This is a genomic window from Sphingobium sp. CCH11-B1 (assembly GCF_001556865.1).
Classification (GTDB): Bacteria; Pseudomonadota; Alphaproteobacteria; order Sphingomonadales; family Sphingomonadaceae; genus Sphingobium.
In genome coordinates this window covers 1-45,695 of record NZ_LSJY01000153.1, presented here as the reverse complement: position 1 = coordinate 45,695, position 45,695 = coordinate 1, and the positions used below count along the sequence as shown (strand labels likewise).

Here is a 45,695-nt window from a genome sequence, read left to right as displayed (position 1 = left end):
GATGCCGAAATTGGCGGTGGCCCAGATAAGCTACACCACGTCCCGGGACGCGATCATAAGTGGGCTCGGTGGTGACCTCGGTATTGCCCTCACCGCAGGTTTGGCCACCAGAGACCATTTTGATTTCGGAGATCGTTAATTCTCGGGCAAGCAGTGAATGAATCGATCGAACAGAACCGGACATAAACAGCTCCTGTCTTGCGAGTAGCCACTGGTGTGGCACAGGAAGGATATTTATTTTTGCAAGTGCAAGTCAAACGGATTCACCATGCAAGCAATATTGAATAATGATTACCTTCCAGGTAACCTTCATTCCGACTGAAAAGACTGCATTGTCATCCAACTTTGAACAGGCATGAAATGCTCCGGAATCCCTTTGTCTCCTTTTCAGGGAGTGGCGCTTTGATGCGCTGGAAAAGGCGGTGCGAGTCATGCATACTCCAACTCTATCAACCTTGAGCGCGCGTAGCGCTGGATCGCGAGGCTTAATGCATGCCGATCGGACGTTGGTCTTGCCTGAGCATCGCTGCATTGCTCGCGCAGTCGTTGTTGGTTGCAGCGTCAGCACTCGGCGCTCAGGCAGATGAGGTCGCCCGTGCTTCCGTCGGCGGGAAGGCCGATCCCGATATCGTCGTCACGGCGCAAAAGCACGCGCTGAAGCGTAGCGGGTGGAAACGGGCCGAAACCGATCACGTCGTCATCTTCAGCGACGGAAGCGAACCCGAACTGGTCCGGATCGCGGGCAATGTCGAGCGGCTGCACGCGCTGATGACGCGGCTTTACGGCGCCGCCGGACAGCAAGATGGTGCGCCGAAGCTCGAAATCACCCTGTTCGGTTCTCGCGGCGATCTGGACGAATTGGGCCTGCGAAACATCCGCGCGGAAGAAGGTCCCTACGCCAGGAGCTTTTCGGACCAACGCTATTATGATCCTCGCGCGGACGGCGCAGTGCTGGCGGTCGCCCGCAGCGACCAGCTTGTCGATCTCAATACCAGCCTTGCCCACGATCGTTTCTGCGAGGATTTGGCCGCCCAAGGCACGGACTGCATCGGAAAGAGGGAGCCCTATCTTCCTCCGGTAGTGAGGCCCTGGGAATCGGTCGTCTACTCCGCTTTCGCGCAGCACTTCATCCTGTCTAATGTTCCGGCTCCCTATCCTCGCTGGTATCTCGATGGGATAGGCGCGCTGTTTTCGACGATCGAGGCCAGAAAAGACGGCTCGCTCGATTATGCCAAGCCGCCCGAACTCTCTCGTCAGGTCTTCCGCTCCTACGGCGACGTGAATGCCCGGGACGTTCTGACGGGCGGCTATCTTGATGCGCGATCGCGCCGGATGACCTGGACCCCTTACCATGCCTGGCTGATCACGCATTTCTTCGTATTTTCTAATCCCAAGCCGGCGCTGCAGGCGCAGTTCGCCCAATATATGGCCGCGATCCGACAGGGCGCGTCCCTGGCTGAAGCCGCCCTGGTCTTCAAAGACCCCGGGAGGCTCAATCGAGAGATAATGGGTTACGCTTCGAGAGCGAAGGCCTATGCGACCGCCGCGCCATCCGGTGTACAGGGAGCGCCGTCAGTGACCATGCTTTCGCCGGTCCAAGTTACCGCGCTCAAGGCGAGGCTCCGGCTCGGCAATCTGCCACCGCCCGATGCTTCCGCCAGCCTGCTGAACACCGACCAATCTCGAACTGCCGCGCTCGCTTGGATATCCGCGGTGCGGGCGGAAGCGAGCAAGGTGCCTTTAGATGTCGGCGCGATGCTGGTGGCTACGGAAGCGGAGTGCCGTGCTGCGCTTGCCCGCGAATGCCGCGGCGATGCCGAACGCATTTTGACCCGGGCCCCCCGGAACGCCCGGGCGCTGGCATGGAAAGGCATTGCTCAGACAGACGAGGCCTTAGCCGGCCCCGCCGATGCCCGCGAAAGCGCTCTGGCCGCGGCGCGCGAGACTATCGGTCGCGCGCTGCAAACCGATCCGCGCGATCCTGTTGCTGCGATCGCCAATTTCCAGAGCTACGCAAGAGCTGGCGCGAAAGTACCGGATAGCGCGCTGGCCATCCTCGCCAAAGTCGCCGCAGCGGTTCCGGGAGCACCTACACCCCGGGTACTCCTGGGCAGCGAGTTGGTTCGCCAGGGTAAGTCCGATCTTGCTCGCAAACTTCTGGGGCCGGTGCTCTACGGTCCATATGACTCGCCCGAAAAGAAGGCGGCGCAGGCCATGCTATCGGCCTCGGCCTCTACTGTCGGAATGTCCACCCGTGCCGGCGGATAGGCGCATGACCTAAGCACCCCGCGCGTCATGGCCCACCTATGCGCTGGCCGCGTCGACTATGGTTGAATGACCCTGTTGCAGCAAAAAACGACCTCGCCGCAGGCGGCGCCTTGACTTTCTTGACGACAGGGATCCCTCGCTCGTCGCAGCCGAAAAAATATCAGCGGCCGGCCACGATGTGGGCGTGGAGGCTCCAGCAATGATGCTGGCATGCCGAAAACGCCCTTGCTGTTTTGAAATGCGAGTCGTCCAGAGAATATCTGGGCATCGGAATGCCCTCACGCAAAGTCTTTTCCCGGCGTGCTTGCCCATGCCTGCCGACCCGTCGGCAAGCACCATCCACACCAAAGTTGATGTTGCCAGACATGGCGTTTAGCGCGTGGGATTGACCGATAACAGCGTCATACGTTGCAACGCATGGCAGCCTGATCAACCCGGCATAGCCGGAGATCGACGTGGCCGCGCCCTCGATACTACACCACGCAATGGGGCACGGCCGCCTCAGCCACCATTGATTTTGTAGATACGATGCCTCGCCGGAAGGTTGCAGGACTGATATTATGCCAGGCGCAATGAATTTTGAAAATGGTTGTCCAGGATGTCACAGACCAAACCGAGATTAATCGCACCAACAACAGATGCATCCATGCTGGCGCTCGAAGCTTGGCATGTTATTTCTTCCCGCACACGCAACTGCCTGGGCCAGTTGGACAAACCGACCGATCTCGCATCAACCGTAGCGGGGGTTCCTATCGAAAAGATGCAGCTGAGCGATTTGTCTCGTTGCGAACGGGCGGGCATCTTGCGTCTGCCCAATCTTGGCCGGGTCTGCTACTGCGAGATCGCGTCCGTCATGGATCGCTATGGTTGGCGGTTTCACGATCAATGGACCGGTAAACCGGAACCACCGGCACTCGACCTTTTGGGACCTGCGCTCCCCCGTCATCTGCACATGATCGCTCAGGCTGCTGCCAAACGATCGGAAAGATTTGCAATCGGCGAGACGATGCTGCGGCTTAACGATGAGGAAGGCCTGAGCGGAGCGGAAATCGGCAAGCATTTTGGAGTCACAGGCGCAGCAGTCCATGCGAACATCCAGAAAACCCGGCGCATCCTGGATTTGCGGGCCCGCCTACCGCTGCCACCAAGTCCCGCAGTGTCGTGAGGCATTGCACAAAAGCAACTCGAGAAGCGCGTCACCTCAATGAGCGCCACCAGGCATCAAGTGGCTATGCAACGGGACCCGATAATTCTCAGATCGCTTCATGCGGTCCTCGACATGCCCCTCAAGGTTGTCGCGCTTCATCCAGGCTTGGCAGCACCGACATAGCGAATGGCATCCTGTACCGTATCGATCTTCTCGGCATCCGCATCGGGTATCGTAATGCCGAACTCATCTTCGAGCGCCATCACCAGTTCCACGACATCAAGGCTGTCGCCACCGAGGTCATCTAGAAAACTGGCTTCGGGCGTCACCTTGTCGGGGTAGACCCCCATATGCTCGATCACGATTTTGATAACACGTTCGGCGATGTCGCTCATATGGCCTCCTGAGTATGATGTCCGATGTCGGCGGGCCATTTTATGGCTGGCCCCGCGGCGTGTAGCGCCAATGTCTCAGGATCAGCGCTTGCGCACAAATTCGGCGCGCAGCACCAGACCCTTGATGCCATCATATCGACAATCAATCTCCTGCGGGTCGCCGGTCAGGCGGATCGATTTGATGACCGTACCGCGTTTCAACGTCTGATTGGCGCCCTTCACGGTCAGATCCTTGACAAGAGTAACGCTGTCTCCATCCACCAGCGGGTTGCCGACGGCGTCGCGCACCTGGACGTCGACATTTTCCGCCTTCCGGTGAGCCATATCCGCGGCGCTCAGCCACTCGCCGCTCACCTCATCATAGACGTAATCTTCGCCTTCTTTCATCATTCGCTCTCACTCATTTCTCTCATGGTGGCGGAGGAGGCGACTTCCCTCAGGCGCACACCCCGCCCCCTGCCCTGACTGAGTGCATCGTCGCTGATCAGCTCGATGCCCCCTTGCTCCAAAGCTGAAATCACTCTGACGAGAGTATCCACGACACAGCGCACCTGTCCGTCTGAGGCTTCCATGCGCTGGATCGTCGGCACGGAAACACCTGCCAGCGCGGCCAATTCCTTCTGGTCGATCCCGAGCAGGGCGCGCGCCGCCCGCATCTGCTGTGACGTAATCATGCACCTTTATGATGTGTGAGATATCAGAGTTCAACCTTACGATTTGACAATATATATGCTACGGGTGTTTTTCGGTTCAGAGGCAGCGTTGAACACAAAAAGCGATTCAAATGGGTGCGCCGGTGCAAAGGCTTCTGGCAGCAACACGGCTGTAGGCAGGAAGGCCGTCCACTTGTTTCTCAAGCGTTGGCCGCAGTGGCTGCGCGCCGATCTCGCCCCCGCCGATCCATTGCAACGCGAGCAGGCTGAAGATTCGGGGTTGGCGATGACGATGATGGTGTGCCTCGGAGCCCTGGACCGACCTATGACGAGGTGACACCATGAAACTGCGACAGCATGTGAAGGAATTTCTCCTGCTTCAGAATATGATGCTGAAGGATTTCGTTCGGCAGGGCCTGGCCAACCAGTCGCTCGCCACAGAAGACGCGGCGCGATTGAGCCAGGTGGAAGCCCTGAACATTCAGGAAATGGCCAGGTGGGACAGGGATCTGTCAGCTGCGCGCAATGGCATGGTGCCCCCGCAAGAGGGCAATGGATGAACCGATACGATCGTAAGATTTGGGGATTGGCGGCGTGCTTCGCCGCGCTTGCAGGATATGTCGATGCAGTGGGCTTTCTCTATCTCGGCGGTTTCTTCGTCTCGTTCATGAGCGGTAATTCCACGCGCCTTGCCGTCGGCTTGAGCACGCATTTGTCGGATGCGGCGACCGCAGCCGGATTGATCGCATCGTTCGTGATCGGGGTCATGCTCGGTTCGCTCTGTGGCCGGGTCATCCAGCACTCCAGGCACAGCGCGCTCATGTATCTGATCGCAGCCCTGCTCATGATCTCGGCGATCCTCGCTATCATCGATGCCAACTGGGCAGCGGCCGCCGCCCTGGCCATGGCGATGGGAGCGGAAAATGCACTATTCGAGCGCGATGGCGAGGTGCAGATCGGTCTTACCTATATGACCGGGACGCTGGTTAAATTCGGGCAGCGCTTGCTCTCCGCACTGATGGGGGGCGATCGCCTTGGATGGCTGCCCTATCTGCTGCTCTGGGTTGGCCTGGTGACGGGCGCCGTGCTGGGTGCCGTGAGCTACCGCATGGTTGGAAATTCTGCGATCTGGGCCGCTGCTGGCGCGGCATTCCTGCTGGGCTCCTGGCTTCATCATCGACGCGTCCCGCTTGCGGCTTCGATGGCGCAGGCCCGCAAATGACCGATGGGCCATCCCGCTCGGCAGACATCGATCTCGATTTGCTCCATGACTTGGTCTTCGGCTTGCGCCTCGAACGTCCCGAGCCCGGCTCAGCTCTTCAAGGTCGATACCACAGCGCCACGGATATCCCGGTTACGCTTGATGCTCCATTCGGCCCGGCCGGACCAATGTTGTTCAGATTTGGTGATATGCTTTCACTTCTGTTCGGCTGGTCCACCATTCAGAGCGCCATGCGTATCAGCGATCCGGATCACCTCCTGTTCGACTATACGCGCGTGATGATGGGCTTCAGGCTGTTCAGACCCAAGCCCAAACGTATAGAGATGATCGGACTCGGGGGTGGATCGCTGGCCAAGGCCTGTTACCGCTGCTTGCCGGACTGCGATATCACGGTTGTCGAGATTGATCCGGAGGTTATCGCCTTGCGGGAGAAATTCAAAATCCCGCCGGACGACCGTCGGTTTCGCGTGATATGTGCCGACGGCGTCGATTATCTGGCCACGGCAGCGACCCAACCCGACGTTCTCCTCATTGATGGATTCGACGGCAGCGGGCTGCCGCAGGCCCTGAGTGAACAGGCCTTCTATGATAGCTGCCGTGCCCGCCTTGGCGCCGGCGGCCTGCTGGTCGCCAACCTTTGCGACAACTCCAGGGCCTTCGCCACGCTTGTTCGCCGTATCGCCGGGAGTTTCGATGGACGGGCGATCGCCATTCCAGCGGAGCGGCGCGGCAATCGTGTTGTTTTTGCCAGCGCTGACCCTGCCTTCCCTCCCTCGTTCGAGGCACTCAAAAGCGCTGCGCGGCATCTGCCCTCTGGAGACGCGGTTGATTATCCGGTGAAGGCGCGGCGCATCATACCGGCGCTCCGTGGTTGGGTAGAGCTTCAGCCATCTCCGACAATCGGGTGCTAGGTGCATCTCGATGGTCAGCGCAACTTGAATTCCACAGGAATGGTAAGTTCCACAACATCAGGCCGTTCAGCAGGTATCGCCGGCAGCGGTTGGGCGCGCTGAAGCGTATCGAGCGCGGCCTGGTCGAGGTCGAATGAGCCGGATTTCTGCAAGATGGTCGAGGACAGTACCATGCCGGCGCGGTTCATCTTGAACCGAACATAGGCGACGCCTTGCTGGCGGGCAGCGCGAGCGCGGGCCGGATATCGACGGAACCGCTCAAGATGGGCAACGATCACCCCTTCCCAATTGGGCTTCGCCTCGCTGGCAAGCCAGTTGACCGTTGGCGCAGCGATGTTTTTCGGTGCGGTGGTCTCAGGCACGGATGGACCCGGGTCGACAATTTCAACCGGCTTTTGCATGTCAGCCTTGACCGATGAAGTCGTGGGAAGCTGGATGAGAGGAACGGGTAGCATTTCGCGCTTCGGTTCGGGTTTCGCTTCCTGCCTTTCTACCTGCTCGGGGCCGGGAGCCACCTCACGCACAGGCTTAGGAGGGGCGGCCAGCGGCGCCAGATTCACGACCGTCAGCGGCCGCGAAGTCGCAGCGATACGGGGATGCACCACCTTCCACGTGAACAGAGCCCCGGCAAGGACCAACCCAATAATCGAGGCAGTGCCGGCTAATCCGAACAGGCGAGTTCGCCAGTCCGCCGGTTGATCGCAATAGCGGCTAGAGCCGCGCGACATATCGCCGACATGAGGGCATGCCATGGATGGATCGATGGCCCTTCCGCGCTGTGGCGGGATGTCGGGATGATAGGATCGGAAGATGACATGGCCCTCAAAGAGGCCAGGTTCATCATTGGCCGCTGCAAGCTGCGTCCTTCGATAGCTGCCTCGCTTCATCGTAATACTCCCGGCTCTGGACGCCGAACGATCCAAATCGCCCAGAACAGCATGAATGCTACGACCGCGCAGGAGAGGAAAATGCCGGGGCGGAGATGGAACCAGAACAGACCATAGCCCAGCGCCATACCGATACAGGCCGCGATCTTGGCATGGCGCGGTACTGCCCGGTCTGTTCGCCATGCGCGCAAGCTCGGGCCATAGCGGGGATGGTTCAGCAACCATGCCTCGAGCTGAGGCGAGGACCGCGCGAAGCAGGGCAGCGCCAGCAGCAGGAAGTCCGTCGTGGGCAGCAGCGGCACGAAGATGCCCACGAAGCCGATCGCCACCAGCATCACCCCAAGCACGAGCCACCCGGCACGCGCCGCTCGCCCGCGCTGCAGGAGACCGGCCTGCGACGCTTCAGCCAAGACGCGCATCGACATGGGCCTGAACCCGCGCGAAGGCGTTCCGCGCCCCGTCCTCGGCGCGCTTCTCTTCATCGTCGGTAAGTGCGACGGCATCCAGGGCGGCAACGAATGCACGCCAGTGCGGCGCAGGCCCTTCGGGAGCCGGGGCGAGATGGCGCGCACCGAGATCATCGGTCAAGCCGAGCTTTTGCGCTTCCTTGCGCAGCAGGGCCGCACCCATGTTGGAACCTTCGGCTACATAGAGCCAGCCCAGCGCGGTTCCCAAGGCGAGCTCGGCATCGGGAACGAACGCGGGCGATCCCCCGTCCGGCGCTGTGATGCTGAGGTCCTTCATGTCGGCTACGACGAGCGGCAGTCGGCAGCGCTGCGCGAGGTCCGGAAAGGCTGCCTGAAGGCGCGGTTCCGCGTAGAGGGCCGCCACGTCGCGGTGAAAGAGAAACTGGATAGCCAGGAACTGTTTGTACCGCTCGATGCTGGCGAACGATGCTGCCGACATGATCGAGCGATCGACCCCCTCATGAACATCGCTGGTCAGCGCCTTAAGGCGCCTGGCGCGGCTCTCGATCAAGGGTTCGGTGATTGTCGCGGTCATGGTAATCGTCCTCCTGCTCAATGGAAAAATTGCGAAACATTGTGGATGGCTAGAAAGCATGGCTGAGCCTCACACTCGCGGTGGTGCGCCTGTAGGAATAGAGCCAGTCGATGTTGCTCTCGACGCGGGTATGCTGCACCACGACTTCAGGAGTCAGCCCGGCAAATTTGAGCACCGGGAAACGCGCGATCGCGGTGGCATTATATTGGTCGTCGCTACGCTTGGTGGCGAAAACTTCGCTATAAGCGCGATTGTCGCGGTGACGGTAAGAACCGATCACGAGCAGGCTCGCGCTCTTGCCGAACGACTTGCTGACGCCGAGGCGACCTCCCCATTGCCGATAGGCATCAACGTCCGCCGGGGTGTCCTTCGCGACAAAATCCGGTCCGCCGAACAGCGTCAAACTCGCGGAGGCGAGGTAAAAGGCTGTCAGGCTGACATCTGTCTGGGGGCCGTCCTGGGAAGTGAAGGCGCGCTGGCGATAGCGATAATCGCGAAAGTTTGCTTCAGCCCGCAGCAGGATGCTGCGTGATGCGGTATGCGTCCAATCCAGATTGGCGCCCCAGGCATTGTAGAGCACCGAAGACCCGAAACTGCCGATGTCGAAGGATGGCGATAGCGACAGCGTGTTACGGGCGGACTGATATTGATAGCCGACCCGCGTGATAAGGGTTGCCTGAGAATAGTCGTGCTCGCTTGGATAAATGTCGCCGAACAGAAGCGCGCTGGCGCGCACGCCATGATGCCCGGAGATCGGAATGCTGCGTCCCAGCGTCCCTTCGAAATTGATGCCCGTGGCCTTGATCGGATCGGGCACCTTGCGGTCGATCACGCAGGTGCCGTCATCGGTCGCAAGAAGGCAGGTATAGCTGGCTGAGGACTGGTTGAGATTGGTGCTGTAACCCGGGCCTATGGCTATGGTGCCCTGCCAGCCTCGCCTGCGCTTGAGGGCGGTCAGGAAGGCATCCACGGTACGAACCACCCCTGCCGACTTCTGGCCTTCGGCGACGAGTTGGTCTCGAACCTGCTCGAATGCGCCCCGCGCCTCACGATCCTTGCGGTTCTCGAACAGGACGCGGGCCAGTTCGAGCTGTCCGGACAGGAGTTCGGGATTGAGCGACACCAGTTCGCGGTAATGCCGCTCGGCCTCGCCCAGCTTGCCGGCCTGTCGCGCGAGCGCGCCCTTCGCGAAGAGCACAAGCTTCGGATCGCGATCGGGATAGCGCTCGTAGGCGGCGAGGAACCGGCGCACGTCAGCCCATTGCTGGCGCCTCACAGAGATAAAGAGGGCCTCGCCCATGTCATTGACATTATCGCCGACAGAATAACTCTTCCCGTCGATTTCCAGCGAGGTTGGCGGCCCGTCCAGTGCGTCGGCATCCTTCAAAATCTGTGATTCCGCCTTGCGCTGCTGCCGCTGTATCTCCTGGTCGAGGCGCAGCCGGGTGTCCTGCTCGCCAGCGTTTTGCGCCAGGGCGAGCGAGGGAAGGCATGCAGCGCCGGCGCACAAGATGGGGGCAAGACCCTTCCGGCGAATTTTGATGGAAGTTTGTCGAATCCGCATGCGTGGCTTCAGTCTCGGCGTGCTGCTGCAAAGAGAAGCCAGAGCCGGGAAACCCGGCCCTGGCCCCTCTCTTCACGGCAACGGGTTACTGCGAACCGCCGAAAGCGGCGTCATACTGGCGATTGCTGAAGGTCGCGACCCCAGCCAGCGCCTGCGCGGCGGAACCGAAGCCAACCATGCCCGGACTTGCGCTTGGCCTCGGTGATGGAGACGGGCGTATTTCCAGCAGCAGCACTGACGCTGCATTGACTCACGTTCGCCATGGTGTCGAGGAAACCGTTGATGCAGATATTGTCTGCGCGGCGGTATTTGCCGTTCCCATCCGGCACCCAGTCGGGGCCGGCATGGGTCCAGGTGAAGCTTCGGGGGTTGGCGGCGAACGCAGCCACTTCCCGAGCTATTGTGGGCTCCAGTTGGGACGGCAACAATGCTCCACTCGCGACGCGGGCGGTATGAAACTCACGGCGCGATGCTGCATAGGCATCGACCGTGGATTCCGTGGTCCTATAACTGGTTGAGTATTTCGTGTTCACAAATTGGGTGATCGACCCGCCACTATATTCGATCAGCTTGGGCAGGAAATCATCCTTCGCCCAATAGCCGGTATAGGCGATGCCTGCGTTAAGCTTGAGGAAACTGACAGGCTTCCATTCGCCGCTCAGATTGATGCGATATTCCTCGCGGCGACCCGCGCGCGGATAAGCCCGCCAACCGGGCACCTGCGTTGCGAGCAGATAATCGTCGTCCGAGCGCAGTTTCTCGTGCTGCCAGTTGCCCTCTAGCAGGACGCTGAGTTTCGATGACAGATTGAACTGGTTGCTCGCACTGAAGCCGAAACGATCGTTGTGTGCGTTGGCGATCGCCGTGTTGACGATGATTGGGTTGGCGGACGAGGCGGCATTGGGAAAGCCGCCCGCGCTATAGGTATCGCTCACCGTGTCCGTCAGCCACGCCGTCGCCTTGAAATCGATGAATCGACTGTCCGGCTGCCATTTATACTCTGCATTATAGGCCTGGAGGTGAACTTTGCTCTCGGGCCACTGGATATTGCCGAACGTATAGCCGTTGCCGGTCGTCATGATCCGCGAAGGCATGATCTCGCCGAAACTGGATCGGGTATCGCGAAAGCCGATTTGCAGGGCCTGGTCGTTGGCGATGTTCCATGTCGCCTTGAGCATGACCGATTCCAGCTCGCTCGACGTGTTGGGCACCTCATTGCCGGGATCGTAGTTAAGACCCAGCAGGCGAACATAATTGGCCGCATTGAGCGGGAGGCCGGCCTGCTGATAATAGTCGGCTTCGTGCTTGCCGGAGAAATAGTTGCCGCGCTCGCGGAACGCGTAGGCGCCGAACAGCTCCAGATCCCCAAGGCGACCCGCCGCGGCGATCCGGATCGCGCGATCGCCGAAGGAAAAGGCCTCGTTGTCGTCTTCCGTGCGCAAGTTCACCCGGAGCGAAGGGTCGCCATAGGGGTAGCTGGTCGAGAAGCCGGTGGGAAAGCCGGGTACAGTCCGATAGTCCTGCCCTGTCAGCAGCGTCGGCCAGCGCGGGTTGGTCGAATTGTTGCCGCCCTCCAGCTTGAGTTCCACGCCGAAGTTCTGGCCAGGCTTCAATATGTCGGCAGCGTCGAGCGTGTTGATGACGACCGCACCACCGGTCGAGCCGTTGACCCCGCGTGTCGAAACAGGCCCCTTGAGGACCTGCACGCCGGAAATCAGGCTCGGATCGATGTAGCTGCGATTGCCAGCGCCGTTATAGCCCTTCCACACGGTCAGCGCCTGCTCAGTGCCATCGATGACGACCGGGACACGTCCTGGCCCCTGAATGCCGCGAATGCTGGGATCGAGCGCGCCACCGTTGCGCGAGTCGCCGCTGAACACATTGACCATGCCCTTGAGCACATCAGCCGTGTTGGTGCCCCTGTAGCGCTCCACCTCTTCGCGGCTCGCGAAAGTGGAGGAAATATCCTGATCGTAGATTTCGTCCTTGCGCCGAGCGTCGCGCTCTACGCCGGTTTCCTGTGCGGCAGCGAGGTTGCCCGTTTGCGCCCCGTCCACGCGCAGCGGGCCAAGCTGCACGTTGCTTTGCGCATTGTCGGAGGCTTGCGCGTTCCGTGGCGTCGGCGCAAGGGTGACGAACCCGTTGTCCAACCGCCAGGTGAGGCCCGTTCCCGCCAGAACGAGGCTCAGCGCCCGTGCATTGGACATCCGGCCAGACACGCCAGGCGACGATCGCCCGCGAATCTCGTCCGCATTCACATTGACCTGCATCCCCGATTGCCGCCCGAAGTCGGTCAGCGCGTCGCTCAGCGCGCGGGGAGGAATATTGAACTCCCTGGTGCTCGCTGCGCTGCCAGTCTGCGCGCTAGCCGCGTAAGGGGCCGCAACGCCCGCGGCAGCAACCGAAGCCAATAGCGAAGCCGCCAGAATCCGATCTCGCTTCTTACTTAATCTTAAAACCCCCGGAAACACAATTGCACGCCCCTTCCGCTCTTTCCCGGAGTAAGAAATGCAATTGCGACGCAATTGCATCCACCCCTATCTTAAAGAACAATCCAGGCGCGGTGTTTTTCGGAAAAAAATGCAGGGGACGGCGATAAAATCGCAGGCGATGGCTATTCGGCTGAAATCACCGTGATCCACGGCGTGAGATTGCGCACCCTCAAATCCTGCGCCTTGGAGATCGCCTGCAGGGCGGGCACGGGCTGGTGCGCGTCATAGACGCCTGTGACGCGCCGTTTGGCAAAGCCCTCGCCAAAGGTCAGGATGACGCCGCTGTGCCAAGGCTTCAGGGCGTCGATCACTTCCATGACCGGCCTGTCGCTGACGACGATCTGGCTATCGGTCCACGCCGCGATCTGTGTGGGATCGATGCTGCTTCTGGCGGCACTGGCGTCATCGCAGCGCAGGCTGAGCGCATCTCCAGCCATCAGCGCTTCGGTCAGACTGGGCCGATCGTTGCAGGAGACGCGGACATGCCCGTGCTTTACGGTAACAGAGGCCCGCCGATCATCGATCCGGCTGACCTCGAAGCCGGTACCCAGAACCGTAGTTGTCGTATCGGCGGCGGCAACCTGGAACGGGCGATCCGGATCGGGGGCCACTTCAAACCAGGCCCTGCCTTTGAGGAGTCGAACTTCTCGTTGCCCGCCCTTGCTGACGTCAAAGGCGACAGCACTTTGCGGGGCGACAAGCATCGTGCTTCCATCCGCCAGATGGACCTGCTGTATCTCGCCTGTTCCGGTCGAAACGTCAGCGCGCAGATCGATGAGCAGGCCGGGGCCGGCGACAATAGCGAAGCAGGCCGCGACGGCCAGGGCGGCAATTCCGACGCCATGTCCCCTACCCTTCCCCACGAATGGAAGAATGATGGACTTCTTTCTTCGCCAGCGGTCCGCTGGAGCGGGTGGTGCCGTCCGGATCACATGGCTGATGCGCTGCGTCTCTGCCCAGGCAGCCCCATGGACGGGATTTGCGTCGAGCCACGCCGAGAACTGCGCGCGCATCGCCTGATCCTCAGGCTCTTCCTGAAGCAGGATAGCCCACCCGGACGCCTCGCGGTTGGCTCGACCGCGTTCAGCCCCATCTCCGCCAAGTCCAGCGTTCATGATTGCCCTTTTGCCGGGACCGCTATTACAATGGGCCCCTTATTGAATAAACAAATGAGCGGGACGATTTTTCGGCGGCGCACGAAATTTCTCATGCTGATCCGCGATCGGCTCCGGCGCGGCAGCGCTCGATACCGTTCAGGACCAGCGTGTGTGCGGTAGTTGTAGAGACCCCCAGATGCGCCGCGATATCCTTGAGCTTTTCGCCGCCGATCCGGTGCATCTCCACCGCGGTCCGCATGTCGTTGGGCATCCCGTGGAGCGCGGCGACAATCCGTGCATATTCGTCACGTGAAATCGCGGCGGCCTCTGGGTCCGGCATATCCGAGGGGATGTCGCTTGCCCCCGTTCCGCCATCAGCCTCGAATATACGCGCCTCGATCCGTTTGCGTCGGATACGGTTCAGGGCGAGGTTTCGCACGGTCATCCGCAAATAGGCCATCATTTCGGCAGCGGGTAGTTTGGCTGCGCCGGCAGCGCGCAGCCAGGCTTCCTGGACAATGTCTTCTGCATCGCCCCCCTCACCGGATATCCTTTTAGCGTAACGGATGAGGGATGCACGATGGGAGAGGAAAAGCTCGAGGGAGGCCTTCCCGTCCGGCACTCTCAGTTCCCTTCACCCCGTCAAAAACCAGCCTGTGTTAGCACCCTTTATTAATGCGAGTCACTCGCAAATATGCATTGCGCAGCAATGGCGGAAGGAATATCCGAACACGATCTTATAATTTGGCTTATCTCGCCGGTGAAATGACGGCCCAATTTGAGGATTCGCGCGCCGCTCGCTTCCTTCCCAGCCTGAACCGAAATCAGTCGAGCCACACTCTGAAGAGGCAGCATATTATTCGCGATCGGCGTTGGAATAGATACCTCGTCGCTTGCTGTTCACCTCCTCCCAATATGAGATGCGCTCCATCATAAACTGTTTTCGATCGGGACTGATAAATGGATTGTTACCAACTGCCTCATGGAGGCCGTTTGGACGCTCGTCGTAGCTGAACATTGTCGGACCAAGCCACAGTGTGGGCGGCACGTGAAGAACCTCATAGCCCGATGGCGTGTGACGAACGCTTGCAAACTGATCGGAATTTCCATCGAAGTGCAGTCGATCAAAACTCATCAGGACTTCGTTCGCACCCATTTGCTCGGACCGTAGGCGCGTCAACTGTTCATTGCCCTCGTATTCACTGCGTCGTCCGTAAATGAGTACATATTGTGGATCAAGCTTAAGCCGATGAAACGGGACGCCGTAATCTCTCAAAAATGCAATTTGATTTTCCGGCTTGCTGAACCACGCTTTCCATTCCAGAAGCTGATTCTTCGCCTGTGTGAATTCCGCTGTAGGTGTCCCATCTTTCCGGAACATTTTTTTGTTCGGCGCCTCGATCTCTATAAGGACGGGATTCAATGCCAGGCTATTTTTCGATATCCACATGAAATCGGGCCTGCGGCGCTGATAGCCATATAACTCTGGCTGCGAGATTACAGCGTCAGGGAAAGGTGCATGGCCCGATGGTCCGCCAACCACACTAAAGGCCCCAGGAATCATCGCCGGGTGCCGCTCCAGAAATTCTTGGACCTCACACTCGGATGGGTTTCCGTTAAGGAGGGCTAGCCATGCTACCTTTAGATAGTCAGCATAATCGTCGCCCGCCATGGGGCGGGGCGCGTCAGGAATGATCGTATAGCGTTTTTCAAACATGCGCTGACTATATCCGCGAATGCCCGGCTATGGGAACGGTGATTGAAGCTTGATGAGGCCGAGACAGGGCAGAAAATTGCCGAAGCAAGTCACTCAGATTCATCCCGTTATGTCAGTTGCCTATCGCCGCTAGCGACTAGGATTAAACAATACTTTGGGACGGATGGAAGAGCATCCACCAAGCCAAATTTGGTTTACAATGGAGCTTGACAGTTACGGTTTTCGGTGCCAAAAGCCGCAGCGGTTTACAGGAAAAATCCCTTTAAATCAAAGCAGGTTGGTGGACTCTTAATCAGCGGGTCCTTGGTTCGAGCCCAAGTGCGTCCACCATTTTTCCCATATAGAACAATGACTTAATTCGACGAGCGTGCGGTCCCAGCAGCCGCCTTTTCCGTCTAGGTAGCATTCTAGGTAGCTTGAGGAAGAGGCGAGAAAAAAGCTCGGACTGCGGAATTCGAGTGGGGATCACGCGAGGCCGATGGGCTGATGTTCGCTCTACGACCGAGTCCGGACGATTGGCACCCGATCCGAAGGGCCATTTGCCCAAGGTTGCCTACGGACAGCAGTGAATGACCAGGTTTGGGACTTACCTGCCGTTGGAAATCGGAGCAACGAACGACCGCTTTTCGCATAAGCGGACGTCTCACGTTCGTTGATGCCTTTGCTTCGAGTCGGTAGGTAAAATCCAGACTGGCCAGCATCAGCGACGCGTGCCAGCCTGGAAACAGTCGTCCTCAGAACCAGGATCGGATTCCGATCAGGAAATTCCATCCTCCTGCCTTCTCGTCCCGTGCACGCCGAAAATCTGCCGTGTCGCCAAAAGCGCGCTCATATCGGACGCCGACATAGGGCGCGAACTCGGGTACGAACTGGTAGCGCAGCCGTAGTCCCAGTTCGGCGGTGGAGAGGCCGGAGCCTATGCCAAGCTCAGGAACATCCTGCGCCGAAAAGTTGAGCTCAGCCGCAGGTTGAAGGATCAGCTTCTGGGTCAGACGCTGATCATATTCCGCCTCGATCCGCGCGGTGAAATCGCCTTTGTCCGACAGGAACAACGCCCCACCCATTTCGAACCAATAAGGGGCAAGGCCCTGGACGCCGACAACGGCGTAAGTCCGATCGGGCCCCGCGCCAAAATCCTGACGGATACCGGCCTGAAGATTCCACCACGGGTCGAGCGCACGGCTCCAGAGCGCCTGAACCTCGGCGTGTTCCGGACTCTCGCCAAAGCTGCTTTCTCCTTCGGTCTTGAACCAGAGCCGGTCGATATCGCCACCGTACCAACCCTGGGCCTCCCACGCATAACCGTCCTTGCCCTTGCCCATGACCGCTTCCAGCTGATCGATCAGGATCATACCGCTTTTGATATCGCCATGCTCCTTGCGGACGGTTTCGCGTGCCGGGGCCATTGCTTGCGCGCCGAAAATGGCATCGGCAGCGTGATCGGGACCACGCAATGCCGCCGCTGACGGCGGCGCCACCGGCGGATCGGGAATGCCGGGTTCATGCCCAGCATGAGCCCGGTGCGCGTCCGTTGCGGAAGTGGAAGGCATCTGATGACCGGCGTGTGGATCCGATGGACCGGATGGAGACTGCGGCATATCGTGCCCGGCATGGGGGTCGTCAGCTTCTTCGTCCATCTGATGCCCCGCATGCGGATCGGCCGTCACCAGCTGTTCGGCGGCGGCATGGTTATGCTGCCCCAGCGCGGGCGTTGCGGCGGCCGCGAGAAGCAGGCTGAGGAGATACTTCATGCCGCATCTCCCTCCAGCGGACGGATGGTGACGACACGGAACATTCCGGCGTGCATGTGAAGCAGCAGATGGCAGTGAAACGCCCAGTCGCCGGGTGCGTCTGCCGTCAGGTCTAAGCTGACCTTGCCGCCCGGCAACACATTGACCGTGTGCTTGCGGGGATAGCTGCCGGTATGGCCGTTCACCACCTCGAAGAAATGGCCATGCAGATGAATCGGGTGGGTCATCATCGTATCGTTGATGAGCACGACTCGTGCGCGTTCGTTACGTTCGAAGCGGATCGGCTCGACCCCTTCGCTGAATTTCTCGCCATCGAACGACCACATGAAGCGCTCCATGTTGCCGGTGAGGTGGACCTCGATCGTGCGTTGCGGCGGGCGCGTGTCAGGGTTTGGGGTGAGCGACATAAGGTCACGGTAGGTCAGCACCTTGTGCCCGACATCTTCCAGCCCGACGCCCGGATCGCCGGTACGATCGGCTGGTGACATGGCGATGGCATCCACGCCAACACCGACCTTGACGCTGTCGGGGACCAAAGACTTGTCGCGCATGTTCATGCTGCCCATCGAATGGGAGCCGCCATGACCCATCCCGGCCATTGCGCCATGGTCCATTCCAGCCATTGAACTATGATCCATGCTGCCCATGCCCATGTCCCTCATGGTGAGTGTCGGACGTGGGCGAAGCGGTGGAACGGACGCGGTCATCCCCATGCGCGGCGCGAGCGTGGCGCGCGCCATGCCGGAACGATCGATCGACTCCGCGACGAGCGTGAACGCCTTGTCCTCGGTTGGTTGGATAATGACGTCATAGGTCTCGGCATTGCCGATCTGGAATTCGTCCACGGTCACCGGACGGACATTCAGCCCATCAGCGCTGACCACGGTCATGGGCAGACCCGGAATGCGGATATTGAAGATCGTCATGGTAGCAGCATTAATGAAGCGCAGCCGCACCCGCTCGCCGGAGCGAAAGAGGCCGGTCCAGTTTTCCTGCGGCCCGTGACCATTGACGAGATAAGTATAGGTGGCAGCCGTCACGTCCGCGATGTCCGTGGGGTCCATCCGCATCTTTCCCCACATGGCGCGGTCGGAAGCGGACATGCTCTCCTCGGGACCACCACGCAGCATGCCGAACAGCGTCTGCCTCTGGCGGTTGAAATAGCCGCCTTCCGATTTGAGCTTGGTGACGAGCTGGTGCGGATGCAGGAAGGTCCAGTCGCTGAGCACGATCACATGCTCGCGATCATAGGCGACCGGATCGGGCTCGGCGGGATCGATCACGATCGGCCCGTAATGGCCCTGCTGCTCCTGGAGTCCGGAGTGGCTGTGATACCAGTAGGTGCCGCTTTGCAGCAGCGGAAATTCGTAAACGAAGGTAGTGTGCGGCTTGATACCAGGGAAGCTGACGCCGGGAACGCCGTCCATCTGAAATGGTACGATCAGCCCATGCCAGTGGATCGAGCTATCCTCATCCAGCGTATTTTCGACATGGAGGCGCACATTCTGCCCCTCGCGCAGCCGGATCAGCGGCGCGGGCAATACGCCGTTCATCGTGACGGCATGGCCGGTGCGGCCGCCAACCGTAAAGGGGGTGTTCGCGATTCTAAGGTGGATATTCTCGCCCGAAAGCGTGGGCATCTGCGGCGCCAGCCCCGGCGAGCCGGCCAGACCTGCCGAACCCGATTGGGCCCAGGCAGGGAACAGGCCGGAAAAGCCCAGTCCGGCGGCGCCGACCGCGCCGGCACGCAGCAGGGATCGCCGATCGATCGTCTGTGTCATGATATTGTCCTCGGCTCCATCGGGGGAGCCCGCTATGTGCTGAATGGGCCGGGAGACGGGAAAGCCGCCTCCCGGTTTGCGTTCGATCAGTGCTGACTCATGCCATGTCCGGCATGCGGATCGGCGGCAGGCGCCTCCGCCTTGCCCTCGGCCTTCATTTTCTCGCAGCAGGCCATCTTGCCATCAGCCCCCTTGTCGCAGCAGCCGCTGGACATATCGTGACCTTCATGCCCGTCATGGCCGGTCTTTTCGCCCTGGCTGGTGGGTGGGGTGCGCACATCGGCCGGTGCGGCGCTCTGGGCGAAGGCTGGCATGGCGATCATCATCGTGATCGCAGCAATTATCAACTTCATGACTAATCTCCGGAAGAAAGTGGATGAACCTCAATTCCCCGGAATCATGCGCGGCGGCGGCGTGTCTCTCTCAAGCGTGATCGCGATGAGATGTTTCTGTCCCGCAACAGAATATAAGGCCTTTGTTGGCCGATCCAACTGCTCGATGAGGGAAGGCATTGCCGGGAACGCCGCGCAGGCAACGGCGCAGTGCATGCCGGGTTCGGGTGATTTACGATGGGAGGGAGATTCACTCCCGGCGCAATGCCCCGCGACCGAAGCCATCTCCATCGCACCCTGATGCGGCATAGCCGTTGCAGTGCCGCTCGCCATCGATACGGACGAGACGAGCATGGCAAGCGCAATCAGGAGCGACGAAAGCAACTTCATCGCAATCCTGTTGGGTGGTGGGGCCTGTTGGGCGGTTGGGCCTTGGGTGACAACGATTCGAATCCTTTTCGAACCCTTCATGCACCTTGACACAATGATAAGGTAAAGTGCCTATTGACTCTGACATGGTGTCAAACTCCATCTTGCCCTGCGATAGAAGGAGACGGTTGATGGCCGAGTCGAAACATGGCGTTCATTCCGGTGTCCACAGTTGTTGTGGTGACCATGGCAAGCATTCCGCCGGACTGGTGGTCGACCCGGTTTGCGGCATGACGGTCGATCCCGAAAAAACCGCGCATCACGCGACCTATGCTGGCCACGACTATCATTTTTGCAGCCCCGGCTGCCGCGAGAAGTTCATTGCGGACCCGGAAGCGCATCTGAACAAGTCCGCCGTCGAACCCGTCGATGCGCCGCCGGGGACGATGTGGACCTGCCCGATGCATCCGGAGATCCGGCAGGACCATCCCGGCGCCTGCCCGATCTGCGGCATGGGGCTTGAGCCGGAAATGGTCAGCGCCGATACCGGACCCAGCGCCGAGCTGCTCGACATGACACGGCGTTTCTGGATTGGCCTTGCGCTGGCCCTCCCGGTCTTCATCCTCGAAATGGGCGGGCACCTTTTCCCGGCGCTGCATCATCTCGTGCCCATGAAGCTGTCGATCTGGATCCAGTTCGCGCTGGCGACGCCGGTCGTGCTGTGGGCGGGGTGGCCCTTTTTCGAGCGCGGCTGGGCTTCGCTGAAGACGCGCAATCTCAACATGTTCACGCTGATCGCGATGGGGACCGGCGTCGCATGGGCCTATAGCGTCGTCGCGACGCTGGCGCCCGGTATCTTCCCGGACGCCTTCCGCGCCGCTGACGGGACCGTCGCGGTCTATTTCGAGGCGGCCGCCGTCATTACCGTGCTGGTGCTGCTGGGGCAGGTGCTGGAACTGCGCGCGCGCGAACGCACATCGGGCGCGATCAAGGCATTGCTCAACCTTGCCCCGAAAACCGCTCGGCGCATCGCCGAGGACGGCAGCGAGGCGGAAATCCCGCTGGAGGATGTGGCGGTGGGGGACCGGCTGCGGGTGCGGCCGGGCGAAAAGGTGCCGGTTGACGGCGTGGTCGAGGAAGGGCGTTCGGCGCTCGATGAATCGATGGTCACGGGCGAATCCATGCCCGTCACCAAGTCGGATGGCGACAGCGTGATCGGCGGCACGATGAACCAGAGCGGTGCCCTGGTCATCCGCGCCGACAAGGTCGGGCGCGATACCATGCTGTCGCGCATCGTCCAGATGGTCGCCGAGGCGCAGCGCTCGCGCGCGCCGATCCAGCGCATGGCCGATCAGGTCTCGGGCTGGTTCGTGCCGGTTGTCATCGGGGTCGCTGTCCTCGCCTTCGTCATCTGGGGCGTCTGGGGACCGGAGCCGCGCTTTGCCCATGGGCTGATCGCGGCGGTATCGGTGCTGATCATCGCCTGCCCCTGCGCATTGGGGCTGGCGACGCCGATGTCGATCATGGTCGGCGTCGGGCGCGGGGCGGGGCTTGGCGTGCTGATCAAGAATGCCGAAGCGCTGGAGCATATGGAGAAGGTCGACACGCTGGTCGTCGACAAGACCGGCACGCTGACCGAAGGCAAGCCCGCCGTCACCCGGATCGTCGCGGCGGATGGCTATGCGGAAAGCGGGTTGCTGCGGATTGCCGCCGGCGTCGAGCGCGCCTCGGAGCATCCGCTGGCGCTGGCGATCGTCGATGCGGCGACGGGCCGAGGCATCGACATTCCTCCCGTCAGCGATTTCGATTCACCCACCGGCAAGGGGGCGCTGGGCACCGTCGAAGGCAAGCGGGTCACATTGGGGAATGCGCGCTTCCTGGCGGAATCGGGGATCGATACCGCGCCGCTTGTCGCCGAGGCCGATGCACTTCGCGGCGATGGCGCGACGACGATCTTCATGGGGCTGGATGATCGGGCCGTGGGGATTTTCGCCATCGCCGATCCGATCAAGCCGACGACACCCGAGGCGCTGGCCGCCCTGCGCGCCGACGGCATCAAGGTGGTGATGCTGACCGGCGATAATCGCACCACGGCTGAAGCGGTTGCGCGTCAACTCGGCATCGATGCGGTCGAGGCCGATGTGCTGCCCGACCAGAAGGCGAATGTCGTCGCGCGGCTGAAGCAGGAAGGCCGCGTCGTCGCCATGGCGGGCGATGGCGTCAATGATGCCCCGGCGCTGGCGGCGGCCGACGTCGGCATCGCGATGGGACATGGCACCGACGTTGCCATGGAAAGCGCGGGCGTGACCTTGCTCAAGGGCGATCTCAACGGCATCGTCCGGGCCCGCCAGCTCAGTGAGGCGACGATGTCGAATATCCGGCACAACCTGTTCTTCGCTTTCATCTACAACGCGGCGGGTGTGCCGATCGCGGCGGGGCTGCTCTATCCGGTCTTCGGCATCCTGCTCTCGCCGATGATCGCGGCGGCGGCGATGGCGCTGTCGTCGGTGAGCGTCGTCGCCAACGCGCTGCGCCTCAACCGGGTGAAGCTGTGAATATCGGCGCGGCCTCGCAGGCGAGCGGCGTCTCGCAGCGGATGATCCGCCATTATGAGAAGATCGGCCTGATCCCGGCGCCGCCGCGCCGGGACAGCGGCTATCGCGATTATGCCGATGCCGATGTCCACCGCCTGCGCTTCATCGCCAATGCGCGCGACCTCGGCTTTCCGATCGAGGATATTCGCGATCTCCTCGGGCTGTGGAGCAACAGCCAGCGCGCCAGCGCCGAAGTGAAGGCACTCGCCGTCGCCCGCGCGGAAGAACTCGGCCGCAAGGCAGAAGCGCTTCAGGCACTGCGCCAGACGCTGCTCGAACTGGCGGAGCGCTGCCATGGGGACGACCGCCCCGATTGCCCGATCATCGAGCGCATGTCTGGCGAGGACGACCGCGACGCCGCGGGCGTTCGATGAGGAAACCAGGACCCGGATATGGCTCGGTAGGCGGCAATGGACCGCATTGCCTGTTTACCCGCCTGCGTTGACATTGAACGCAGACGTCGGCTTTGCTGGCGAGAGCTGCCGCTCATGCGCGAGCCTGGAACGGCACGGGTTGCTCGCCTGCCGCCGGAAGGTCGTGGGACTTTCCCGCCATTCGCGTATGTAGGGAGAACGTCGGCATTCGCTGACAGCGGCCATTCCCGACCTTGCAAATTACCGAACGGCATTCACACCCGTTAATGCCATTTGGCAACGCCGTCGTTACCTCCGTTGGAGATACGGTGTCCGACGCATTCGGCCATCGGCAAGCTCCTTTACGTGCACCCGCTATAACCCTCCGTAAGCAAATGTTGCTGTGCAGCATGCAAACCTTGTCGAAGTCTGGGGTTGTTTGATAATAGGCCGAACGTAAAAATCGGGGTGTAAGAAATTGGCTAGCGGGCAGTTTGGTTTGCGGCAAGCCGCCGCATGGGTGGGCGAGATCGTTGGCCCGGACAGGGGCTATGTCAATGTCGGCATCGTCTACACGCTCGCCATCACGCTTCTTTCCTTGGCGACGCCGATTTCTGTCCAGCTACTCATCAATTCGGTGGCACGTACGGCGCTGGTCGCACCGCTGTGGATACTGTCAGGCGTTGTGCTGGTGCTCCTGCTGCTGGTGGCGTGCCTCAGCGCGCTACGCCTCTACCTGCTGACCATGTTCGAACGCCGCCTGTTTGCGCGGGTGGTCGCTGAAGTCACGGTGCGGGCAGTCCATGCGCAGAACCCGTTCTTCGCCGATGAAAGCCGGGGCAGCCTGTTCAACCGCTACTTCGACATGGTTGTCGTCCAGAAATCGGTGCCAAGCCTTGTCATCGGCGCGTTCACCATCGTCCTCCAGGGTGCGGTGGGGCTGGTGGTTACGAGTTTTTACCACCCCTTCTTCCTTGCCTTCAACATCATTCTGGTGGTGACCTGCCTTTTGATCTGGATGCTGTGGCGCCACGGGGCAATCACGGGCGCCGTCGGGGTATCCCATGCCAAACATGAAGCCGCTCAATGGCTGGAGAGCGTCGGCGCATCCAACGGCTTCTACAAATCGGCCCGGCATCTGAACTTCGCGATGGATCGCTCGGAAGCGGTGACGGCGAACTATATCCGCGCCCATCGCCGTTATTTCCGCTATAGTTTTGCGCAGGCTCTGGCCTATTTCCTGGTCTATGCCTTTGCCGCTTCAGCCCTGCTGGCGCTCGGCGGGAACCTCATCCTCGCAGGACAGCTGTCAATCGGGCAACTTGTCGCGGCAGAGCTCATCCTGTCCGGGGTCTTCTATGGCATTGCCCAGCTTGGCTGGTATCTCGATACATTCTACGATCTGGTAGCCAGCTCGGAAGAACTGTCGCAAATCTTCGCGATCCCGCAGGAGCCTGTGGGTCTGAGCGGTCAAGCGCCACCCGACGGATCGGTCCGCTTCCGCAACGTTGAACTGGCCGGGTCGCGCTTCGACTTCGCGATCGACAGCGGAGAGCAGGCCGTCGTTGCGGCTGAACCGGGCGTCGAAAATCAGATTGCGCTACTGCTCAAGCGCCACGTCAATCCCGATCGCGGACTGCTAACGATCGGCGGCAGCGATCTTGGCAGCTTCGATATGTATCTGTTGCGGTCGGAGGTCGTGGTGCTCAACCGGCCCACCATCGTGGATGTCACTATTCGCGAATATCTGACCATGGCGGCTGGAGGCAATGCGGACAGCGCCATAACCATGAAGGTGCTGGATGTCGTGGGCCTGGCGACGCGCATTTCCAGTCTCTCTAGCGGCCTTGATACACGATTGGCAAGTTCAGGATCACCGCTCTCCATCGTCGAAGTCATGCAGCTTAAGGTCGCAGCCGCGCTGATCAGCCGTCCCAAGGTACTGCTGTTGTCCCAACTGTACGACATGATGCCCGCCGGCGCGCTCCACGCGACACTGCGGATGCTGCGTGAACGGGGGACGACGGTCCTGCTGTTCACCGGACGACCCGAGGCGACGGATCTCGACAGCTCATTATGGCTGGGCACGCAAACGCAGCGTCAGTTCGAGGACAAGGCGGCGCTGTCGCAGTTCCTTGCCGAGAGGGAGATTCAGCCGTGACGATCAACGCTACGCAACTGACGCACTTCCGCTCGCTTGCCGGGCTGAACCCGCCACGCGTCGTCATCGTGGTGGCCTGGCTCATTATAGTGGGGATTTTCCTAGCCGTCGCGATCCTTTTTGTACCCTGGCGGCAGACGGCGCAGGGCGGCGGCCAGGTCACGTCGCTTGATCCGAGCGACCGGCTGCAACAGGTGTCGTCGATGGTGGAGGGCCGTGTGGACCGTTTCTTCGTTCAGGACGGCCAGTTGGTGAAAGCGGGTGATCCGATCGTGAAGGTGGTCGATGTCGATCCGAATTTCCTAGAGCGTTTGGCCGCGGAAAAGGCGGAGGTGGAGGCGCAGATCGCGGCAATTGAACAGGCTCGCGCTGTTGCCTCGATCGACGTGGGTCGCACCTCGCAGCTCTTTGCGGAGGGGTTGGCCGCGCGGCGTGATTATGAGCAGACACAGATCAAGGTCGCCGATGCCAACGCCAAGCTGGCCGAAGCGCGCGCCAAGTTGAAGCAGATCGAGGTCAAACAGATGCGGCAGTCGGCGCAAGTGGTCACAGCGCCGCGTGACGGGCGTATCCAGGATCTCAATGCTGCTGCAGGTGGAGCCTTGATTTCCGCCGGCACTGTCCTCGCGACCGTCGCGCCCGAACGGATCGAGCGGGCGGTGGAACTGTTCGTTGACGGGCGGGATATCCCGCTGGTTGACAAGGGGCGTCCGGTGCGGCTGGAGTTTGAAGGCTTCCCAGCATTCCAGTTCAGCGGGTGGCCAGCTTTTGCCGTCGGCATCTATGATGGCCAGGTTCGTTCCGTGGACCCCACGCCGCGCGCCGACGGGCTGTTCCGCGTGCTGGTCGAACCGATGCCGGGCAAGCCCGCATGGCCCGCACGTCGCTTCGTGCGCCAAGGCGGCAAGGTATTGGGCTGGATCCAGGGCGACAATGTCACCGTCGGATATGAACTATGGCGCCAGCTCAACGATTTCCCATTGAACTTCGGGCAGGATCAGGTCGCTCATAAAGCACAGGATAAATCGGACAAAAGCTCGGTCGAAAAGAAAAAGAAGTGACGATGCGGACCGTGATCAGCGTCGTTTTGCTGGCGAGCGCTCCCCCGGCCTTTACGGCTGAGGCGCAGGACGCTGTGTCGAACGCTTCTGCTCCAGCGATCAGCGGCACGCTGACGTTGCAGGAGGTGCTGCAATCTTCGGCCCGTGCCGCACCCGACATCATCGCGGCGCTGGCGCGCAACCGGCAAGCGGAGGCTCGAGCGCTGACCGCGCAGGGCGCGTTCGACACGGTCTTCGCCGTCGAAGGACGCAGCCGCGTACAGGGCTATTATGACGGCACCGAAATCGCGAGCAAGGCCGAGCAGCCGCTGAGCGACAATGGCGGCTATCTCTACGGCCAGTACCGGGCGTCGCGCGGCGATTTTCCCGTCTATGAAGACAAATCCTACACGAATCGCCTAGGCGAATTGAAGGTCGGGGCGCTCTATTCGCTGCTCCGCGACCGGTTGGTCGATGCGCGACGTTCGGAATTTCGGCTGGCGAGCAACGATATCGACATCGCCCGGTTCGAGGCCAAGGCGACGGGCATCGGCGTCCAGGCGCGCGCGGTGGAAGCTTATCAGAAGTGGGTCGGCGCCGGACTGAAGCTCAAAGCCTATGAGGCACTACTTGCGCTGGCAGATGGGCGCACCAACGGCATCGAGCGTCAGGTGCAGCTTGGGGCCAAACCCGATATCCTGCTTACCGAGAACGACGTGAATCTCGTCAGGCGACAGGCTTATGTCCTAGAAGCGCGGCAGGATTTTCGCGCCGCCGCCGTCAAACTGTCGCTCTATTATCGCAACGCGGAGGGCGCGCCGATCATCGTTGATGAAACGCGGCTGCCATCCGACATTACCGCGCTGGATGGGATTAGGACGGGGGCCGCCTTCAACTTGGAGGGCCGTCCCGACTTCGCCATCATGCTGGAGGAAATCGACAAGGCGACCGTTAAGCTTGCTCTTGCCCGCAACGACATGCTGCCGCGGCTCGACGTTGGGGGGGAGATCGCCAAGGACGTCGGCCCAACGGGTCTGGGCGGGCGGAGTCGCACGCCGCTTGAGATGATCGTCGGCGTGACCTTCAAGATACCGCTGCAAAACCGCAAGGCGAAGGGCAAGCTGGCCGAAACCCAGGCGAAGATCGACGAATTGACGGTTAAGCAGCGGTTTCTAGCTGAAAAGATCCGGGCTGAAGTCACCGCGATCGGTCTCGAGGTCGAAGCAGCAAACCAGTTGGTCGTAACCTCGGGGAAAGAATGGGCGCTGGCGCAGCGCTTGGCCGCAGCCGAACGTCGCCGTTTCGAGCTGGGATCGAGTGACTTCTTCCTCGTCAATCAGCGCGAGGAAAGCGCAACTAATGCCGAGATTAAGCTCATCGAGGCGCAGGCCCGCATTGCCGCTGCGAAAGCCGAGCTCGCCGCCGCAACGGCCGATGAAGACGCGCTCGGCCTCACCCCATCGTAATACCAGATTGATCTGGCCCCCTACTCAAGGCGTCAATTCTAATGTTCAAAAGGCAGCTTTTGTCGAGAGCGGCCGTCGGGACTCATTTAACGAACAGCGTTAGTTGGTCGGCACAAGCCCCAAGCCATTCTCACCCCCGTCCTCGCCGGCAAGCGTTCTACAGATGGCCAATGTGGCCATAGGAGAATGATCATGGAGATGCCTGAAACTGAATTCGTCCCCACCAAACGCCCGGTCTGGAATGCCGGAAGGGCCGTGGGCGCAAAACGGGCTCTGAAACCTAAGCAGATCTGGGAAATCCGGTTCTACCTCAATCAACGCCGCCGCCTGCGGGATCGGGCGCTGTTCGATCTGGCGATCGACAGCAAGCTTCGGGGCTGCGACCTGGTGCAGATGAAGATAGGCGACCTTGTCAGCGGCGGGCAAATCCGAACGCGGGCAATCGTCATGCAGCAGAAAACGAGCCGACCTGTTCAGTTTGAACTGCTGCCAGATGCTCGAGCGAGCTTGCTGGCGTGGCTCGAACGCAGAGGTGGTACGGTGGACGATTATGTGTTCCCAAGCCGGGTCGATCATAATGGGCACCTGAGCACCCGCCAGTATGCTCGGCTTGTCGACGAATGGGTGACAGGGGTCGGTTTGATACGAAGCGAGTATGGCACCCATTCGCTTCGGCGGACGAAGGCATCGATAATCTATAGGGCGACCGGCAACCTGCGTGCCGTCCAAATCCTTCTCGGTCACAGCAAGATCGAGAATACGGTGCGGTATCTCGGGATCGACGTGGAGGACGCGCTTGCCCTTGCCGAAAACACCGAGATTTGAACCCTTGGCGCCCGTTTCCCGTGTGGAGCTGGACACGGGCGCTTGGGACAAAACGGTCGTTCGCGAGCCGGGCCGGGAATGGCAGGTCCCCATCTAACACCTGCCATTCCTGAAGCCCTGATGATCGTTCCCGGGATGCGCGGGACTGGCCGAGAAGAGACTGGCAGGTTTGTGGCGGGCAGCCCAAGATGGTTGCCATCAGATGCGGCTGCTGGAAATCACCTCAGTCTGTCCGCAATTTGCATCGCTGCAACCGTGATTTTCTGGATCAATCAATGAAATCTGAGCCTAAATGTTGTGACGACGGACAAACATCCACATAGATCGGATTGCCAACAAGGAGCAGACGACCATCACTTGTGCGAACGTTTGCGCTGATCCAGTGTTGTGCGCCGTCGGACACCCAGTCAAACACATTTTCGCGACGATCCTGATTGACTCGAAGCTGATGTTTCTGACCATCGATAAGCAGATCGATGATGCCGGCCGATACGCCCTTAACAGAGATTACCAGCCTCACCGACGCTCCCCTGCAGGCAAACAATGTGCCGCCCATGGCGATCTTGTTGCTTTCGCTCTCCGCCCAAATATCGATCATCCGGTTGCGCGTCCCGTCAATGTCGACAAATGCCCTGCCGGATCGAATGCCGTCGATAAATCCCTGTGTCGACAGGTTGCGCATATAGATGACGGTGGTCGGCGTTCCGATGGCTCCAGGCTTATCGGCAGGAATGTCGGCATTGTGATTGTCGCTGCCACCGATCGCCGTGACGTGCTGGCCGCTGTCGAGCAGCTTGCGCCACAGGCCGAGCCCCTGCAGCGGACTTTCTGCCGATCCGGTTTCCGCCATCGTGCCGCCGTTCACCACCTCGACCGCCTGCACCGTGCCGGGGGGCAGGTCGGCGATGCGCCAGCCACAGCCCATGCAGATCTCGCCCGAGGGCGCGCCGGCATGGTTGAGCGAGACGATGCCGCCCTGCGCCTTCACCGCGTCCATCCATTTGGCCGCTTCGGCATAGGTGGATGCGAGCGTGCGGAAATCGAGAAAGTCGGTCGGGCCGAACACATTGCTATGGCCGAAGAAGGTCGTGACCTCCCGCCCCGGCAGCAGCAGCATCCTGTCGAACGCGCCCTGCAACCCGCGCAGGGCATCGAAATGCGCGGTTGTATTATGGTCGGTGAGCGCGATGAAATCGAGGCCGCGCGCTGCCGCTGCCTCGACCGTGCGATAGACCGGGCATGGTACCTTCTCGCCCTTTTGCGACAGGCATTTGCCGTCGCTGTTGCCGCTGTGCATGTGCAGATCGCCGCGATACCAGCCCGGCGCAGGGTTGAGCGGGGCGTCCTCGAACGCCGTCACCGCCGGAGCGCGATCGATGAAGATGCGGGCCTCGAACGGCGCCTGCGCGCCTTCACGGATATTTGGGACGCCAAGGATCAGGTTCCAGCGCCCGGCCGGCAACGGCCCCGGAAGATAGCCCGGCGTGGCATCCTCGGTACTCAAGGTCATATGGTCGCGCGACCCGCCGCTCCATCCGCGAAACCGCTCAGGGTCGGCAAGGCCCAGGTCGATGACCGATTTCTTGTCCTTGCCGCCATAGCTGAAACGGATGGTGACGCGCGTGACGCCCGCCGGCAGATCGAAGGGAACCTGCCGATACTGCTCATAGTCCGATCGGGTGATCGTGCCGGTGAGCGTCTGATAGGGGACCGCTTCCTTTGCCGCCTCGGCCGTGGCCGGTTCCGGCGCTCCGGCCCATGCAGGCACGGACAGCGACAGAGCAAGAGCGAAGGCGGCGAGCGATGCGATCCCCTTCCTCATGATCAGAACTTGTACATGAGGGCGGCGCGGAAGTTCCGGCCGATCAGCGGACGCGCGATGAAGGTGTTCGCGCCGGCATCGGCATTCTGCACTTCGCCCGCGCGCGGATTGCCTTCGGTCAGGCCCAGCGAGTTGGTGAGATTGTCGACATAGCCATAGAGCGACAGGCTTTCGGTCAGCTGCGCGCGGGCGCTGAGATTGATCGCGGAATAGCCCGGCAGGCGCACCGAGTTGGCCGTGTCGACGAAGCGCGGCCCCTGATATTCATAGGCGGCCTGGATGCGCAGCCGATCGTCGAGCAGGTTGACTGCGGGCACGACGCGCACGCTGACGGTCGGCACGCGGATCAGGCGGTTGCCGTCATAGTCGTTCACGCGCTGTGCCGAGTCCGTATAGACCAGCCCCTTATACTTCGGGTCCTGCAGGGTCAGCGTGGCCGACATGTCGAAGAAGCGCGCCGGACGCACCGTGCCTTCCAGTTCGACGCCGAAGGTCTGCGTATTGGCGAACAGTGCCTCGGTCCGCGACGCGCCGGTGTTGATGTCGAACCGGTAATTGGTGAAGCCGACATTGTTGTACTTGGTCCAGAAGCCGGTGGCATATACGTCGAAGAACCGGCTGTTATACTTCAGGCCAGCCTCGCCCAGGTGCATGGTCTGGGTGATCGGCGTCGCGGTCGGGCTGGTGATATAATTGCCGAGACCAGGCATGCGGTTGGCATAAGTGTAGCGCGCGAACATGCCGGCGCGATCGGTGAACTGATAGTTCGCGCCCGCCGTCGCCGTCGCATGCTTAAAGGTCCGGTCATAATTGGCGGTGAGGCCGCTGCCGGTGATGATCGACGAGGTCGAGGGCGTGCCCAGATTGACCGTCTGCTTGAGCGCCACGGATCCGCGTGCGTTCATGCTTTCCCAGCGGACGCCGCCGTCCAGCCGGAATTTCGGCGTGATCTGCCATTCGTCGGTGAGATAGAGGGCGTGCGTCGTCTGCTCGCCATGCGCGTCCTCCCACTCATAGCCATATTTGTAGATGCCGTTGGTGTCGGAGAAGCTGCGCACCACAGAGCCCGCCGCGTTGACCGCAACGAGGCTGAGCAGTCGGGCATTGTCCTGAACGTCGAGCAGCGCGGTGGAGGAATAGCGGCTGAAATACTGGTCGATCGTCGCGAAATAATAGCCGAAGGTGACGTCGTGCGTAGTCGATCCCATTTCGAAGCGATGGGCAATGCGCGTGTCGCTCATGAACTCCTTCACCGGCATTGTGATACCGCGCAGGCCGCCGTTGATGATCAGGCCGTTGCCGTTCTGGTTGGCAGTGTCGAAGACTTGGCCTCCATTGGTGTAGCGCAGCTGCAGCGCGGTCGCGCCGGGCGCCTGGGCCAGCAGGCCGGCATTGGCGGTCAGCAGGCTCGCGGCGCTCTGCAGGCTGTTGGGATACACGCCGTTGCGGCGCGTCGTCGTGTCGTTGTAGCGCGAGGTGTTGGTGATCTTCCAGCCGTCCATCGGCTCGATCTCGAAATTGGTGGTGATCTGCGTGCGCTTGATCTGCGTGCCGACGGTGTTGTCGAAATCATAGATGCTGCCATCGCCCTGACGCATCTTGATATGCGCCGTCTCCGGCCCGGCGACCGTGCCCTTGTGCCCGTCGAAACCGGGAACCGCGCGGATATCGCCATCAGGATAGGTCCGCATCGGAATGCCGGTGTAGAAGGCGACGATATCGTCCACGCGCTTCACGTCGACGCTGAACTTCGCATTCTCCCACTCGCGCGAGACGGTGGCGCGGATCTGGCCGCCCTTGTTCGCGGTGAAGCCGGGATCGCGCACACCGCCCTCCGAGCGGTAGAAGCCGCCGACCGCGACCTTCCAGTCGCCCACCGGCGCACCGATCCAGAAGTCGGCGCGATAGAGGCTGTCCGCGCCGAGCGTCACCTTGACAAGACCCTCGGCCCAGTCGCCGACCTTGCGCGGAATGAAGTTGATCGCGCCTGCGGGTGCGTTGGAATAGAAGAGCGAGGACGGGCCGCCGCGCACCACTTCGATGCGTTCGATCGTCTCGTCGATGCGGAATGCCTGGTCCGCGTTGAGATAGCCGAGCGCGGGATCATGCTGGACCGGGATGCCGTCTTCCAGAAGCTGGACCGAGCCGAAGCCGTCGACCGGTACGCCACGAGCGCGGACGTTGCCCGACGCTTCGCCGCCCGACGCCTCAACCCAGAAGCCGGGCACGGATTTCAGCGCTTCAGTAACGCTGGTCGGGGCTTGGAGGCGCAGATTTTCCTCGTTGATGTTGGTGACCGAATAGCTGGTTTCCGCCTTGGTCCGCACATCGGTGCCCGCGCGGCCGGTAACGATGATGTCGTCGATATTGCCGCCCTGCGTATCGACGGCATTGTCGGCGGGGGCCGGCTCCTGCGCCAATGCGGGCGTTGCGCCAGCGCACAATAAAGCGATGAGCGATGTGGTGATGCGCAAAGATTTCATGGTCGATGTCCCCTTCATGTCCGTTCCTGAAAGTCCCGGCGCAGGCGCAGCGGTCCCCGTTGCCGGAAGCGTGTCGCGCTGCCGGCATGGGCGAATGGCCATGCGTTGAACTGTCGGGGCGCAGACGGTGGAGGGGAGCACCGCCGCTACTCCACCCGAAAATATTTTTCCCGATGGCGGCGAATCGTCCTGCCCGGTCCAGTGTCAACCGAATGTAACAACCGCGCCCTAGGTGACGCGCTCCACCCGCCGATTCCGATGGAGCGCATCGAGAAATGTCCATGCTTCGCGACATCGACATCTGGTTTGCCGACCATGTCTTCGTCTTCCACCAGGAGCATCGCCGCTATGCGCTGAGCCTCGTGCGCCAGCAGGAGGAAGCGGAGGAACTGGTCCAGGAAGCCTATGCCCGGCTGTTCGCACTGGAAAAATGGGCGGCCATCGCCAGCCCGCACGCCTTCACCATACGCATCATCCGCAACCTGGCCATCGAGCGGTTCCGGCGCGCCGACGTGGTGCGGATCGACCAGGGCGCCGTGCTGCTGTCGCTGGAGATCGCGGATCAGGAGCCGACACCCGACGTGGTTGCGATGGATCGATCGGAACTGAACCATATCGCCCGGGTCATGCAGGACATGCCGCCCCGGATGCGTGAGGCGCTGTATCTGCGGAGAATTGAAGGACTTTCTCCGGCGCTTGTAGCGGAGAAGATGAATATTTCCGTCTCCACCGTGGAAACCCATCTGGTCAGAGCCCTCCGCCTGTTGGTAGAGCGGCGGAATCAGGCGGACAGACCGGCGAAGGCGGAGCAGGCATCTCAATGCGAGAGCAGGAACAGGTTGGAACAGGTCTGAGCGACGAGGCCATTCAATGGCTGATCGCGCTCGACTGTGGTTCCGCCGACACCGAAGCATTTGAAGCCTGGCGCAGCGCGGACCCGCGCCATGCAGCTGCCTTCGCGCAAGTTGCGGCGACGTGGCGGCGGACGACCGATCCGCGCCTGCCCGCGATGCTGGACCCAATCTCGCTGGAAGAGACAGAAGCGGAGGAAGAGATCGTGCCCGCACCCCCCGCGATGCTGTCGCGCCGCGCGGTCGCGGGCGGCGTCGCCGGGCTGCTGGCCGTGGGCGGAGCCGGAACCTTCCTCGCCTGGCCGCGCCGGGCCTATGCCGAAACGGCGGTGGGCGAGCGGCGCATCCTGCGCCTGCAGAATGGCAGTCAGGCGATGCTCAACACCGATACGCGCGTGGCGTGGCGGTTCGACGATGACAGGCGCGATTTCTGGATCGAGCGCGGGGAAGCGACCCTTCTGGTGAAGGACGCCGAAAAGCCCTTTCGCCTCTACAGCGATCCGATCGACGGGCGGCTGAGCGGCGGCAAGTTCAGCCTGCGGATCGATCCGGCGCTCGCGCGGCTGCTGGTGCTCTCGGGACAGGCGGCGACGATCACGCGCGGCACATCGGCTCAGACTGTGAATGCCGGCAGCATGCTCGCCGTCAGCAATGCCGACGTGCATGTCGAAGCGCTGTCGCCCGAAGCACTGTCGCGCGCGACGGCCTGGGAGCGGGGCGAGATCATGTTCCAGGGCATGGCGCTCGACCAGGCGATCAGCGAGTTCAACCGCTATCTCAAGGTCAAGCTGGTCGTGCAGGATCAGGGGCTGGGCGCGACACGCCTCGGCGGCACCTTCCGCACCGCCGATCCGCAATCCTTCCTCACAGCGCTGCAGGACGGCTTCGGCATCGGTCACCGCAGGGAAGGAGACAGGATGATGCTGTTCCGGACAGGCGGAAACCGGGGCGCTTTCCGCGCCTGACACGAAGCTGTCGCGTAGGAACGCCACTGGAGCGTGATGCGTCGGAGTCGCGGCCTTTTCTTTGTCATGGCGATGGTCATGGTCGCGCCCGCGCAGGCAGCGCCGCCGCCGGGTAGCCGATCCGCCACCCCGCAGCCCCGTTTCGACATTCCCGCGCAAAGCCTTGCCGATGCGCTCGACCGGTTTGCGCGTCAGGCAGGCGTGCAGATCCTCTATCCCTATGCGCGCGCCGCCGCGCTGCGCAGCCCGCTGGTGAAGGGCAGAATGCCGTCGCGGCGCGCGCTCGACCGGCTGCTGCGCGGCAGCGGCCTTGCGGTCGCGCGCTTCGGCGAAGGGATTGTCACGCTGCGGGCGGCGCAACCGGCTCCACCCGCCCGCGCCCGGCGCAGTCCGCAGCCTGCCCCCATCCCGTCGCCTGCCCCGCCGCCGGTTGCTGTTCCTGCCGAGATCGTCGTCACCGGCCGCGCGCTGCAGACGCCCGTCACCGCGACCCAGCTCAGCTATGCGCTGACCCGGATCGACCCCGAGACGCTGGCTCGCGCCGGACCGCTATCGACCGCCGACCTGTTCAAGCAGATCCCCGGTTTCTGGGTGGAAAGCACCGGCGGCGAAGCGAGCAACAATATCCGGTCGCGCGGCATCCCGACCGACGGCTATTCCTCCGTCGCGTTGCTGGAGGACGGGCTGCCGGTGCAATATGACGGCGGTCTCGGCTATCTCAACACCGACCAGATTTTCCGCAGCGACGCGACCATCGACCATATCGAAGCGGTGCGCGGCGGGCCTTCCGCCATCTTCGCCGGCAATGCGCCGGGCGGCAGCATCGATTTCCTGACCCGCAATCCGCTGCAGAAGCCGGGCGTGACGCTGGCGGCGACGGGCGGGAATTTCGGCTATGCGCGGATCGACGGCTATGCGGGGATGCGCCTGACGCCCGAACTCGGCATTGCGATCGGCGGCTTCTACCGCCGCGACGACGGCCTGCGCGATCCGGGCTATCCCGCCGACCGGGGCGGGCAGATTCGGGCCGGGGTCCAGTATGACGATGGGACGACGCGCCTGTCCTTCAACGTCAAGCATCTCGACGACCGCGTCATCCTTTACCTGCCGGTACCTTTGCAGGTGGACGGCGCCGGGCGGGTCAACGCCGTTCCCGGCTTCGATCCCCTGTACGACACGCTGGCAGGCCCCGATAATGCCAGCGTCGCGTTCAAGACGCCCTCAGGTTCTCGCCTTTTCGACCTGTCGAAGGGAACGCGCAGCCGCATCGATTTCTACACGCTGTTCGGGCGGCGGGCGCTTGGTGGAGGTGCCGCGCTGGAGGTGAAGGTGCGCCTGCGCACGGGCGACACCTCCCGCGACGGCCTGTTCCCGATCGGCCGCCCGCAATCGGGCGACAGCTATGTCTCGACCATTTGGCCCCAACTTGCGGCCGCCTTTCCCATGGCAACCAAAGTCGAGATACGCGACGCCGGGACCGGCCGCGCCTTCCTGCCCGACAGCAATGGCAACGGGCTGGTCGTGGGCGCGAACCTGCTGTCCGTCGCCTTGCCGATGCGCGAATTCATCGGCGACGCGCGCCTGACCGGGCAGGTCAGCCAGTGGGGACAGCATGATCTGGCGCTGGGCCTGACTTATGCCGACAGCCGCCTCGACTATGATCGCACGATGGGGACGGTGCTGCTCGACGTGCGGGGACAGGCGCGGCGGCTGGATGTCGTGGCGGTCGATGCGGATGGGCGGCGGGTCGGATCGCTGACTGACAACGGCTTCGTCCGCTATGGCTCGCTGTTCGACGACGTGACCCTGAAGACCGCCAATCTGGCCGTGTATGCGGCCGACGAATGGAAGCTGGGCGAGCATTGGCGCATCGACCTTGGCGGACGGTGGGAACGGACGCGGATCGGCGGCAGGATGGAACTGTCCTCGGCGGTCGATCTGGGCGATCCGACGACCCTGGCGGACGATAGCGTGCTGGCCGGCACGGGTCTTTTCCAACCTATCGATCGGCACTTCTCAGGCTTCAGCATGACGGCGGGCATCAATTTCAATCCCGATCCGGGGACCGGCCTGTTCCTGCGCGCCACCCGCATTTCCCGCCTGCCGAGCGCGTCGGAATTCTATGCCGACCCCGATCGCACGGACGAGGCCATCGTCCCGATCGTCATGGCGGAGGCCGGCCTGATCGTGCAGCGGCGCAACTGGAACTTCTCCGCCGTCCTTTTCCGGACCCATTTCAAGCGGCTGCCCTTCACCGACTATCGCTTCGATCCTGCCACCAGCATCTATGTCAGCCAGACCTCAATTGCCGACACAACCGCAACTGGCATGGAAGTTTCAGCCCATGCTCGGCTGATCGGCCCGCTCAGCATCGACATGCAGGCGACGGTGCAAGACTTACGCTATGGAGATTTTCGCTACAGCGAACTGTCGGGCGGCACGGTCGCGGTCCATGACGTGACGGGCAATCAGCTTATACGGGTGCCGCGCATCGCCCTGCGCGCAAGCCCTAGCGTCGATCTCATCTCGGGCCGCCTGCATCTCAGCGCTGATTTCACGCGTTATTCCGCGCGTTTCGCTGACATCGCGAACTCGCAGCGCCTGCCTCCCTTTTCGATGATCAATGTCGAGGTAAGCACACAGATCAGCGATCATGCGACGCTGACTTTGAATGGCACCAACCTGACCAACAGCCTTGGGCTGACCGAAGGCAATCCACGCATGGGTTCCTTTGATGCCGGGGGCATGAACGCGCGCTATTTCCTGGCTCGGCCAGAATTCGGGCGTACGGTTCGAGCGACATATCGTCTTTCTTATTGAAACATGCGCAAACTCTAGGGGGGCTCGCTGAGCGCGAGATCACGATTACGCACATGCTCCTCTCGCATATTCAGCGGGTTCCCGCGGTTAATCGAATCATCGAACGCGAGACCGGCTTTCGTCAGACTCTCACGGCAACGCCGGCCGACAGCCCGTTGCGCATGATCTGAATGTCCGCTCCTAGGCGTGGTGAAATCTCGGTTCTACGACTTGGACCGGGCGCGTAGCAGACCAGCCGTTGTCTCGCTTGAGAAAGACCGGTTTCGGTGTCAGCGGACACTCCAGCGACCTCATCTGAATGGCACGATTTGGTCGCTTGCCGTCGAAACGCTGAACCCCGTAAAATCGGACAAAGCCGTCGTTAGCAGGTTAGACGGTGCCCGACGGCTTTAGGTAAACGCGGACGTCGATGAGCTTCCCTTCAATAACTAGGGAGAGTCGAAGAGCGATGAAACGCCGCTGCGCACAATTGGTAGCCAGCGGCGCGCGGGCTTCAATGGGCTTGTTTCTGCACTACCGCGCCCTGCGAATCCGGATCACCGGCACGAATGACCAAATAACGGCGCTCGGCCGGGGCAGCATCCGCGACAATCTGGCGGATCGGCCCGACGGCGTTGACGATGGCGGCGCCGGCCGGATTGGTCATGAACTTGGCAAGAGGTTGAATCGCACCCGTCCCGTCGGGTTTGGTCGCCAGTCCGAGCGTGAACGGTTGCTTGGGCGGCAGGCCGGCGACGGCGGCCTGCAGGATCTGGACCTGCCCCTGATCGAACAAAGTGACTTGGCTCTGGCCCTGGCCTGACAGGGTCAACTGGACCTTGCCGCTGGCCATATCGAGCGGGACCAGATTGGCCATGCCGTCGCCCGAAGGCACCGCGCCCGGTACATAGGCGACGCCCTGCGGCCCCTGACCGATAGGGATGGTCGTGAGCAGGCGGTTGGTGGCAGTATCGATGACCGCAACGCCGTCGCCATTCTCCAGCCCAACATAGATGCGGGTGCCGTCGCCCGAAGGCCATAACCCGTGCGGCAGCGCGCCGACCGAAACTGTCGCCACCTGTTCGAACGTGTCGGTGCGGAACACCTTGACGATGTTCTGCGTGCCGACTGTCACATAGGCGAACTGTCCGCGCGACGTGCGGGCGATGTTGACGTGATTGGTGATGGGGCCGGTGTCGATCGTCTTAAGGACAGCGAACGGCGGCTTGGCGTCGAACACCATTACCTTGCCGACATCTTTGAGCGTCAGCCAGACCTGCCTGCCATCGGGTGTCGCGGCGATGTCGGGGCAGAAGGGGCTAGCTTGGGCGACACGTCCGACGACCTTCTTGGCTTTGGTGTCGATCACGACCGTCTCGGGCGAGAAGCTCGAGCAAACGTACCCGTATTTGCCGTCGGGCGAGAAGATCGTCATGCCCGGGCCGTTCGGGACGGTGATGCGCGTGGTGGGTTCGAACGTCTTGCCATCGAGCACCTGGATATAGTCCTCGCCGCGAACGCTGACCCAGACCTCGCGCCCGTCGGGACGGAAGAACGCCTCGTGCGGCGAGCGGCCGACATAGGCGGTGTGCTTGACCGCGTTGGTGGCCGTATCGATGAAGGTCACCGAGTTCGACCCTATCGAGATCACCGCCAGCGTCCTGCCATCGGGTGAGAAGCCGATGCCGTGGACCAGAAGCTGACCCTTGTAGAGTGGGCTCAGATTGGCGGGCGTCAGATCGCCGAGCTTGATGACGCCGAGCAGTCGGTTGGTTGATGGGTCGATGACCGATACCGTGTTGGAAAACTGGTCCGAAGTATAGAAGCGGTCCTGCGAACTGATCGGCCGGTCGGGCGTCGCATTGGGCACCTGCTGCGCGGATGCGGGGTTCGCCAGCAGGCCGAGGGCAGACATGGCAAACGCCATCTTGAGGTGATTCGTAATCATTTTCCGTCTCCCTGATGCTGGTGAGGCACACTCGGCGGTGCGCCCTTCTCGGCAAGGATCGCCTGCATGACCGCGATCTCCTGACGCTGTTCAACGATGATGCCCTGCGCGAGACGGCGCAGGCGTTCGTCCTTGCCGTAGCGCAGTTGCGCCTGTGCCATCTCGATTGCGCCCTGGTGATGCGGGATCATCATCGCCGCGAAGTCGCGGTCCGGATCACCGGACGGCGCGACCATCATCTCATGATGCATCTGCTCCATCGCGGCGGCCATGTCGGTGGCGAAGTCCTGAGGCGCCGCTGCGAGTGCGCCTGCGGATGCCGCGAGGCCGAGGCCGGCAAGGCCCAGTATCAGTTTCAAGCGCATGCCCCTTCTCATGATAGTCTCGCGATAACGCCTATGATGGCAGCCAGTGTCATCATCGCCGCCGGCAGGAGCAATATTTGCATCGTCGCCTCGCGGCCGCTGATCGTCCCGGCGAGGATTTCGACCGGGCCGCGCAGGAACTCGCCAAGGCTGCGCTGCCGCTCGCCCGGCGCAGCACTGTCAGCGAGGAGGATACCGCCGACGATCAGCGAGAAATACATGACCGTGAACAGCGTCACGACGACGAGGACACCTGCCGCTGCCGCATCGCGTGCGAAGAAGGCCCAGAATGACCCGACCATTATTGCATAGAACCCCACCAGCGCAACGAGCACATTAGGATGAACCCCGCGACTGGCGACGCCGGGCGCTGGTCGCTCCAGTTCGGCGTATGGATCATCGGATCGGACCAAGCGTAATGCCGGTCGCGTCGGTTCTTCCACCACTTCCTTGGGCTGAAACTCGCTCTCCATAATGCGCGTTGCCATGTCGGATCTCCTGATCGACAGCGCTGCCATTGCTGCATTGCTGTAACTGTGACCAAGGTGGCGCGTTGCTAGTCATCGATCCAACCGATGATATTTGTCGTTCCGATCACGAATGGAGATGAATGGCCTGGCTCGACGACCCCGACCTGATCAAGCGACGGCGGCAGTCCTTGGCGGATGCGCATGTCGCACAGCTCGAATGCTGGCGCGAAGGGCTGTTGGCCGACGGCAGACCTGTGCCGCATTTCGACCCGGCGGACGGCGGGGTCGACGCCCGGCTGCTGTTGCTTCTCGAAACCCCCGGTCCCGGGCCTGAGCGCACCCGCTTCGTGTCGCGCGACAATCCGTCCGGGACCGCCCGCAATCTGCGGCGCTATCTCGACGAGGCCGGCATCGACCGGTCCGATTTTGTACTCTGGAACACCGTGCCTTGGATCATGCATCCACCCGGTGCCCGCAATCGCACCCTGCGCAACGCCGAGATCGATGCCGGGCTGGCCACGCTCCCCGGGCTTCTCGCGCTGCTGCCCAAGCTGAAAGTCTGCTTGCTGGCCGGCCGGGTGGCGACCAAGGCCGGACAACTCGTGTCGGCGCATGATGCTTCGATCAAGGTCATGCCGATGCCGCATCCCAGCCCGGCCAACGTCTGTACAAGTCCTCAGGTTATGGATCGCCTTCGCGCGGCGTTCAGCGAAGCAGCGGCCCTGCTCAACCAATCGTGAATGACGATTGGAACGATCCAATCAACAAGTTGGAACGATTTATCGCGCCGGTCTATTGATCCCTGCAGGAGATCGATATGACCCTCGAACAGCTTCGTATTTTCGTTGGCGTCGCCGAGCGCGAGCATATGACCCGCGCCGCCGAGGCGCTCAACGTCACCCAGTCGGCGGCGAGTGCCGCCATCGCCGCGCTCGAAGCGCGCCACGACGTGCCGCTATTTCATCGGGTCGGGCGCGGCATTGAGCTCACCGAGGCGGGTCGCATGTTTCTGGACGAGGCGCGCGCCGTCCTCGGCCGGGCCGCGAGCGCCGGGCTGGCGCTGGCGGAGTTCGGTGGTCTCAAGCGCGGCACGCTGCGGATCGTCGCGAGTCAGACCATCGCCAGCTACTGGCTGCCTGCGCGGCTCGCTGAATTTCATCGTCGCCATCCGCTGATCGGCATCGAACTGGCGATCGACAACACCGACGGTGCTGCTGCGCAGGTGCTCGACGGCACGGCCGAACTTGGCTTTGTCGAAGGTTCGGTCGACGAGCCGGCACTTGCGCACTGGAAAGTCGCCGAGGACCGGATGTTACTGGTCGGCGCAGAGCCAACCGGAAATGTCGATGAAACCTGGGTCCGCGAGGCCAACTGGATCGTGCGCGAACAGGGATCGGGCACGCGCTCGACCTTCGAGGAGGTGCTGCGCCACCGCGGCGTCGACCCTGCCGATCTGCGCATCGGCATGACCCTGCCGTCCAATGAAGCGGTTCGCTCGGCTGTCGAAGCCGGCGCCGGGGTGGCAGTGCTGTCCGAACTCGTCGTGCGCAGGGCGCTGGCGGCGGGGCATCTGCATGACCTGGGTCTTGGGCTGCCCGCACGGCCGTTCGAAGCGCTGCGCCACAAGGAGCGTTACCGCACCAAAGCGGCCGACGCGCTGACCGATCTCGTGAAGGAGCATGGATGATGACCGGCGACCTCAAGCCCGTGCTCGGCGGCCTGCGTCCACTCTCGCGCCTCGATCATCCCCGCGAGATGATCCGCCAGTTCACCCCTAACTGGTTCGCCGCGACCATGGGCACCGGCATCCTCGCGCTGGCGCTACCGCAGGTGCCGGGCATCGGCCCGGCATTGAAGCCGGTCGGCGAGGCGTTGTGGTTTTTCAACATCGCGCTGTTTGCGCTCTTCACCGGCCTCTATTCGGCGCGCTGGATAATGTTTGGCCATGAGGCACGGCGGATCTTCGGCCATAACACGGTGTCGATGTTCATCGGCACCATCCCGATGGGCCTCGCCACGATCATCAACGGCTGCCTCGCCTTTGGGATCGCCCGGTTCGGCGACGGCATCGTCGGTGTAGCGCATGTCCTGTGGTGGATCGATGTCGCGGTGGCCGTGACCTGCGGCGTCGTCATTCCCTATTTCATGTTCACCCGTCACGAGCACAGCTTCGACGGCATGACCGCCGTCTGGCTGCTCCCGGTGGTCGCGGCAGAGGTGGCGGCGGCGAGCGGCGGGCTGCTGGCGCCACATCTCGCCGATCCGCATGCGCAATTCGTGACGCTGCTCACTTCCTATGTGCTCTGGGCCTATTCGGTGCCGGTCGCCTTCAGTATCCTCGCGCTACTCATCCTTCGCATGGCGCTGCACAAGCTGCCGCACGAGGGGATGGCCGCGTCGAGCTGGCTCTCGCTCGGCCCGATCGGCACCGGTGCGCTCGGAATGCTCGTGCTGGGCGCTGACGCGCCAGCGATCCTCTCGGCGCACGGTCTCGCCTCAATTGCCGGCATTGCCCAGGGTCTCGGTAGCATCGCGGGGCTGCTGCTTTGGGGCTTTGGCCTGTGGTGGCTGGCGCTCGCGATGCTGATCACCTGGCGCTACTGGCGCGCCGGGATCCCGTTCAATCTCGGCTGGTGGGGCTATACCTTCCCGCTTGGCGTCTACACGGTCGCGACCTTCCGCCTCGGCACGACCTTCGACCTCGCCTTCTTCGGGATCGTCGGGACGGTGCTCACCCTTGCCCTCGCGATGATGTGGGTGGTGGTCGCCGCCAAGACGCTCGCCGGCGCGTGGAAGGGCCACCTCTTCGTATCGCCCTGCATCGCGACACCCAACTGATCGCCTGAGGCGATCAAAATCGAAAATCCGATCGCTTGGCTCGACGAGCCGGATCGGCCACGTTCGCCCGAAGAAGGGAATGCTATCATGGACAAGCTCGACACTTGGTTCGCCGCCGAAAGCAGTCGTCGCCGCTTTCTGGGTCAGGCCGCGCTCGGCGGCGCCGCGCTCGCTGCCGGCCCCGCACTCGCGCAGAGCCTCGTCGACCTGCACCTTCCCGGCGGCAATGCCGGGCGGCCGATGACCAGCGCCTTTCCCGGCAAAGGCAGCATGATCCTTCAGCGCATGCACCCGCCGCTGCTCGAAACTCCGATGGAGGTATTCGACCGCGACGTTTTCACCCCCAACGACCAGTTTTTCGTGCGTTGGCACTGGGCCGACATCCCGACCTCGATCGATGTCGATATTTTCCGGCTCACCGTCCGCGGCCACGTCAATAGACCGCTTTCGATCAGCCTTGCGCAGCTGCTCCGGTTGCCGCGCGTCGAGATGGCGGCGGTCAATCAGTGCTCGGGCAACAGCCGCGGCCTGTTCCAGCCGCGCGTGCCCGGCGCACAATGGGGCAATGGTGCGATGGGCAACGCCAAATGGCTCGGCGTCCGGCTATGCGACATCCTCGACTATGCCGGCGTAAAGCCCGGCGCGGTGCAGGTGCGCTTCGGCGCCCTCGACCAGCCCGTCGTTGCCGGCGCACCCGATTTCGAGAAGGCGCTCGACATCGACCATGCTCGAGACGGCGAGGTGATGATCGCCTTCGGCATGAACGGTGAGCAATTGCCCCTGCTGAACGGCTTCCCTTGCCGGCTGATCGTGCCGGGCTGGTATTCGACCTACTGGGTCAAGATGCTCAATGACATCGAGGTGCTGCCCGGCCCAGATGACGAATATTGGATGGCCAAGGCTTACAAGATCCCGGCGACCCCGGGCGCCAATGTGAAGCCGGGCGCAAAGGACTTCCCGACCGTCCCGATCAACCGGATGATCCCGCGGTCCTGGGTCACCAGTCTCGGCGAAGGCCAGGCCATCGCATATGATCGAACGATCCCGCTCGGTGGTATCGCCATGGGCGGCGATTGCGGGGTCGCCAAGGTCGACGTCTCCACCGATGGCGGCCGCACCTGGTATCACACCCGGCTCGGTCCCGATCACGGCAAGTACAGCTTCCGCCGCTGGGACACGCAGGTGCCGCTGGCGGCGCGCGGAAATGTCCGGCTGATGTCGCGCTGCTGGAACACGGACGGGGTCGCGCAGCCGATGGCGCCAATTTGGAACCCGGGCGGGTTCATGCGCGGCAATATCGAAACCACCAACATCACTGCGTCCTGAGGAGAGCCGAGATGAAAGTCCCTTCGATCGGCATGCTATCCTTCGGTGCGATCGGCCTTGCGGCCATAGTCCTGATCGCGATCGGCCCGCCCGGCAGCCACGTGCCCCCACCGCCGCCCGCACCCTGCCGATCGACGACCAGCAATATCCCGACGGCCCGCACGCCGACGTGATCAACGCCAACTGCACCTCGTGCCATTCGGCCAGCATGGCACTGACCCAGCCCGCGCTCACGGCCGACCAGTGGAAGGCGACGGTCACCAAGATGAAGGAGGTCTATAAGGCACCGGTCTCGGAAAAGGATATTCCAGCGATCGTCGACTATCTGACCGCGCTGAGCGCGAAGCAGGGCAGCGGGGCGCCGGCCGGCAAGGAATCCGGAAGTCAGGGCGCTCCCGACGCGCCGGGCGGGACTGGCTGAGTGACTTATCGCCGCGCGCCGCGTTGATCGGATGAAGGAGGCGCCTGATGCGTATCGAGAAATTCGTCCATAGCTGCTTGAGGCTGACGCTCCAGGGCAAGCGGCTGTTGTTCGACCCAGGCAAATTCTCGTTCGTCGATCGGCGTGTCGATCCTCGCGACCTCAGCGACGTGGATTTCATCCTATTTACGCACGGCCATCCCGATCATCTCGACGGCGAGGCGCTACGCACCATCGTCGGCGATGGCGAACCGCGGATATTCGGAGGCAACAAGGTCGCAGCCACGTTGCGCAGCCAGGGCTTCACCGTCAGCGAGGTAAGAGAAGAAGGGCTCGACCTTGGACCATTCACGGTCCGTGCCCTGCCGGTGCGCCATGAGCCGATCCTCGCCGAAGAAATCCCGGCCGTCCTGGCATTTGTCGTCAATGATCGCCTTCTCAATCCCGGCGATAGCTTCGATGAACGGCTCCGCCAATTTGCTGGAATTGACGCGCTGGCGCTGCCGGTGATGGCGCCGTTCCTGACCGAGATCGGCGCCCACGAGTTCGCCAGGTCCATGCGTCCAAGCCATGTGCTCCCGGTCCACGATGGCTATGCCCGCGACTGGTTCCTGACGCAGCGCTACGATACCTATGAGCCCTATTTCGAGAAGGCTGGCATGACCTTCCACCGCCTCCAGCAGCCCGGTGACGGGTTCGACCTGTGACGGACGACAAACCGGCCTTTCGGTCGCGACGGCCTGGTGCATCGACGATCCGAAGATCGCCAATGCGGCGATCGAGCAAGTCCAGTTGGACCTCGTCATGGTCGCGCGCGCGCATCTCGCCGATCCGCATTATCCCTATGTCGCGGCCCAGGCGCTCGGCAAGGACCGGCCATCATGGGTGCTCCCTGCGCCTTATGCTCACTGGCTTGAGCGCTACCGGGGGATCGGTAAAGCGGCGGCCCAGTGATCGGATCACCTAGTGCACACAGGGTAGCGCAAGGGCCACGTCGGGCCCCTAAAATAACCCTCGTACAGCCGATCATTCCAAGCATTAGCGCAGACGACCGGCTGCCGAACTCTTAAATTATCAAGATCTTTGCACGATGACCGTATGGCGGGTTGTAGGATCGACGACTCCAATTGAGCGCTCATCTTGAGCGCACCGCTGCGAGACCGCTCACTGGAACGGAAATGGCAGGTTTCGACAGGATCGGCCATTGACGCGCCGGGCTGCGAACTTCTGGAAGTGGTTGTCAAACGGCGTTCAAAAGGGACCCCCGATCGGCGTCGAAGAGGGACCCCCTTTTCGGATAATATGATGCTGGTTTGTTGAAGATGGCCTTGCGCTGCGTGCGGCGGAGGGCGGGCGTAGCCCGACCGGAGGCGCGCGCAG

43 protein-coding genes are annotated in these 45,695 nt (G+C 62.0%); 22 read left to right on the top strand and 21 right to left on the bottom strand.

Annotated features, from left to right (window positions below; genetic code table 11):
* On the bottom strand, nucleotides 1-184 hold a 184-nt coding region (locus AX724_RS24555), incomplete at its 3' end, for a hypothetical protein (RefSeq protein ID WP_231736715.1).
* Nucleotides 185-492: 308 nt separating this feature from the next.
* On the opposite strand from AX724_RS24555, the gene AX724_RS16130 reads away from it, so the two are divergent.
* Nucleotides 493-2,268, top strand: coding sequence for a hypothetical protein (locus AX724_RS16130; RefSeq protein ID WP_066768171.1), 1,776 nt, complete (start codon nucleotides 493-495; stop codon nucleotides 2,266-2,268).
* Between the two features lie 646 nt (nucleotides 2,269-2,914).
* Nucleotides 2,915-3,433 carry a hypothetical protein gene (locus tag AX724_RS16125; RefSeq protein ID WP_066768169.1) on the top strand — a complete coding sequence of 173 codons (519 nt, stop codon included), beginning with the start codon at nucleotides 2,915-2,917 and terminating at the stop codon, nucleotides 3,431-3,433.
* A 137-nt stretch (nucleotides 3,434-3,570) separates the two neighbouring features.
* Here the strand turns inward: AX724_RS16125 and AX724_RS16120 are convergent, their stop codons facing one another.
* From AX724_RS16120 to AX724_RS16110, 3 genes are all read right to left on the bottom strand, one after another.
* Nucleotides 3,571-3,810, bottom strand: a complete 240-nt coding sequence (locus tag AX724_RS16120) for an acyl carrier protein (protein WP_066768168.1) — start codon at nucleotides 3,808-3,810, stop codon at nucleotides 3,571-3,573.
* 81 nt (nucleotides 3,811-3,891) lie between these two features.
* Nucleotides 3,892-4,197, bottom strand: coding sequence for an alkylphosphonate utilization protein (locus tag AX724_RS16115; protein ID WP_066768176.1), 306 nt, complete (start codon nucleotides 4,195-4,197; stop codon nucleotides 3,892-3,894).
* Entirely contained in the window at nucleotides 4,197-4,484 is a 288-nt protein-coding gene (locus AX724_RS16110; RefSeq protein ID WP_066768166.1) for a helix-turn-helix domain-containing protein, read from the bottom strand. Before AX724_RS16110 ends, AX724_RS16115 begins: the two co-directional genes overlap by 1 nt.
* Nucleotides 4,485-4,804: 320 nt before the next feature.
* Between AX724_RS16110 and AX724_RS16105 the strand changes: the two genes are divergently transcribed.
* Genes AX724_RS16105 through AX724_RS16095 form a run of 3 tightly spaced genes read left to right on the top strand, consistent with a single transcriptional unit; the run spans nucleotide 4,805 to nucleotide 6,596 of the window.
* Nucleotides 4,805-5,023 (top strand): hypothetical protein, encoded by a 219-nt coding sequence (locus tag AX724_RS16105; protein ID WP_066768163.1) that lies wholly within the window; start codon nucleotides 4,805-4,807, stop codon nucleotides 5,021-5,023.
* The gene (locus tag AX724_RS16100; protein WP_066768161.1) at nucleotides 5,020-5,685 is read left to right on the top strand and encodes a YoaK family protein; all 666 of its coding nucleotides are present in this window, start codon (nucleotides 5,020-5,022) and stop codon (nucleotides 5,683-5,685) included. The genes AX724_RS16105 and AX724_RS16100 overlap by 4 nt, the downstream gene beginning before the upstream one ends.
* Nucleotides 5,682-6,596 (top strand): fused MFS/spermidine synthase, encoded by a 915-nt coding sequence (locus tag AX724_RS16095; protein WP_066768159.1) that lies wholly within the window; start codon nucleotides 5,682-5,684, stop codon nucleotides 6,594-6,596. The genes AX724_RS16100 and AX724_RS16095 overlap by 4 nt, the downstream gene beginning before the upstream one ends.
* 14 nt (nucleotides 6,597-6,610) lie before the next feature.
* Here the strand turns inward: AX724_RS16095 and AX724_RS16090 are convergent, their stop codons facing one another.
* The 12 genes from AX724_RS16090 to AX724_RS16035 all read right to left on the bottom strand — a co-directional run bounded on the left by AX724_RS16090 (nucleotide 6,611) and on the right by AX724_RS16035 (nucleotide 19,609).
* Nucleotides 6,611-7,483, bottom strand: a complete 873-nt coding sequence (locus AX724_RS16090) for a TonB family protein (protein WP_231736713.1) — start codon at nucleotides 7,481-7,483, stop codon at nucleotides 6,611-6,613.
* Nucleotides 7,480-7,902, bottom strand: a complete 423-nt coding sequence (locus AX724_RS16085) for a YbaN family protein (protein ID WP_066768157.1) — start codon at nucleotides 7,900-7,902, stop codon at nucleotides 7,480-7,482. The genes AX724_RS16090 and AX724_RS16085 overlap by 4 nt, the downstream gene beginning before the upstream one ends.
* Entirely contained in the window at nucleotides 7,886-8,485 is a 600-nt protein-coding gene (locus AX724_RS16080; protein WP_066768155.1) for a biliverdin-producing heme oxygenase, read from the bottom strand. Before AX724_RS16080 ends, AX724_RS16085 begins: the two co-directional genes overlap by 17 nt.
* A 49-nt stretch (nucleotides 8,486-8,534) precedes the next feature.
* Entirely contained in the window at nucleotides 8,535-9,995 is a 1,461-nt protein-coding gene (locus AX724_RS16075) for a surface lipoprotein assembly modifier (protein WP_231736711.1), read from the bottom strand.
* Nucleotides 9,996-10,159: 164 nt separating this feature from the next.
* On the bottom strand, nucleotides 10,160-12,460 hold the full coding sequence (locus tag AX724_RS16070; protein ID WP_231736710.1) for a TonB-dependent receptor: 2,301 nt from the start codon (nucleotides 12,458-12,460) through the stop codon (nucleotides 10,160-10,162).
* Between the two features lie 203 nt (nucleotides 12,461-12,663).
* Entirely contained in the window at nucleotides 12,664-13,656 is a 993-nt protein-coding gene (locus AX724_RS16065; RefSeq protein ID WP_082733559.1) for a FecR family protein, read from the bottom strand.
* A gap of 91 nt (nucleotides 13,657-13,747) precedes the next feature.
* Nucleotides 13,748-14,260 (bottom strand): sigma-70 family RNA polymerase sigma factor, encoded by a 513-nt coding sequence (locus AX724_RS16060; RefSeq protein WP_066768149.1) that lies wholly within the window; start codon nucleotides 14,258-14,260, stop codon nucleotides 13,748-13,750.
* A 234-nt stretch (nucleotides 14,261-14,494) separates the two neighbouring features.
* On the bottom strand, nucleotides 14,495-15,355 hold the full coding sequence (locus tag AX724_RS22960) for a Shedu immune nuclease family protein (RefSeq protein ID WP_082733557.1): 861 nt from the start codon (nucleotides 15,353-15,355) through the stop codon (nucleotides 14,495-14,497).
* A gap of 734 nt (nucleotides 15,356-16,089) precedes the next feature.
* Nucleotides 16,090-17,106 (bottom strand): copper resistance protein B, encoded by a 1,017-nt coding sequence (locus AX724_RS16050; protein WP_037520659.1) that lies wholly within the window; start codon nucleotides 17,104-17,106, stop codon nucleotides 16,090-16,092.
* A complete protein-coding gene (locus AX724_RS16045) occupies nucleotides 17,103-18,887 on the bottom strand; it encodes a copper resistance system multicopper oxidase (protein ID WP_037520660.1) in 1,785 nt (594 codons plus the stop codon). Before AX724_RS16045 ends, AX724_RS16050 begins: the two co-directional genes overlap by 4 nt.
* An 86-nt stretch (nucleotides 18,888-18,973) precedes the next feature.
* On the bottom strand, nucleotides 18,974-19,240 hold the full coding sequence (locus tag AX724_RS16040) for a hypothetical protein (RefSeq protein ID WP_021236450.1): 267 nt from the start codon (nucleotides 19,238-19,240) through the stop codon (nucleotides 18,974-18,976).
* Between the two features lie 30 nt (nucleotides 19,241-19,270).
* A complete protein-coding gene (locus AX724_RS16035) occupies nucleotides 19,271-19,609 on the bottom strand; it encodes a hypothetical protein (protein WP_037520662.1) in 339 nt (112 codons plus the stop codon).
* A 170-nt stretch (nucleotides 19,610-19,779) separates the two neighbouring features.
* Between AX724_RS16035 and AX724_RS16030 the strand changes: the two genes are divergently transcribed.
* The 6 genes from AX724_RS16030 (at nucleotide 19,780) to AX724_RS16005 (ending at nucleotide 28,027) form a co-directional block, all read left to right on the top strand.
* A complete protein-coding gene (locus tag AX724_RS16030) occupies nucleotides 19,780-22,143 on the top strand; it encodes a heavy metal translocating P-type ATPase (protein WP_037520664.1) in 2,364 nt (787 codons plus the stop codon).
* Nucleotides 22,140-22,556 (top strand): Cu(I)-responsive transcriptional regulator, encoded by a 417-nt coding sequence (gene cueR / locus AX724_RS16025; protein WP_037520666.1) that lies wholly within the window; start codon nucleotides 22,140-22,142, stop codon nucleotides 22,554-22,556. The genes AX724_RS16030 and cueR overlap by 4 nt, the downstream gene beginning before the upstream one ends.
* Nucleotides 22,557-23,013: 457 nt before the next feature.
* Nucleotides 23,014-24,696 carry an ABC transporter ATP-binding protein gene (locus AX724_RS16020; protein WP_037520668.1) on the top strand — a complete coding sequence of 561 codons (1,683 nt, stop codon included), beginning with the start codon at nucleotides 23,014-23,016 and terminating at the stop codon, nucleotides 24,694-24,696.
* Nucleotides 24,693-25,757 (top strand): efflux RND transporter periplasmic adaptor subunit, encoded by a 1,065-nt coding sequence (locus AX724_RS16015; RefSeq protein ID WP_037520670.1) that lies wholly within the window; start codon nucleotides 24,693-24,695, stop codon nucleotides 25,755-25,757. Before AX724_RS16020 ends, AX724_RS16015 begins: the two co-directional genes overlap by 4 nt.
* A 2-nt stretch (nucleotides 25,758-25,759) precedes the next feature.
* Nucleotides 25,760-27,202, top strand: a complete 1,443-nt coding sequence (locus AX724_RS16010; RefSeq protein ID WP_037520671.1) for a TolC family protein — start codon at nucleotides 25,760-25,762, stop codon at nucleotides 27,200-27,202.
* A gap of 192 nt (nucleotides 27,203-27,394) precedes the next feature.
* Nucleotides 27,395-28,027: a tyrosine-type recombinase/integrase gene (locus tag AX724_RS16005; protein ID WP_066768145.1), complete on the top strand. Its 633-nt coding sequence runs from the start codon at nucleotides 27,395-27,397 to the stop codon at nucleotides 28,025-28,027.
* A gap of 268 nt (nucleotides 28,028-28,295) precedes the next feature.
* On the opposite strand, the gene AX724_RS16000 is transcribed toward AX724_RS16005, so the two are convergent.
* A complete protein-coding gene (locus AX724_RS16000; protein ID WP_010335852.1) occupies nucleotides 28,296-29,849 on the bottom strand; it encodes a CehA/McbA family metallohydrolase in 1,554 nt (517 codons plus the stop codon).
* Nucleotides 29,850-29,851: 2 nt separating this feature from the next.
* A complete protein-coding gene (locus tag AX724_RS15995) occupies nucleotides 29,852-32,332 on the bottom strand; it encodes a TonB-dependent receptor (RefSeq protein ID WP_029547435.1) in 2,481 nt (826 codons plus the stop codon).
* Between the two features lie 275 nt (nucleotides 32,333-32,607).
* Here AX724_RS15995 and AX724_RS15990 point away from each other — a divergent pair, with 275 nt between their 5' ends.
* The 3 genes from AX724_RS15990 (at nucleotide 32,608) to AX724_RS15980 (ending at nucleotide 36,968) form a co-directional block, all read left to right on the top strand.
* Nucleotides 32,608-33,186 (top strand): RNA polymerase sigma factor, encoded by a 579-nt coding sequence (locus AX724_RS15990; protein WP_037520673.1) that lies wholly within the window; start codon nucleotides 32,608-32,610, stop codon nucleotides 33,184-33,186.
* Nucleotides 33,153-34,148: a FecR family protein gene (locus AX724_RS15985; RefSeq protein ID WP_051886791.1), complete on the top strand. Its 996-nt coding sequence runs from the start codon at nucleotides 33,153-33,155 to the stop codon at nucleotides 34,146-34,148. Before AX724_RS15990 ends, AX724_RS15985 begins: the two co-directional genes overlap by 34 nt.
* A gap of 66 nt (nucleotides 34,149-34,214) precedes the next feature.
* Nucleotides 34,215-36,968 (top strand): TonB-dependent receptor domain-containing protein, encoded by a 2,754-nt coding sequence (locus tag AX724_RS15980; protein WP_197421605.1) that lies wholly within the window; start codon nucleotides 34,215-34,217, stop codon nucleotides 36,966-36,968.
* A gap of 493 nt (nucleotides 36,969-37,461) precedes the next feature.
* On the opposite strand, the gene AX724_RS15975 is transcribed toward AX724_RS15980, so the two are convergent.
* From AX724_RS15975 to AX724_RS15965, 3 genes are read right to left on the bottom strand one after another with little or no spacing between them, the layout of a single operon-like run.
* The gene (locus AX724_RS15975; RefSeq protein ID WP_066768141.1) at nucleotides 37,462-38,895 is read right to left on the bottom strand and encodes a YncE family protein; all 1,434 of its coding nucleotides are present in this window, start codon (nucleotides 38,893-38,895) and stop codon (nucleotides 37,462-37,464) included.
* A complete protein-coding gene (copM, locus tag AX724_RS15970; protein WP_017182155.1) occupies nucleotides 38,892-39,260 on the bottom strand; it encodes a CopM family metallochaperone in 369 nt (122 codons plus the stop codon). The genes AX724_RS15975 and copM overlap by 4 nt, the downstream gene beginning before the upstream one ends.
* Nucleotides 39,261-39,268: 8 nt before the next feature.
* A complete protein-coding gene (locus tag AX724_RS15965) occupies nucleotides 39,269-39,748 on the bottom strand; it encodes a hypothetical protein (RefSeq protein WP_017182154.1) in 480 nt (159 codons plus the stop codon).
* A gap of 122 nt (nucleotides 39,749-39,870) precedes the next feature.
* On the opposite strand from AX724_RS15965, the gene AX724_RS15960 reads away from it, so the two are divergent.
* The 8 genes from AX724_RS15960 (at nucleotide 39,871) to AX724_RS15930 (ending at nucleotide 45,269) form a co-directional block, all read left to right on the top strand.
* Complete coding sequence (locus tag AX724_RS15960) at nucleotides 39,871-40,470, top strand: uracil-DNA glycosylase (protein WP_066768139.1); 600 nt, start codon at nucleotides 39,871-39,873, stop codon at nucleotides 40,468-40,470.
* Nucleotides 40,471-40,547: 77 nt separating this feature from the next.
* Nucleotides 40,548-41,417, top strand: coding sequence for a LysR family transcriptional regulator (locus AX724_RS15955; protein ID WP_017182152.1), 870 nt, complete (start codon nucleotides 40,548-40,550; stop codon nucleotides 41,415-41,417).
* On the top strand, nucleotides 41,417-42,568 hold the full coding sequence (locus AX724_RS15950; RefSeq protein ID WP_066768173.1) for a TDT family transporter: 1,152 nt from the start codon (nucleotides 41,417-41,419) through the stop codon (nucleotides 42,566-42,568). The genes AX724_RS15955 and AX724_RS15950 overlap by 1 nt, the downstream gene beginning before the upstream one ends.
* A gap of 87 nt (nucleotides 42,569-42,655) precedes the next feature.
* Nucleotides 42,656-43,894: a molybdopterin-dependent oxidoreductase gene (locus AX724_RS15945; protein ID WP_066768137.1), complete on the top strand. Its 1,239-nt coding sequence runs from the start codon at nucleotides 42,656-42,658 to the stop codon at nucleotides 43,892-43,894.
* An 11-nt stretch (nucleotides 43,895-43,905) separates the two neighbouring features.
* Nucleotides 43,906-44,067, top strand: a complete 162-nt coding sequence (locus AX724_RS24550) for a hypothetical protein (RefSeq protein ID WP_231736709.1) — start codon at nucleotides 43,906-43,908, stop codon at nucleotides 44,065-44,067.
* A gap of 35 nt (nucleotides 44,068-44,102) precedes the next feature.
* The gene (locus AX724_RS24545) at nucleotides 44,103-44,315 is read left to right on the top strand and encodes a hypothetical protein (RefSeq protein WP_231736708.1); all 213 of its coding nucleotides are present in this window, start codon (nucleotides 44,103-44,105) and stop codon (nucleotides 44,313-44,315) included.
* A 47-nt stretch (nucleotides 44,316-44,362) separates the two neighbouring features.
* A complete protein-coding gene (locus tag AX724_RS15935) occupies nucleotides 44,363-45,022 on the top strand; it encodes an MBL fold metallo-hydrolase (RefSeq protein ID WP_066768136.1) in 660 nt (219 codons plus the stop codon).
* On the top strand, nucleotides 45,003-45,269 hold the full coding sequence (locus tag AX724_RS15930; protein WP_066768134.1) for a hypothetical protein: 267 nt from the start codon (nucleotides 45,003-45,005) through the stop codon (nucleotides 45,267-45,269). Before AX724_RS15935 ends, AX724_RS15930 begins: the two co-directional genes overlap by 20 nt.
* Nucleotides 45,270-45,695 lie beyond the last annotated feature (426 nt).

Excerpts from the sequence above, each read along its gene's own strand:
- AX724_RS16045 (WP_037520660.1), bottom strand. The coding sequence starts at position 18,887 with ATGACACAGACGATCGATCGGCGATCCCTGCTGCGTGCCGGCGCGGTC.
- AX724_RS15990 (WP_037520673.1), top strand. The coding sequence starts at position 32,608 with ATGTCCATGCTTCGCGACATCGACATCTGGTTTGCCGACCATGTCTTC.
- AX724_RS16000 (WP_010335852.1), bottom strand. The coding sequence starts at position 29,849 with ATGAGGAAGGGGATCGCATCGCTCGCCGCCTTCGCTCTTGCTCTGTCG.
- AX724_RS16110 (WP_066768166.1), bottom strand. The coding sequence starts at position 4,484 with ATGATTACGTCACAGCAGATGCGGGCGGCGCGCGCCCTGCTCGGGATC.
- AX724_RS16065 (WP_082733559.1), bottom strand. The coding sequence starts at position 13,656 with ATGAACGCTGGACTTGGCGGAGATGGGGCTGAACGCGGTCGAGCCAAC.
- AX724_RS16005 (WP_066768145.1), top strand. The coding sequence starts at position 27,395 with ATGGAGATGCCTGAAACTGAATTCGTCCCCACCAAACGCCCGGTCTGG.
- AX724_RS16080 (WP_066768155.1), bottom strand. The coding sequence starts at position 8,485 with ATGACCGCGACAATCACCGAACCCTTGATCGAGAGCCGCGCCAGGCGC.
- AX724_RS16105 (WP_066768163.1), top strand. The coding sequence starts at position 4,805 with ATGAAACTGCGACAGCATGTGAAGGAATTTCTCCTGCTTCAGAATATG.
- AX724_RS16130 (WP_066768171.1), top strand. The coding sequence starts at position 493 with ATGCCGATCGGACGTTGGTCTTGCCTGAGCATCGCTGCATTGCTCGCG.
- AX724_RS16035 (WP_037520662.1), bottom strand. The coding sequence starts at position 19,609 with ATGAAGTTGCTTTCGTCGCTCCTGATTGCGCTTGCCATGCTCGTCTCG.
- AX724_RS16095 (WP_066768159.1), top strand. The coding sequence starts at position 5,682 with ATGACCGATGGGCCATCCCGCTCGGCAGACATCGATCTCGATTTGCTC.
- AX724_RS15945 (WP_066768137.1), top strand. The coding sequence starts at position 42,656 with ATGGACAAGCTCGACACTTGGTTCGCCGCCGAAAGCAGTCGTCGCCGC.
- AX724_RS15965 (WP_017182154.1), bottom strand. The coding sequence starts at position 39,748 with ATGGCAACGCGCATTATGGAGAGCGAGTTTCAGCCCAAGGAAGTGGTG.
- AX724_RS16120 (WP_066768168.1), bottom strand. The coding sequence starts at position 3,810 with ATGAGCGACATCGCCGAACGTGTTATCAAAATCGTGATCGAGCATATG.
- AX724_RS16085 (WP_066768157.1), bottom strand. The coding sequence starts at position 7,902 with ATGCGCGTCTTGGCTGAAGCGTCGCAGGCCGGTCTCCTGCAGCGCGGG.
- AX724_RS16050 (WP_037520659.1), bottom strand. The coding sequence starts at position 17,106 with ATGAAGTATCTCCTCAGCCTGCTTCTCGCGGCCGCCGCAACGCCCGCG.
- AX724_RS24550 (WP_231736709.1), top strand. The coding sequence starts at position 43,906 with ATGAAAGTCCCTTCGATCGGCATGCTATCCTTCGGTGCGATCGGCCTT.
- copM (WP_017182155.1), bottom strand. The coding sequence starts at position 39,260 with ATGCGCTTGAAACTGATACTGGGCCTTGCCGGCCTCGGCCTCGCGGCA.
- AX724_RS16040 (WP_021236450.1), bottom strand. The coding sequence starts at position 19,240 with ATGAAGTTGATAATTGCTGCGATCACGATGATGATCGCCATGCCAGCC.
- AX724_RS15975 (WP_066768141.1), bottom strand. The coding sequence starts at position 38,895 with ATGATTACGAATCACCTCAAGATGGCGTTTGCCATGTCTGCCCTCGGC.
- AX724_RS15980 (WP_197421605.1), top strand. The coding sequence starts at position 34,215 with ATGGCGATGGTCATGGTCGCGCCCGCGCAGGCAGCGCCGCCGCCGGGT.
- AX724_RS16125 (WP_066768169.1), top strand. The coding sequence starts at position 2,915 with ATGCTGGCGCTCGAAGCTTGGCATGTTATTTCTTCCCGCACACGCAAC.
- AX724_RS22960 (WP_082733557.1), bottom strand. The coding sequence starts at position 15,355 with ATGTTTGAAAAACGCTATACGATCATTCCTGACGCGCCCCGCCCCATG.
- AX724_RS16030 (WP_037520664.1), top strand. The coding sequence starts at position 19,780 with ATGGCCGAGTCGAAACATGGCGTTCATTCCGGTGTCCACAGTTGTTGT.
- AX724_RS15955 (WP_017182152.1), top strand. The coding sequence starts at position 40,548 with ATGACCCTCGAACAGCTTCGTATTTTCGTTGGCGTCGCCGAGCGCGAG.
- AX724_RS16115 (WP_066768176.1), bottom strand. The coding sequence starts at position 4,197 with ATGAAAGAAGGCGAAGATTACGTCTATGATGAGGTGAGCGGCGAGTGG.
- AX724_RS16100 (WP_066768161.1), top strand. The coding sequence starts at position 5,020 with ATGAACCGATACGATCGTAAGATTTGGGGATTGGCGGCGTGCTTCGCC.
- AX724_RS15960 (WP_066768139.1), top strand. The coding sequence starts at position 39,871 with ATGGCCTGGCTCGACGACCCCGACCTGATCAAGCGACGGCGGCAGTCC.
- AX724_RS24545 (WP_231736708.1), top strand. The coding sequence starts at position 44,103 with ATGGCACTGACCCAGCCCGCGCTCACGGCCGACCAGTGGAAGGCGACG.
- AX724_RS15935 (WP_066768136.1), top strand. The coding sequence starts at position 44,363 with ATGCGTATCGAGAAATTCGTCCATAGCTGCTTGAGGCTGACGCTCCAG.
- AX724_RS15985 (WP_051886791.1), top strand. The coding sequence starts at position 33,153 with ATGCGAGAGCAGGAACAGGTTGGAACAGGTCTGAGCGACGAGGCCATT.
- AX724_RS15950 (WP_066768173.1), top strand. The coding sequence starts at position 41,417 with ATGACCGGCGACCTCAAGCCCGTGCTCGGCGGCCTGCGTCCACTCTCG.
- AX724_RS15995 (WP_029547435.1), bottom strand. The coding sequence starts at position 32,332 with ATGAAATCTTTGCGCATCACCACATCGCTCATCGCTTTATTGTGCGCT.
- AX724_RS16090 (WP_231736713.1), bottom strand. The coding sequence starts at position 7,483 with ATGAAGCGAGGCAGCTATCGAAGGACGCAGCTTGCAGCGGCCAATGAT.
- AX724_RS16010 (WP_037520671.1), top strand. The coding sequence starts at position 25,760 with ATGCGGACCGTGATCAGCGTCGTTTTGCTGGCGAGCGCTCCCCCGGCC.